Origin of the sequence: Empedobacter sp. GD03865 (assembly GCF_029840775.1) — a bacterium.
Classification (GTDB): Bacteria; Bacteroidota; Bacteroidia; order Flavobacteriales; family Weeksellaceae; genus Empedobacter; species Empedobacter falsenii_B.
The window spans coordinates 1-57,226 of record NZ_JAOCDF010000019.1; the positions used below are offsets into that span (position 1 = coordinate 1).

Below are 57,226 nucleotides of genomic sequence, written 5' to 3' on the forward strand. Positions count from 1 at the left end.
CGGGGAGATACTCAAGCGGCCAACGAGGACGGACTGTAAATCCGTTGGGTAACCTTCGCAGGTTCGAATCCTGCTCTCCCCACAAACTTAATTTTTAAAATTTTTTGTGGTTTAGGATTTAATCTTTAAATTTGCAAAGCTTTTTAGAAGTGAATGCGGGAATAGCTCAATTGGTAGAGCGTCAGCCTTCCAAGCTGAATGTTGCGGGTTCGAGTCCCGTTTCCCGCTCAAATTCTGGTTCGTCCAGTATAGTTAATCTTTTAAGTAGTTGTTGAAACTCATTTAAACCAAGGTTAACGCGAGTCAAAAATTAATATCTTTATATAAATCAAAAAGTGTATTTTTACACTTGAAAATAATTTAAAGTTATTTTTTTAATTTAAGTATAACAATAGAAATTAATAAAAAGTAAAATGGCAAAGGAAACTTTCAACCGTAATAAGCCGCACTTAAATATTGGTACTATTGGTCACGTTGACCACGGTAAAACAACTTTGACTGCAGCGATTACTAAAGTATTAGCTGATGCTGGTTATTCAGAAGCAAAAGCTTTCGATCAAATCGATAATGCTCCAGAAGAAAAAGAGCGTGGTATTACAATTAATACATCTCACGTAGAGTATGAAACTGCTAACCGTCACTACGCACACGTTGACTGTCCAGGTCACGCGGATTACGTAAAAAACATGGTTACAGGAGCTGCTCAAATGGATGGTGGTATCTTAGTAGTAGCTGCTACTGATGGTCCAATGCCTCAAACTCGTGAGCACATCTTATTATGTCGCCAAGTAAACGTTCCTCGTATCGTTGTTTTCTTAAACAAAGTTGATATGGTTGACGATGCTGAGTTATTAGAGTTAGTAGAAATGGAAGTAAGAGATTTATTATCTTCTTACGAATATGACGGAGATAACACTCCAGTTATCCAAGGATCTGCTTTAGGTGCATTAAACGGTGAGCCTCAATGGGTTGAAACTGTATTAAACTTAATGAACAATGTTGATGAGTGGATTGAGCAACCAGTTCGTGATCAAGATAAACCATTCTTAATGCCAGTAGAGGATGTATTCTCTATTACAGGTCGTGGTACTGTTGCTACAGGACGTATCGAGGCTGGTGTAATTAACTCTGGGGATCCAGTTGACATCGTTGGTATGGGAGAAGAAAAATTAACTTCTACTGTAACAGGTGTTGAAATGTTCCGTAAAATCTTAGATAGAGGTGAAGCTGGTGATAACGTAGGTTTATTATTACGTGGTGTTGATAAAACTGACATCCGTCGTGGTATGGTTATCGCAAAACAAGGATCTGTTAAACCACACAAAAAATTCAAAGCTGAGGTTTATATCTTAACTAAAGAAGAAGGTGGTCGTCACACTCCATTCCATAACCGTTACCGTCCACAGTTCTACGTACGTACAACTGACGTAACAGGGGAAATCAACTTACCAGAAGGAGTTGAGATGGTTTTACCAGGAGATAACTTAACTATTACAGTTGAATTATTACAACCAATCGCATTAAACGAAGGTTTACGTTTCGCAATCCGTGAAGGTGGACGTACAGTTGGTGCTGGTCAGGTAACTGAAATTTTAGACTAATTAGTCAAAATATAATATAGAAGATGTGGTAATCTTCAATGATTACCACTCTTTTTATCTACGGGCATAGTTCAATGGTAGAATAGCGGTCTCCAAAACCGTTGATCAGGGTTCGAATCCTTGTGCCCGTGCTAAATGAAAACGATATGAAAGTCGTACAATATTTTAAAGATTCCTTTGTAGAATTTAAAGATCATGTTACATGGCCATCATTCTCAGATCTACAAAGAGACACAATTATTGTTGCAATAGCTACAGTTTTGTTAGCTATATTTTTATATGCGGTAGATACATTATTCACACAAGTGCTTAACTTTATCTACGGCGCTTTTTAGTTTGTAAAATATCCCGTTTAGTAATTAGAATCATGAGTGAAAAGAAATGGTATGTAATCAAGACTGTAGCTGGACAAGAGCTGAAAGTTAAGGATTATATTGAAAGAGAAATTCAGTACCAAAATTTGAATGATTATGTAGGACAAATTGTTGTTCCTATGGAAAAAGTGATTCAAATCCGTAACGGTAAAAAATATCAAAAGGAAAAAGTACACTTTCCTGGTTACATCATGATAGAAGCCGAACTTGTAGGGGAAATTCCTCACATGGTAAAGAATACATCAGGTGTAATTAGCTTTTTGAGTGCAACGAAAGGAGGTGATCCTGTACCAATGAGACAATCGGAAGTTAACCGAATGTTAGGTAAAGTTGACGAATTAGCAGAAAACGTTGATACAAACTTAGGAATATCTTACATCGTAGGAGAAACTGTAAAAGTAATCGACGGACCATTCAATGGCTTCAACGGAACAGTTGAAAAAATCATTGAAGATAAACGTAAACTTGAAGTGATGGTTTTAATCTTCGGACGTAAAACACCACTAGAGTTAAGTTTTAACCAAGTTGAAAAGATTGCATAATCAATCTATCAACAAATTAAAAGTAGAAATTTAGGCTGCTTCCACATAACGCTTAATTTTAAGAATTAAAAAAATGGCAAAAAAAATTGAAAAAGTTGTAAAACTTCAAGTTAAAGGAGGACAAGCAAATCCTTCGCCACCAGTAGGGCCAGCTTTAGGTGCTGCAGGTGTTAACATCATGGAGTTTTGTAAACAATTTAATGGACGTACACAAGAAAAACAAGGTGCAGTGTTACCAGTTGTTATTACTGTGTATCAAGACAAATCATTCGATTTCGTAATTAAAACTCCACCAGCTGCTATTCAGTTAATGGAAGCTGCGAAATTGAAAAAAGCATCAGGTGTACCAAACCGTCAAAAAGTTGGTACTGTTACTTGGGATCAAGTTAGAGCTATTGCTGAAGACAAATTAGCGGACATGAACTGTTTTACTGTTGAATCTGCTATGAAAATGGTTGCTGGAACTGCACGTTCTATGGGTATAACTGTAAAAGGTGGGCAAGCTCCAGAATAATTAAAACATTTTAGGAAATGGCAAAGTTAACAAAAAGACAAAAAGAAGTATTAGCTAAAGTAGAAAAAAACAAACTTTACTCTATTGATGAAGCATCATCATTAGTAAAGGAAGTTAACTACGCTAAGTTTGATGCTTCTGTAGATATAGCAGTTCGTTTAGGTGTAGATCCTAAGAAAGCTAACCAAATGGTTCGTGGTGTAGTTTCATTACCACACGGAACAGGTAAAGATGTAAAAGTATTAGCATTAGTTACTCCAGACAAAGAAGCAGAAGCTAAAGCAGCAGGTGCAGACTATGTAGGATTAGACGAATACTTACAAAAAATTAAAGAAGGTTGGACAGATGTTGACGTTATCGTTACTATGCCAGCTGTTATGGGTAAATTAGGACCATTAGGACGTGTTTTAGGACCTCGTGGATTAATGCCTAACCCAAAATCAGGTACTGTAACTTTAGAAGTAGGTAAAGCCGTTTCTGAAGTAAAAGCAGGTAAAATCGACTTCAAAGTAGATCGTTACGGAATCATCCACGCTGCAGTTGGTAAAGTATCTTTCGATGCTGATAAAATTAAAGAAAATGCGAATGAGTTAATTCAAACTTTAATTAAATTAAAACCAACAGCTGCTAAAGGAACATATGTAAAAAGCATCACGCTTTCTACAACTCAATCTGTAGGTGTATCAGTAGATCCAAAAAGTGTAAACGCTTAAAATTAGTAGATTATGGCAATGACAAAACAAGATAAAGCAAATATGATAGATGAATTGCAAGCTGTATTAGCAGAAGCAAAAATCATCTACTTAGCAGATATCGACGGATTAAACGCTGTTAATACTACTGAATTAAGAAGAGCTTGCTTCAAAAGCAATGTATCTTTACGCGTAGTAAAAAACACTTTATTAAAGAAAGCTATGGAGCAAATCGAAGACAAAAACTTCGAAGAGCTTTACGGATCTTTAAAAGGAAATACAGCATTAATGACTGCTGAAGTTGGTAATGCACCAGCTAAAGTAATCGATACTTTCAGAAAAAAATCTGAAAAACCTATTTTAAAAGGAGCTTGGATTGAAGATAATACATTCGTAGGTGATGACAAATTACCACAATTAGTAGCATTGAAATCTCGCGAAGAATTAATCGCAGACATCATCATGTTACTTCAATCTCCAATCAAAACTGTTGTTTCTCAATTAGAGAACAAAGAGGCTGCAAAAGCAGAAGAAGGAGCTTCAGAAGAATAAGACACACTCATATCAAATAAAAGTTTAAAAAACAAAAAGCATTAAAATGGCAGATTTAAAAAAATTAGCTGAAGAGTTAGTAAACTTAACAGTTTTAGAAGTTAATGAATTATCTACAATCTTAAAAGATGAGTACGGAATCGAACCAGCTGCTGCTGCTGTAGTTGTTGCTGCAGGTGGAGCAGGTGAAGCTGCTGAAGAGCAATCAGAATTCGACGTAATCTTAAAAGAAGCAGGTGCATCTAAATTAGCAGTTGTTAAATTAGTTAAAGAATTAACTGGAAAAGGATTAAAAGAAGCTAAAGATTTAGTAGATTCAACTCCAGCAACAGTTAAAGAAGCAGTTTCTAAAGACGAAGCTGAAGCTTTAAAGAAACAGCTAGAAGAAGCTGGTGCAGTAGTAGAATTGAAGTAATTTTTATTACTCAAAAATATAGGTTTGGACCTAACACAGGACGTGTTAGGTCTAAACCTTTTTACGCATAAAGTCATTATATAAACCAAAATTCATTCGAAATTGGCCACTAAAGCAACATTAAGCAACTCGACTGAGAAAAAAGAAAGATTGAACTTCTCTTCTGCAAAAGCAGTCGCTCAGTTCCCAGATTTCCTTGACATTCAGATCAAATCGTTTGAAGATTTTTTCCAGTTGGAAACAAGACCTGACCAACGAAAAAATGAAGGTCTTTACCGAACATTTGCTGAGAATTTTCCAATTACGGATACTCGCAATCAGTTTGTTTTAGAATTCTTAGATTATTTCGTAGATCCACCACGTTACACAATTGATGAGTGTATCGAAAGAGGATTAACGTACAGCGTACCATTGAAAGCTCGTCTTAAATTATACTGTACGGACGAAGAACACGAAGATTTCGAAACTGTAGTGCAAGACGTATACTTAGGAACAATTCCTTACATGTCTCCTTCAGGATCATTCATTATTAATGGTGCAGAGCGTGTTATTGTATCTCAATTACACCGTTCTCCTGGGGTATTCTTCGGACAATCTTTCCACGCGAATGGTACAAAATTGTACTCATCTCGTATCATTCCTTTCAAAGGATCTTGGATTGAGTTCGCAACAGACATCAACAGCGTAATGTACGCTTACATCGATCGTAAGAAAAAGTTACCATTAACTACCTTATTACGTGCTATCGGATACGAAAGAGATAAAGATATCTTAGAAATTTTCGACTTAGCAGAAGAAGTAAAAGTTAATAAAGCTAATTTAAAGAAAGTTGTAGGTCGTAAACTTGCTGCACGTGTATTAAATACATGGCACGAGGATTTCGTAGATGAAGATACAGGAGAAGTTGTATCTATCGAGCGTAATGAAATTATCTTAGACCGTGAAACAATCTTAGAGAAAGATCACATCGATCAAATCGTAGATTCTGGTGTTAAGACGATCTTATTACACAAAGAAGATATTAATTCTGCTGATTATGGAATTATCCATAATACTTTACAAAAAGACCCTACTAATACTGAAAAAGAGGCAGTAGAGTATATCTATAGACAATTACGTAACGCTGAGCCACCAGATGAGGAAACAGCAAGAGGAATTATTGACAAATTATTCTTCTCTGATCAACGTTATTCATTAGGTGAAGTAGGTCGTTACAGATTAAATAAAAAATTAGGCTTAAGCATTAGCGAGGACGTACAAGTATTGACTCGTGAAGATATCATTTCGATTATTAAATACTTAATCGAATTAATCAACTCTAAAGCAGAGGTGGATGATATCGACCACTTATCTAACCGTCGTGTAAGAACGGTAGGTGAGCAAATGGCTAGCCAATTCGGAGTAGGTTTAGCTCGTATGGCTAGAACTATCCGTGAAAGAATGAATGTTCGTGACAACGAGGTGTTTACACCAATCGATTTGATTAATGCTAAAACATTATCATCTGTTATCAACTCATTCTTCGGAACGAACCAGTTATCTCAGTTCATGGACCAAACAAATCCATTATCAGAGATTACACACAAACGTCGTTTATCAGCATTAGGACCTGGAGGTTTATCAAGAGAAAGAGCGGGATTCGAGGTACGTGACGTACACCACACTCATTACGGACGTTTATGTCCAATTGAAACTCCTGAGGGACCAAACATTGGTTTGATTTCGTCATTATGTGTATTCGCTAAAGTTAATAACTTAGGGTTCATCGAAACACCGTACAGAAAAGTAGAAGATGGAAAAGTGGACGTCGAATCAGCACCAATCTATTTAACTGCGGAAGAGGAGGAATCAAAAGTAATTGCTCAAGCCAATATCGACATGACAGACGATGGTACTATTGCTACTGAACGTGTAACTGCTCGTGAAGATGGGGATTTCCCTGTTGTAACGCCAGCAGAAGTTGATTTAATTGACGTTGCACCTAACCAGATTGCTTCTATCTCAGCATCATTAATTCCTTTCTTGGAGCATGATGACGCCAACCGTGCGTTAATGGGATCGAACATGATGCGTCAGGCAGTTCCATTATTAAAACCTCAAGCACCAATTGTAGGTACTGGATTAGAAAAACAAGTTGCAAAAGATTCAAGAATCTTAGTAAATGCAGAACGTGAAGGTACAGTAACTTATGTTGATGCTGACATTATAACAATTAAATATGATCGTTCAGAAGACGAAGAATTAGTAAGCTTCGATACTGCTGAGAAAACATATAATTTAACAAAATTCAGAAAGACGAATCAAGGAACTACAATTACGTTGAAACCAATTGTAAAAGTTGGTGATCGTGTAGAGAAAGGACAAGTTTTATCTGAAGGTTATGCAACAGAAGGAGGAGAATTAGCAATTGGTCGTAACATGGTTGTTGCCTTTATGCCTTGGCAGGGGTACAACTTCGAGGATGCTATTGTAATCTCTGAAAAAGCTGTTCGCGAAGACTGGTTTACATCTATCCACATCGATGAGTATTCATTAGATGTACGTGATACAAAATTAGGTATGGAAGAATTAACTTCAGACATTCCTAACGTTTCAGAAGAGGCTACAAAAGACTTAGACGAAAACGGTATGATCCGTATTGGAGCAGAAGTAAAACCTGGTGATATCTTGATTGGTAAGATTACTCCAAAAGGAGAATCTGATCCAACTCCAGAAGAAAAATTATTACGTGCGATCTTTGGTGACAAAGCAGGTGATGTAAAAGATGCTTCTCTTAAAGCCTCTCCATCATTACGTGGTGTTGTTATCGACAAAAAATTATTCTCACGTAGTATTAAGGATAAACGTAAACGTTCTCAAGACAAAGCTATTATTGATAGTGTAGAAGCTGAGTACGACGTTAAATTCAACGAATTAAGAGAGATTTTATTAGAGAAATTATACGTTTTATTAAACGGAAAAACTTCTCAAGGTATTTACAACGACTTGAATGAAGAAGTAATCAAGAAAGGTGTAAAATACACACAAAAAATCTTATCTAATGTTGAAGATTTCTTAAATTTAACTGGAGCAGAATCTCTTTGGACAACAGACGAGGATAAGAACGAATTAGTAAAAGAATTGTTACATAATTACAAAATTAAGTACAATGATTTACAAGGAGCACTTAACCGCGAAAGATTTACAATCTCTGTTGGAGACGAGTTACCTGCAGGTATCGTTAAATTAGCAAAAATCTACATTGCGAAAAAACGTAAACTAAGAGTAGGGGATAAAATGGCAGGACGTCACGGTAACAAAGGTATTGTTGCACGTATCGTTCGCGACGAAGATATGCCTTTCTTAGAAGACGGAACGCCAGTAAATATCGTACTTAATCCACTTGGGGTACCATCTCGTATGAATATCGGTCAGATTTATGAAACGGTATTAGGATGGGCTGGACTTAAAATGGGTCAAAAATTTGCTACACCTATCTTCGATGGTGCTGAAATCGCTGATATCGATCGCATCACAGAAGAAGCAGGTATTCCAAAACACGGTACAACATATTTATATGACGGTAATACTGGAGAACGTTTTGATCAAAAAGCTACTGTAGGGGTGATTTACATGTTGAAATTAGGACACATGGTTGACGACAAAATGCACGCGCGTTCTATCGGACCATACTCATTAATTACTCAACAACCATTAGGAGGTAAAGCACAATTCGGTGGACAACGTTTCGGAGAGATGGAGGTTTGGGCATTAGAAGCATTCGGTGCATCTAATATCTTACGCGAAATCTTAACAGTTAAGTCGGATGACGTAATTGGACGTGCGAAAACTTACGAAGCAATCGTAAAAGGAGAGCCAATGCCAGAACCTGGTATTCCAGAATCATTTAACGTATTGTTACATGAATTACAAGGTCTTGGATTAGACATAAACTTGGAAGAATAATAGGGCAACCTATTATTCTACCTTTTTCGTTATAATAATATAATTGTTAGATACATTTCTATATGTCAACAAAAAATAAAACAAGTCAATTCTCAAAAATCCGTATCGGGTTAGCTTCTCCAGAATCGATTCTTCAAGAATCTAAAGGTGAAGTTTTAAAACCTGAAACGATTAACTATAGAACGCACAAACCAGAGCGTGACGGGTTATTCTGTGAGCGTATCTTTGGACCTGTAAAAGATTACGAATGTGCCTGCGGAAAATATAAAAGAATCCGTTATAAAGGTATCGTTTGTGACCGTTGTGGGGTTGAAGTTACTGAAAAGAAAGTTCGTCGTGAGCGTATTGGACACATCAATCTTGTTGTGCCAATTGCACATATTTGGTATTTCCGTTCATTACCAAACAAAATTGGTTACATCTTAGGATTACCATCTAAGAAATTAGACATGGTAATTTACTATGAAAGATATGTAGTGATTCAACCAGGTATCGCAAAAGGACCAGAAGGTGAAGAATTAAATAGATTAGATTTCTTATCAGAAGAAGAGTATTTAGATATCTTAGAAACTCTTCCAATCGAGAATCAATATCTAGAAGATACAGATCCTAATAAATTCGTTGCGAAAATGGGTGCTGAAGCATTAGAAGACCTATTATCTCGTATCAATTTAGATGAGTTATCTTACGAATTAAGACACAAAGCACACAACGAAACTTCTAAACAACGTCGTACAGAAGCGTTAAAACGTTTACAAGTTGTTGAGTCGTTACGTGAGTCAAATATGCACCACGTAAACCGTCCAGAATGGATGGTAATGCGCGTTATTCCGGTTATTCCACCAGAATTACGTCCGTTAGTTCCATTAGATGGTGGTCGTTTTGCAACATCAGATTTAAATGATTTATATCGTCGTGTAATTATCCGTAACAATCGTTTGAAACGATTAATGGAAATCAAAGCGCCAGAAGTAATCTTACGTAATGAAAAACGTATGTTACAAGAAGCGGTTGATTCATTATTTGATAACACGCGTAAAGCATCTGCTGTAAAAGCTGATGGTAACCGTCCGTTAAAATCATTATCTGATTCATTAAAAGGTAAACAAGGTCGTTTCCGTCAAAACTTATTAGGTAAACGTGTAGATTATTCTGCTCGTTCTGTAATTGTTGTTGGACCAACACTTAAATTACACGAATGTGGTTTACCAAAAGATATGGCAGCTGAATTATACAAACCATTCGTAGTTCGTAAATTAATCGAGCGTGGAATTGTAAAAACAGTTAAATCGGCTAAGAAAATTATCGATAGAAAAGAGCCAGTTGTTTGGGATATTTTAGAAAATGTAATCAAAGGTCATCCAGTTTTATTAAACCGTGCCCCTACGTTACACCGTTTAGGTATCCAAGCATTCCAACCGAAATTAATCGAAGGTAAAGCAATTCGTTTACACCCATTAGTGTGTACTGCCTTCAATGCCGATTTCGATGGTGACCAGATGGCTGTTCACTTACCATTAGGACCAGAAGCTGTTTTAGAAGCACAATTATTAATGTTGGCTTCTCAAAATATTTTGAATCCTGCAAATGGATCTCCAATTACTGTACCTTCTCAGGATATGGTTTTAGGTCTTTACTACATGACGAAAATTCGTCGTACAGACCACCAATTTACAGTAAAAGGTGAAGGATTAACTTTCTATTCAGATGAAGAAGTTCAAATTGCATACAACGAAGGAGCTGTTGACTTAAACGCGCCAATTCGTGTAAAAGGAACAATTCGTGTAGGAGAGGAGTTAGTAGAAAATCAATTAATCGAAACTTCAGTAGGACGTGTGTTATTTAACCAAATCGTTCCGAAACAAGTAGGTTATATTAATGAAGTATTAACGAAAAAATCGTTACGTACAATTATTAATAAAATCATCAAGATTACAGATTTCCCTACAACGGCTGCTTTCTTGGATGATATGAAACAATTAGGATACCGTAATGCCTTCGAGGGTGGTTTATCATTCTCATTAGGAGATATCTTAATCCCAGAACAAAAGAAAGACCTTATCTCAGGTGCGATCAACCAAGTTGAGAACATTAAGATGAACTATAATATGGGTCTTATTACAAATAACGAACGTTACAACCAAGTTATTGATGTTTGGACAACAACAAACGCAACTTTAACTGAAATTGTAATGAAACGTATGACAGAAGATCAACAAGGATTTAACTCTGTATTCATGATGCTTGATTCTGGAGCGCGTGGATCTAAAGAGCAAATTCGTCAGTTATCAGGTATGCGTGGATTGATGGCTAAACCTCAAAAAGCTGGTTCTACTGGTGGGGATATCATCGAAAACCCAATTATCTCTAACTTCCGTGAAGGTCTGTCTATCTTAGAGTACTTTATTTCTTCGCACGGTGCGCGTAAAGGTCTTGCCGATACTGCCTTAAAAACTGCCGATGCTGGATACTTGACTCGTCGTTTAGTTGACGTTGCGCAAGACGTTATCGTAATGCACGAAGATTGTGGTACATTAAGAGGTTTAGAAGTATCTGCACTTAAGAAAAAAGAAGAAATCATCGAAAGTTTATCTTCTCGTGTATTAGGTCGTACTTCATTAAATGATATTTACAACCCAGATAATGGTGAATTAATCATTTCTGCTGGTAACATTATTACAGAAGATATTGGTGATGCTTTAGAAGCAGCTGGTATTGAAAATGTAGAAGTTCGTTCTCCATTAACATGTGAAGCGAAAACTGGAATTTGTGCTAAATGTTACGGACGTAACTTAGCTACAGGTAAAGGTGTTCAGAAAGGTGAATCAGTTGGTGTAGTTGCTGCACAATCTATTGGTGAGCCTGGTACACAGTTAACATTACGTACTTTCCATGTTGGGGGTACTGCGGGTAACGTTTCTGAGCAAAATACAATTAATGCTAAAGTTGATGGTACAGTTGAGTTTGATGACTTACGTACTGTTGAATCGACAGATGATGCAGGTAACAAAGTAGATACAGTTGTTTCTCGTTCTACAGAGATGAAAGTAATTGACGATTTAGGAAACGTTCGTCAACAAACTAACATCGCTTATGGTACTATCTTATCTGTTAAAAACGGAGCTAAAGTTCAAAAAGGTCAAGAGATTGCAAGTTGGGACCCTTATAACGGGGTAATCATCGCGGAATCTACTGGTAAAATCGAGTACGAACAATTAGAGCAAGGGGTAACTTTCCAAATTGAAATCGATGAGCAAACAGGATTCCAAGAAAAAGTTATTTCTGAATCACGTAATAAAAAATTAGTTCCAGCGTTAAGAGTTATCACTATTGATGGTGAAGAAAAAACATACAACTTACCAGTAGGTGCACACTTAATGGTAAATGATGGTGAAAAAATTAATGCAGGTAAAATCTTAGTTAAGATTCCTCGTAAGTCAGCTAAATCTGGCGATATTACAGGAGGTTTACCTCGTATTACAGAGTTGTTAGAGGCTCGTAATCCATCTAATCCATCAGTTGTTTGTGAAATGGATGGAGTTGTATCTTTCGGTAAAATAAAACGTGGTAACCGCGAAATCATCGTTGAATCTAAAAATGGTGAAATCCGTCGTTACTTAGTTAAATTATCAGCACAAATCTTAGTTCAAGAAAATGACTTCGTACGTGCAGGTGAGCCTTTATCAGATGGAGCAATTACACCAGAAGATATTTTAAGAATCTTAGGGCCGACAGCGGTTCAAGAATACTTAGTAAACGAGATTCAAGATGTATACCGTTTACAAGGGGTAAAAATTGATGACAAACACTTCGAAATTATCGTACGTCAAATGTTACGTAAAGTTCGTATTGTAGACTCAGGAGATTCAAGATTCTTAGAAGATAGTTTAGAGCACAAAGACGATTTCATGCAAGAAAACGATCGTTTATTTGGAATGAAAGTCGTAGAAGATGCTGGTGATTCTGACACATTAAGTCCAGGACAAATCATCACAGTTCGCGAATTACGTGACGAAAACTCTAAATTAAAACGTGAAGACAAAAACTTAGTGACAGCTCGTGAGGCTTTACCTGCAACAGCAGAAGCAGTTTTACAAGGTATTACAAGAGCGTCTTTACAAACTAAATCTTTCATGTCTGCGGCATCGTTCCAGGAAACTACAAAAGTTCTTAACGAAGCAGCTGTAGCTGGTAAAGTAGACGGTTTAGTAGGATTAAAAGAAAACGTTATTGTTGGTCACTTAATTCCTGCCGGAACTGGATTAAAAGAGTATCAAAACATCATCGTAGGATCTAACCGTGAATACGAGGAATTAATAAACGCAAAACAAGAATTATAATGTCAGAAAATCAACAAAACGAAGGATTAAACATTGAGTTAAACGAATTAGTAGCTCAAGGTGTTTATGCTACAGGAGCAATCATCAACCACTCACCATCTGAGTTCGTTGTAGATTTCGTTCAATTTTTACCAGGTGCTAGACCATCAGTAAAATCAAGAATTATTTTGTCTCCATTACAAGCAAAACAATTATCTCAATCGTTAGCAGAAAACGTAACTAACTTCGAGAAAAGCTTTGGTGAAATCAAAGAACCTCAAGTAAACAACGGTACTGCAACTTACGAAGCTTAAGAATCATTCTTAATATTTCAAAAAGTCCCTCAATCTTAGATTGGGGGATTTTTTTATGTAATCAAAACTATCAAATCATTAAAAATAATCTTATAAAAGTTAGATCAATTATTAAATTGATAATTATTTATGATATTAATGCGAATAATTTAAAAATAAAAAGCATTAATCTTTTTAACAGTATTTTTTTGAATCGAAAAAATGTTTAGATTTGTATTTAGCAAATAACACAAGAATGTCTGACTATAAATTAATTCTACCTTCTATGGGAGAAGGTGTAATGGAAGCTACTGTAACAAATTGGATCAAAAATATTGGTGATTCGATTAGTGAAGATGAATCGGTTGTAGAAATCGCAACAGATAAAGTAGATTCTGATGTTCCTTCGCCAGTTGCAGGAGTTTTAAAAGAAATCTTAGTTCCGGTAGATGGAATTGCAAAAGTAGGTGAGCCTATCGCAATTTTGTCTGTTGATGGAGTTGTAGAACAAGCTGATTCGGTAGAAGAAGTAGATACAAGTAGCGATCAGGAAATTGCAGATGCAGCAAAATCTATCGAAGCTGAAGTTGCAACAATCAAAACTGAAACGGTTATTACTTCGTCTGATGATAAATTTTATTCTCCTTTAGTAAAATCTATTGCGAAAGAAGAAGGTGTTTCTCAGGCTGAGTTAGATCAAATTTCAGGTTCTGGAAAAGACGGACGTGTAACGAAAGATGATATTTTGGATTTCGTTAAAAATAGAGGAAATCAACCAGCGAAAACAGTTGTTACGACTTCTGTTGCTGCACCAGTTGCTCAACCTCAAGCACCGCAAGTGCAATCTGCGCCAATTTCTGTTGGTGAAGGAGATGAAATTATCGAAATGGATAGAATGCGTAAAATTATTGCGCAAAATATGCTACAAGCAAAACAAATTGCTCCTCACGTAACGTCTTTCGTAGAAGTTGATATGACGAATATTGTGTTGTGGAGAGATAAAAATAAAAATGAGTTTCAGAAGAAACATGGTGAGAAAATTACGTTTATGCCAATTTTTATCGAAGCTGTAGCAAAAGCAATTCAAGATTTCCCAATGATTAATGTTTCGGTTGATGGAGATAAAATCATCAAAAAGAAAAATATAAATATTGGAATGGCAGCAGCTTTACCAAGTGGAAATTTAATTGTTCCTGTTATCAAAAATGCAGATCAATTTAATTTAGCAGGTTTAGCTTCTCAGGTAAATGATTTAGCAAACCGTGCGCGTAATAATAAATTGAAACCAGTAGAAATTCAAGGAGGAACGTATACAATTACAAATATTGGTTCTTTTGGAAATACATTAGGAACGCCAATTATTCCTCAACCTCAAGTAGCTATTTTGGCTGTTGGTGCAATTGTGAAAAAACCTGCTGTTATCGAAACTCCACAAGGAGATATGATTGCAATTCGTCATAAAATGTACTTATCTCATGCTTACGATCACCGTGTTGTGGATGGAGCTTTAGGAGGTATGTTTGTAAAACGTGTTGCCGAATATCTAGAGGCTTTCGATATGAATACGCCTGTGTAAGAGTAAAATAATACTAGATATAAAAAATCCAACTAATTTTAGTTGGATTTTTTTCGTTTAAATTTATAAGTAAGCATTACACCGCCTTTGTAAAGCAGCCACTCCCCACTTTTATTAAATGATTGCGCAGAATCATATCGTCCGAAATTAGGAGAATCTTCTTTATAATATCCTTTGTAATTTCCTTGAGAGTGTCCTCCACCAACAAAAACATCTAATCCCCAATTTTCGTTAATTTTTACTTGATAACCTATTGTAGCTCCTGTTAAGATTGCTACTCCACGTTGATATTTATCAGTGTTCCAATAATTCCATTTTTGAATATCAAAGAAACCAACTCCAATGTTTGGACCTATATAAAATTTACTAAAAGATTTATCAAAGTAATATCTACCTTCACCAAAAACCATATACATTTGTAAATGATTACCTGCAAATGATTTCCATGGAGAGATAAAACCGTCAGCTTGTAAAGTTATCCTATCTGTGATTGCATGTTCAACACCAAGATTTACCATTGCAAGTGGCATTGTTAACGCATTAACTTTTATTTGTGTTTCTCTTTTTTGAGCAAAGATTGTGGCGGGAAATAACAACCAAATTAATTTATTCATTCGTAATTTTTATCAGTTTACTAGGCTAAGGTAAAAAAAGCAGTTTATTTATATGTTAATTCAAGCTTTTTTATAACTTTACTTAACATTTAAGTACATTATGGCACCAATCATATCAATCCTAATAATATTTTTGATTTTCGGAATTTTTGTTTCGATATTCTTTGTTATTGCGGTATCTGATGCGAAAGTCAGAGAGAAAAATGAACAACATACACTGAAAAGCTTACCAGATCAGGTAGACTTAAAAGCTGTTGTACGTTACAATATTGGGCGTCCGCAAGGGAGATTTCTTAAAATGAAATCTTTTCAGGGAAGTGGTGTATTATATGTACAAGGAGATCAATTAATTTTCAAAGATATTTTAGGTAATGAAGATCATATTTTTGATTTGAAAACATGCAAATTATCTTGGGTTGAGAACAAGATAAACGGTATTACAAATGCTTTTAAAGTTGCTGATCACGAAGCAATCATCTTCTTTTATATTGATAAAGGTGTCTTTATTTTTAATACGATTGAAGAAAATGCGTCGACTTCAGATTTATATATTCGTTTGAAAGAATTGCGTAAAAGTATTAGAAATGCTAAAAAAGCTGAGTCGGCAAGTGAATAGTTAATCCTGCTCGGAAACCGCTCATATCTTTAAAATCTTTATTTTCTCTAAACTCGAAAGAATAACCAGCATTTAACTCTACAATGCTCAAAACTGCGATACCAGCTTTTGGAGTAATTGTCCACGGAGAAACTTCAGTACGGATAACATAAAAAGCGGAGTTAAAGTTAGAGCTATATGGATCACCAGTATTGTTGCGAAAATTGAACATATATCCAGCTCCAACTTCTGGAATTACACGAAATTTGTCTTTCATATAACCCAAATTAGCTTTGGCGCTAAACGTCAAAATATTGTTATTATCTTGTACTAAGAACAAATCTGTTCCAACTTTTCCGTAATTTCCGTTCCAATATTCATAACCAAGATTAATTGTAAAATAATCGGTTAAATTTTGTTGTGCTTTCGCTTGAAAACTAATGATAAAAACAAAGATTGCGATGAACTTTTTCATGTGATAAAATTAATGAATTATTTAGCTTTCTCCCAAAAAATAAATTTTCATCATCATTAATGATTTTTTATTTCAAATTGAAAGGTATATTTACTCCAATTGAAAATTGAAAACCTTTGATAGGTTTAAAACTATCTTTTTCATTAATCTTAAAACCATATCCAAAACCAAAATCTACAAAAGAAGCTAATGAAATACCAGCTTTTGGAGTAATTGTATAAGGTGTAAATTCACTTTCTACAAATGGAAAAATATACATCAACTGGCTCGCGGCAACATATCCTGTAATGCCAACTTCAGGAATTACGTGAAAATTATCTCGCATATATCCCATATTAGCATTTGCGTATAATTTAAAATCAACCATATTATCACCTAAGCCGAAAAGAAAAAATAAACCTGCTTTACCAAAGTTTCCAGATTGATTAGAGTTGCTTAAGGTTGGTCCCCATAGAACTTCTTTTGGATAAGAAAAAGAACTAAACAAAAGAAAGAGTGAAAGAATAATTATTTTTAATAAACATGGGATAGTTTTTCGTTAAACAATTTTAATGTAAAGATAAATAGCTACAACTTATCTTGTTGTAGCTATTTATAATGATTTATTAAAATTTAAAATCGACTCAAAATTTTAATCCATCGTGAATCCTTTTGTATAGATTCGTCCGTAATAATCTGCAAATTTAATTGACACGCGACCTTTATAATTTTTTAAGATTTTTTCGATATCGTCTTGTGAACTTACATTTTTATCATTGATTGATAAGATGATAAATTCTTCTTGAACACCTGCTGCCGCTAATTTTCCTGCATTATCTAGATGTTTTACCATGACACCATAATTAATTCCGAAACTATCTTTTTGACGTTCTGTTAATGGCTCAAATTCTGCACCAAGAACTTCAGTTGGCGTTAAGTCAGATTTGCTTCTCACTTTAGTGCTTCCTTTAGCATCTTTCAATGTGATGTTGTATGTTTTCTCAGAGTTTCCACGTCTTACAGTAAGTGCAACATTGTCACCAGGACGTTTGCTACCTACGATGAATGATAACGACGAGAAAGATGTAATTGGTTTTCCATCTACAGCTGTAATGATGTCTCCTTCTTCGATTCCAGAATCAATTGCAGATCCTTTAGCAACCAATTCAGTTACCATTACTCCATTATCGGTTTTAATGTTCTTTTTGAACTGTTTGTTATATTGTTTTACAGCATCTTCATTCGATAAATCAAAACCTTTGATACCTAAATATCCACGTTGTACAATTCCGTACGATTTAATATCCTCAACAACTTTTTTTACCAAGTTTGCAGGAACAGCAAATCCGTAACCAGAATAAGCTCCTGTTGGCGAAGAAATAGCTGTATTGATACCAATTAAATCTCCGTTTGCATTCACCAAAGCACCACCAGAGTTTCCTGGATTAATCGCTGCATCGGTTTGAATAAACGACTCGATTGGTGATTCAGAATTTTTACCTAAAATATTAATGCTACGACCTTTTGCCGAAACAATACCTGCTGTAACAGTAGATGTCAATCCAAATGGATTACCAACTGCTAACACCCAATCTCCAACATTAATCGCATCAGAATCGACAAATTTTGTGAATGGTAAACCTTTTTCGCTAATTTTCAATAAGGCAATATCTGTACTTGGATCAGTACCAACTAATTCGGCAATATAACTTTTTTGATTATTCAAAGTCACTTCAATTTTAGAAGCACCTTGTATCACGTGATTATTTGTAACAATGTAACCATCTTGTGAAATAATTACACCAGAACCCATTCCAGATGGTTGATCTTGATCTGGTTGCTGTTGTCTTCCTCTTTGTTGTTGTTCTGGTTGCCCGAAAAAGAAATCAAAAGGATCAAAGAATTGCTGTTGTTGTTGCTGTCTTTGATTCGAATAATTTTTGATACTCACAACTGTATGTACAGCTTTATTAGATGCTTGCACAAAGTTTGGCGCATCGTAATTGTAATTTCCTTTATAATCTACAAATTCAAAGTCTCCATTTTTCTGATTACTTGCATTTGTAATAAATGGATTACTTCCATTTTCGTTCATCAAATAAAAACCTCCCATAGTTGTCATAGAGCTCACTAATCCAACTAATAAGTATCCTGTATATTTTTTCATCTTTAATTATATAAGTTTTTAATGTTTTTAGATTAAATCAAATTTAAGACCAAAATTTTAACATTTCAAACCGTTTAACGCATGTTAACACTATATTATAAATCTTTTATAACATTAGTTAAGAGTGACAAAAATGTCTTTACTTTGTTTAAAATTTAAGAAGTTGAAATTAAAATTTTATAAATACCAAGGAGCTGGGAATGATTTTGTCATGATTGATGATCGAGAAAAAACGTTTCCAATCTCTACAGAATTGATTAATAGGCTATGTGATCGTAATTTTGGGATAGGAGCTGATGGTTTGATTTTGTTACAAAATGATGAAAATTCAGACTTCAGAATGGTGTATTTCAATTCGGATGGAAACGAAAGTACAATGTGCGGAAACGGAGGACGTTGTATTATTCGATTTGCAAATGATTTGGATGTGGCTAATGACAAAATGACATTTAATGCGATTGATGGTTTGCATCATGGTATCGTAGATCAAGAAGTTATTCGTTTACAGATGATTGATGTAAATGAAGTAGAAGATCACGACAAATATTTATTTATGAACACAGGTTCGCCGCATCACGTAGAATTTGTGGAAAATGTAAAAGATGTTAATGTTTATAAAAAAGGAAAAGCGATTCGCAATGGAGCGCCCTATTTTGAGAAAGGTTCTAATGTAAATTTTGTTGAAGTAATGCCAGATAAAAGTCTTACGATACGTACATATGAACGTGGAGTTGAGGACGAAACCTTGGCTTGCGGAACAGGAATTACAGCTGCTGCGATTTCTGCTTATGTTAAAAATTTGGTAGACAAAAAAGATATCAAAGTAAAAGCAATGGGAGGAGATTTATCTGTAAATTTTGAAGAAAATAATCATAACTTTGTCAATGTTTGGTTAAATGGACCAGCAGTAAAAGTTTTTGAAGGTGAAATTGAAATTTAATTCAATCCAATGAAAAAATTAAATTTAGTATTAATATTAATCTGTTCATTCGCATTTGTAGGATGTACATTTATAGACGGTTTCAAAGGGAATGCAACCAAAGATGGTTATATCTATATTTCTCGTGGAGCTAAATTTGAACAAGTTTTAGATTCTTTAAAACCATTTTTGAAGGATGTAAAATTGTTCAAACAATATGCAGAAGATGCAGATTATCCAGCAACGATAAAATCTGGAAAATATAAAATATCAAGCTCAGATTCTAACCGCGATATTATTGATCGTTTGCAAGGGGGAGAGCAAGAAGAAGTGAAGCTTCGTATCAAAAATGAGCCAACAATTTATCATTTGGCGGGTTCAGTTTCCAAACAAATTGATATGGATTCTATCGAAGTTTTGACAGCTATTCGTGATTTTGTGAAAGAAAAAAACGATACAACGTTAAACGACGAAACGGTAAAGCAATATTTCATTCCAGAAACGTATTTCGTGTATTGGGGATTAACACCAGAAAAATTTGTTGATAAAATGGTAGCGCAACACGACAAAGTATGGAATGCAGAACGTTTAGCAAAAGCAAAAGCGCTTAACATGACACCTTTACAAGTTACAACATTAGCATCTATTGTTCAATTAGAATCGTCTGATAATATGGATGAACAACAAAAGGTTGCACGAGCATATATGAATCGTTTGGCAAAAGATATGCGTTTAGAAGCCGATCCAACTTCTATTTATGCATATAAAATGGAAAATGGTTGGGATCAAAAAGTGCAACGTGTGTACAAAAAATGGACGTGGTCGTCGAATGCGTACAACACTTATCGTAACAAAGGTTTGCCACCAGCACCAATTTGTTTACCAAATTTAGGAGCAATTGATGCGGTTTTATCACCAGCAAATCACGATTTTATTTTCTTTGTTGCAGATCCTAAAAAACCAGGTTATCACATTTATACCAACGATTATCAGGAACATTTGAAAAATGCTGAGAATTATAGAAATTGGTTAAAAGAGAATAATATTAAATAGTTGTATCTTTAGCTAAACCAATTTTAGCGATGAAACAACCAAATTATACAAAAAGAGAATTCCTAAAACTACTTGGTACAGGTAGTTTAGGGATTTTTTTTATGTCTTTTTATTCGTTTGATGATTTTTTGGATGATGATTTAATAATCTTGACAAAAGATGATGAAAAGTATAATCAATACCGAAAATCATTCAATAAAAGAATTGAGAAATTTCCTAAGATTATAGCAGTTTGTAAATCAGAAACTGGAATAAAAAAAGCAATTGCATTAGCAAACGAAAAGAAACTAAAAATTGCAATTCGAAGTGGAGGGCATAGTTTTGAAGGTTTTTCGAATGTTGATAACGGATTGTTGATTCATCTTGGACTGATGAACAAAATTACGTGGTTGCAAGAGAATAAAGTGAAATTACAACCAGCTTGTTTATTGCAGGAAATTTATGCTAATTTTTTACCTAAGAAAAGAATTATTCCAGCTGGATCATGTGGAACTGTGGCTATTGGTGGTTTGACTTTGGGCGGTGGCTATGGTTTTTTTAGCCGAAAATATGGGTTGACCTGTGATAATCTGCTTCGTGTAAAAATGATCGATTACAAAGGAAATACAATCGACTCTGATAAAGATCCCGATTTACTTTGGGCGTGTAAAGGCGGCGGAAATGGAAATTTTGGCGTTGTAACGGAATTACATTTCAAAACTTATCCAGTCCCACAATCTTTCAGCGGATATCGTATGAAGTTTAATAATTTGACTTCTGATAAATTTGTCAAATTAATTCGACTTTGGTTCCAAGCAACGGAAAAATTACCTAAAGAAGCTTTTTCTGCTTTTGTGTTGAATGGAAAGTTTTTGACCATTTTATTTACCAATTTTGCAGTAAATCAAACAGATTTTGAGAAAATATTTTCGAGTTTAATTCCATTATCGAATGATTATAAACCGATGAAAAATAGAAATCTGGCTGCTGCGCTCAAAAATTATTATGGCGTAACAGAGCCGATTTATTTCAAAAATTCTTCGGCTGGTTTGTACACAGGAATTGAAGACATCGAAAAAGGTTTGGAAGATATTTTTGCAAAAGTTGTTGCTTCTAAAGGAATGATTTATCAGATCAATACTTTGGGAGGAAAAATCAATGAAGTCAAAGCTTCAGATTCTGCTTATCCACATCGTGATATTAATTATTTGAGCGAATTACAAGCATATTGGGATTTGCCTTCGCAAGAAGAAAAGTTGACAAAATCATTTGAAGAAGTGCAACAATTATTAAGAAATCTTGGAAATGTAAAACAGTACCGAAATTATCCAGATATTAATTTTCCTGATGCAAATAATGCTTATTTCGGAAATAATTTGGCTCGATTGCAGCAATTAAAAAAGAAATATGATCCAAATAATTTGTTTGATTATCCACAAGTGATTAAATAGTAAAAGCCCTTCTATAGAAGGGCTTTTACTATTTAATTCATTTATTTTAGAACTTATATCGTAAACTCACGATAAAATATCTTCCCAAAACATTTTTAGTTGTAGTCGATATGTAGTTATCATTAAATCCATTCGAAACAATTACGTTGTTTCCTAATAAATTTCCACCTGTAAGAGTCAAATAAGTTTTCTTCGCAATATTGTATCGTGCAGAAGCATTCCACTCTTTTGCTGTGTTTATTTCTACTCCATCACGGTATTGTAAGCGATAAGAGAAATCGGTCTGAACTAATAATTTACTTGTAGCGGACCAAGCAGCTTCCCCATATGGACGCCAGTTCGTAAATTTCTGTTCAGATAATGATTGATATTTACTTAGGTTTAAATTAACCCCAGCCTTTAATTCAAATTTCTTTTTGAATGTAAATGAGTTCTCTAAATTATATGTTTGATTAAAACTTTTATTGTTAACATCCTTCAAATCATCATTTTTAACAACTCCATTTTCATATTCAATATTTCGTGTAATGGTATAATAATTAGAAGTAGAAATATTACCTGTTAATCGTGCATTGTACCATTTAGCAAAACGCTTCCCAATCATGAAATATCCTGAATAAGTTTCTTGGTTATTACCAGAATTAATTAAGGTATTGAATTGATAGTTATTTACAATTGTATCGTTTCCAGAGATGATAAAATCACGGTTTAAAACAGATTGCGTTTGTATACTTTTTTCTTGTAATGTATAACTCAAATTCGCAAAAATATTAAAGAATGTGAATGAGTTAAAATGACTAAAATTAAGACTTGCTGTATGTGTCAAAGCTTGTCTTAAATTTCTATTTCCGTAGAAAATAGATTGGTAACTTTGAATGGTGTACGAATCATTAAAATCTTTTGTGTACGGATAGCTATAGCTTTGTGAATAACTTGCGCGAACACTTGTTGCATTGTTGAACTTGTATTGCAAATTCAGGTGAGGTAAAAATTTCGTTTCCGAACGATTTAATTTTTCACCATCTTGGTATTTCGATTTCTCATTAAAGAACGAAACTCCAGCTCCCGCATCTACTTGAAAGTTTCCTAGTTTCTTTGTCAACGTTACATCAGCAAAGGTCTCGTTGTAATCTAAATCTGTATTAGTGATTAATGAATTATCATTCATTAATTTCTGAAAATCATAGATTTTATTTTCAAAATCTTGCGTACTAAAATTTGTTCCAACCTTAATTTTAAGGTTAGATGTATTTGTCAACAAGTGATTGTAGATTCCGTATAATTGAACAGTGTTCAAAACAAAATTTTGATCTTGATTGATATTATATTGATTATTTACTTGAGATAAATTCTTGAACAAATTAAAAGACGAGAACGGATTTGCTGTTGATAAAACATTGTAATCTGGCGTATCTTTTTGATATTGATGACGGAAATATAAACCAACATTATCATCGCGTCCAACTTTACGGATGTAAGATAAAGTTTGTGATAAAGAGTAATTCTTTTGTTCAGAATTTACATTTCTAAAGCTATTTTTTTGATCGTTATAATAGCTATCAACCAATTGTTCGTTTTCGCTATCTAAATAATTAAAGTTTAAGCGATATTTAATTTGTCCTTTATCATTCGGATTATAATCTAAACGCAAACGCGACATTCCCATCAAAATATTGCTCTTATTTTGTTCCTGATCGACAGTTGTATAAGGTGTTTCGATGTTGTTGTAATAACGTTCTGATTTAGAATTGTAACGAATGTTATTTGTATTAAGTAAACCAAACCCAGAGATTTTTAGTTTCTTATTTGGTTCAACACCAAAATGCACAGCACCATTATAGGTATTCATACTCGGCGCATCATTTTTTGTCATTAAGTTTAGATTGTTCGAATTTCCTCTTAATGAATAGATACTTCCTTCAGAATTAAATTCAGAGTACCCACCAAAGAAGCTCATATAATCATCTTGATCAAAAACTTGTTTCCCGAATGTATTAAAATCATTGATTAAAGTTCCGTCTGTTTTTTCTGAGAAATAGAAAATTTTAGCTTGCGCATCTGTATGTTTGTCCGCATCTCCACCTAGTGTTACATTACCAAATGCAAGACGTTTCATATCATCTTTTAGTTCGATGTTTAACGAGAATTGTTCGTCATCTTCTTGTAATGAAGAAGCAAAAGGATTTGATTTGAACTTAGTGTTTAATTGAATTTTAGAAACCGCATCCGAAGGTAAATTTTTGTTCAATAATTTTTCGTTACCACCCAAAACTTCACGTCCACCAACTGTTACTTGCGACATAGGTTTACCTTTGTACATTACCTTTCCATTTTGAACTTCAATTCCAGGTAATTTTTTAAGAATATCTTCTAATGTTTCCTCATTTCCAACTTTGAAAGAATCTGCATCAAACTCAATTGTATCACCTTTTACTTTGATTGCTTGTTGAGCTTTTACAATTGTTTCTTTTAAGGAAATTTCTTTTCCTTGTTTAAGCTTTATTTTTTTGTTGACATTTTCAGTCAAATCAACATTCTCAACATATGTTTCGTAACCAGCTTGCTCAATTTCGATGTCATATTTTTGTCCACAAGGCAATTTGAATTCAAATTCACCCATATTGCTTGTAAAAACAAAACCTTTGCCTTCGTTTTTACTATCAAAAATAGAGACAGAAGCGTCTGTAACAGGAATTCCAGCATCATTTGCAACAGATCCTTTTAATTTACATTCTTGCGCAAACGAGATTTGAGCTGCAGAAGTAAATAAAATTAGATAGAGTAATTTCTTCATATGTATTTTTTAGTTGATGACTCAAATAGAGTTTTTTGTAAAACACATCTGTTTATGTGTTAGAAACAGATGTGTTTTTATATGTTTTGAATGAATTATTTAGTGTCTAGACCTCCATTCATTTGTTCTTGCATTTTTTTCTGAATATCCATTACGATTTTCATAAATTGATCTTGTGTTACAACTTCTCCTTTTGTAGGTAAAGCAATTTTCAATTCTTTTTCAGAAATTTTTAAATCTTTCAATGTGTAAATTAATTTGGCTCCATTTGCCTCAAACTCAGCTTTTATAATCAAACCTGGCAATCCAGCTAAAGAAGTTGGTCCATCTTTTACAGGGATTTCTGGCGCATACCAAGCTGTCACAGGAATAGAATCCATCATAACGCCTTCTGCTTTTGTCGCTTTGTAACCAGCTATATCAGTTTTTTCACGTGAGATTTTCCATTTAAAATCTGGAATTTGATCTTTAATCAAATATTGTTTTACACCCATATCAACTTCTTTGTAATACAAATTTGGAGTTACAGTAAAGTCTTTATAAGTTGGTTTATTATCCATAGCAGCCATTTGTTGAGCGATTATTCCTAATCCACCTTGTCCATTATTGACTTTTTCTTCTAATGTGAAAGTAGAATACTTAGAATTACTTTTAAAGAAATACGTCATAAAAATTCCTGCATCAATTTCGGCTTTTAGCATTCCTCCAACTTGAGCTCTGTACGCTTCTGGAATAGTTTTCATGGTTTTTTCGTAATCCATTTTAACTTCCATTACATAAGTTGCATCGATATTTAGTGTTTTATTGTCTTGTGCTATAGAAACTGTAGTTGTGACAATTCCTAAGGCAAATGTTAAGATTGCTTTCTTCATAATTGTTGTATTTGTCTAATTAGTCTGCTTTTGTAGACTAATGTTACAGATATTTTTTGAATTTATTCTAAAAAATAAAATGTCATTCAAAAAGTTAAGTATTTTCAAATGACATTTTTATCTAGCGATTTATTTTTTTTTATAATAAATACGTCGAGACATTTCCTCCTTTTTTGATAAAATCTTCTTTCAATTCATCAAAAAGTTCTTGGTTAATAGCCTTTGTTGTTCCTTCTAAAATATATGTTGTATATCCCAATTCTAAAGCATCTTTTGCTGTATAATACACACAATAATCAGCTGCTAAACCGCAAATGTATACACTCGTTACATTATGATCTTTCAAAAATCCATTTAGCCCTGTTGGATTCTTTTTATTCACATCAAAAAAAGCACTATACGAATCAACTTCTGGATTCATACCTTTTCGGATGATTGCACTTATTTTATTTTGCTTGATATCTTTGTGTATTTCTGCTCCTTTAGTGCCTTGTACACAATGATCTGGCCACAAAATTTGACGATTTCCACCTAATTCGATTACATCAAAAGGTTGTTTATCTGTGTGTTGCGAAGCAAAACTTTTGTGATTTGCTGGATGCCAATCTTGCGTTGCCACAACAACATCATACTTTTCTTGCAATTTATTTATGCGTTCGATAATTTTATCTCCATCATTCACAGCTAACGAACCTCCTGGTAAAAAATCGTATTGCATATCTACGATGATTAAAGCTTTCATAGTATTTTATTTCTTAAGATTAATTTAGAATTAAATATAAGTTTTATAATATGAAATTGAACCAATTTTTATGAAAATTAATCGAATTTTAAGAAACCTTAATCTCGTTTATTTACGCCAGAATTTCTCATTTCTTCGAAACGTGAGCGTTGTTCTTGCATCAATTTATCAAATTCTGTTTGAGAAATAGCACCTTTATCTTTTGGTTTTTCGATTGGTTTTGTATTTGTTGATGTTTTGATATCTGTCAAAGAAATAATTTTAGAACCTTTAAACATTCCTCTGTTAATCTCTGTTTGTACTTCTGCGATTAAACCTGGTAATCCCCAATAATTTTCTGGACCAGTTTTATATTTCAAAGTTGGAATGTACCAAACTGTTGTCTGAACGCTATCAATAATAGCAGTTGCTTTTTTGGCTTCGTTTCCTAAAATTGTTTTCGTTTCACGCGTTAATTTCCAATCAAAATTTTGCAAAGAATCTTTCACAACATAACTTTTCCCCATCATGTTTTGCTCTTTTAAAAGCAAATGATTTGTACTATTTTTATAAATATTATCTCCATTCATCGACATCATTCGCATCCCGCCACCACGTGGACCTCGTAATCCTTGACTTTGATCATTTGATATTTTTTCAACCATTTTATACAAGGATTCGTCTCCCAAAATAGTCAACTTAGCTTCTTGCGGCTCTTGAATGTTTTTCTTGAATTGCTCTTGCATTTCTTTTGGCATCGTACGTCCATTACCACCACTAGGAGGTTGAAACGTAAAATCGTCTGGTAAAATGATACGTGTTGTGTACGAAACTTCTACTTTTTCTTGTTGCGCAAAGGCCGAAAAACTAAATAGTAAAACAAAAACTGAAATTATTTTTTTCATTTTAAATGTGCTTATAGTTCTTAGACAAGAAATTGTATGAAATGTTTAACGATTGATAAAAAATATTTTCTTTAATCCTTACTCACACCTTCAGAACTCATCTGTTTTAATCTTTCCATGGCTTTTGCACTCAACGCTTTATATTCTTCGTTGGTGATTGTATTCTTATCTTTTGGTTTTTCGATTGGTTTGAGGTTTGGGATTTCTTTGACTTCTGTTGCGCGAATAATACTGCTTTCTATTCCTTTATTTTTTGAATTTTTGATTTCTACTTCTAATATCAACCCGGGTAAACCATTGTAAACTCCAGGTCCATCTTTTATCGCAATACTTGGAGTATACCATGCAGTTACAGTTGTTGTGCTATCCACAATTGCGATTGCTTTTTTGACATCAAAACCAATTAATTTCTTTGTTTCGCGTGTCAATTGCCATTTGTATTCAGTTAATTTATCTTTTATTGTATAAGTTTTGTCAAATGATTTTACACTTTTCAAATATTCTTTTGTATTCAAATTCTTGAACAACCCATTTCCTGAATCTCCAAAACTCATCGAAACTCTCATTCCGTTTCCTCCTTGTTGATTATCTATTTTTTCAACTTTATTGTAAGACGATTCGTTTTCATTGATTGTTAAGATAAAATCTTTTGGCTCTTGCATATTCTTAATCATGTCATTGTAGACATCAGTCGGAATTTGGCTTTCTTTACCATTTGTAGAAAATTTTACAGAACCTTTAAATTCTTCTGCATTTACTTTTACAATTTCTTGATAATTCACTTCAAGTTTTTGTGCAAAAGACGAAGTTGTAAGTAGAACGCAATAAGTAAATAATGTAACTATTTTTTTCATTGTAGTTTGATTTGTTGTACAATGATAGTAATATTTTTATATTCTACAATAATAGAATTAAAAAAATTATAGAAATTTTAAGAAATGATTTAATATTTGATGACTGATTATTTCAAATCCTTAAAGTATTGACGTTTTTTGATAAAATACTGAAAAGGCAATAATTCTTTATCAGAATAGTTTTTAATTTGATGTTGTTGACGTTTTTTATACATTTTTATAAAACCAAAATAAAAATGCATATGTGATAAGAAAACAGCCCAAACATGTGGAAGTCCTTGTTTTGGTAAAAAGGCAACAGCAGCAATTCCATCCATAGAAAGACGAGTGAAAAGCATCGGAAAAAGTTTGTTTGTAGGTAGATTTTTAAGCATCATCCACAAACTATTTCGGTAATTTAGATACCATTTTTTTGGATTGGATTTATCCAAAGTTGCACCGCCCAAATGATAAACAGTTGATTCTCCACAATAATAAATTTTTCGCCCAGCATTGTTTAATCGCCAACACAAATCGATTTCTTCCATGTGTGCAAAGAATTCTTCGTCAAAACCATTTTGTTCAAAGAAATCTTTTTTTCGGATGAATAAACTTGCACCCGTAGCCCAAAAAATTTGTGTGGTGTCGTTGTATTGTCCATTGTCTTTTTCTAAAGTTGAAAAAACACGTCCTCGACAAAATGGATAACCAAATTTATCAATAAAACCTCCTCCTGCACCGGCATATTCAAAATACTCTTTGTTTTTGTAGTCTAATATTTTGGGTTGAATTGCGGCGATATCAGGATTGTTGTCAAACAATTTTTCAATTGGTTCTATCCAATTTTCAGTTACTTCGACATCCGAATTTAATAAACAGAAATATTCTGCATCAATTTCTTTTAAACCTTCGTTATAGCCTTGTGCAAAGCCATAATTTCCTTTGTTCTGAATGATTTTGACAGAAGGAAATTGAGTTGTTAACAATTCGATTGAGTTGTCAGTCGACGCATTATCAATTACATAAATTGTTGCGTTTTTAGAATTGTTAATAACCGAAGGTAAAAATTGAGGCAATAATTTTTCGCCATTCCAATTTAGGATTGCAATTGCTGTTTTCATGAATATTTAAAATTACAAATCGGCATATTTCCAACGTTTGTGGCTCCAAAGCCAATTATCTGGATGTTGTTGAATGGTTTGTTCTAAATGATGAAAAAATTGATGAACAATTTCATTTTCTTCAAATTTTTCTTGTTGAGGTTGTAGTCGAATAAAAGTTGTGTGATAATGACCGCGTTTTATTTTTTCGGTTTGACAAAAGACAACAGCCATGTCTTTGCGGCGTGCAATTTTATCAAAACCATTAAAAACAGGCGTTCTCTGATTGAGGAAATCAATAAAATAGTGAACAGCCGATTGTTTTGGACTTTGATCTGCGACAAATAAATAGGCTAATTCTCCATCATTTGGAGCTTTCATCATAAAACGCAACACATCTTTCATGTCTAATGCTTTTGTACCAAAACGACCACGCATAGCGTTGATTTTATCGTTCCAAAAAGGATTTCTGATTTTATGATAAACCGCTGCACTTTCTTTTGTTGGTAAATGTTTTACCGTTCCAATAAACCATTCCCAATTGAAAATATGCCCACACATCATCATGACATCTCGCTTTTCGGCTTTTATTTCATTAAAAACGTCGAGATTAGAATATGTAAATCGTTTGTCCAATTCTTCTTGAGAAATAGAAAAACTTTTTAAAGTTTCAACTAAATAATCACAAAAAATTGCATAGAATTTTTTGTGAATTCTTTTGATTTCTTCCTGAGATTTTTCGGGAAAAGAGTTTTCTAAATTTGTTCTAATGACACGTCTTCTATAACCAATAACTGTGTACAACAGAAAGAACAAAAAATCCGAAAATCTGTATAAAACCGAAAGAGGTAAACGCGAAATTTGAAAAATTATGAAATAAAAAATGCTGTTCATTCGACAAACAAATAAGCGACAAATTTACGAATTAAATTTGTTCGTTGCTTGCCAAATTACATCTTTCGGCACTGGAGCTACGATTGTTATTTCTTCTTTTTTTACAGGATGCTCAAATGTAATGCGATGCGCATGTAAACAAATGCTTCCATCAGGATTAGAACGTTTAGCACCGTATTTCAAATCGCCTTTGATAGGACAACCAACCGAAGAAAGTTGTGCGCGAATTTGATGCGAACGACCTGTAAATAACTTCACTTCGACACAATGAAAAGTATCCAAAGCGCCTAAATAGGTGTATTCTAAAATTGCTTTTTTAGCATCAGGCGTTGGTTTAGAATAAACCGTTGTTTTATTATTTTTTGGATTTTTCTTTAGATAATGTTCCAATCTTTCGAAGTCTTTTGGAGGTTTACTCTGTACAATCGCGCGATAAACTTTGTCAATGTTTCGTTTCTGAAACATTTCGTTCATTCGTGTTAAGGCTTTCGAAGTTTTGGCAAAAATTAAAACGCCAGAAGTAGGTCGATCTAATCGATGAACTAAACCTAAGAAAACATTTCCAGGTTTATTGTCACGTTGTTTTATATAGTCCTTTAGACTATCGATAAGTGGAATGTCTCCCGTTTCGTCTCCTTGTGCTAATTCGCCCGCTTTTTTGTTAATGATTAACAAATGATTGTCTTCGAATAAAATTTCTGGATTCATGTTATTGAGAATAAGGTTTAGACTTAGAGAAAGTCAACCTAATTAATTAGAATTTATTTAATTTTTAATGCTTTTTTGAGTTTATTAATCTCAAAAATTGTAGCATTTAATTCTTCAAGAAGAAGATTTATTGTGTTTTCGTTAAAATATCCAACTTTCTGTCCATAATACAAATGAGATTTTGTTTCGAAAGCCGAACCTTTTGCGATTTCATAATATTTAACTTTATCATTAATACTAGATTTGCCAAAACCTTCAGCAATATTTGCTGAAATACTTTCTGCAGAACGTCTTATTTGTGATGTTAACCCATAATCTTCTGTTCGAGGTAAATTTGAAGTTAACTCAAAAACTTGAACAGCGATATTCATTGCTTTTATCCAAATTGGCATTTCTGTGAAATCGTGATAAGGCATAATTTGAGACAGAGATTAAGTTTAAGAAAATAGACAGAGATTAAGGTTAAGGTTAAGATTGAGTTTTGTCTTTATCTCAACCTCAACCTCAACCTCAACCTCAATCTTTAATATTGTTCATTCACATTTGGAAAGTCGCCTGATTTTACATCAGCAACATATTGTCCAACAGCTTGATGAATTTGATCTTCTAAGTTTAAATATTTGCGAACAAATTTTGGTTTGAATTCGTTGTTTAATCCCAACATATCATGTACAACTAAAACTTGTCCGTCGCAACCAGCTCCTGCTCCAATTCCAATTGTAGGGATATTAACAGAGGCTGTTACTTTAGCAGCTAAATCAGCTGGAATTTTTTCCATTACTAATGAAAAACATCCTAATTCTTCTAATAATTTAGCATCGCTAATTAATTTTTCTGCTTCTGCATCTTCCTTTGCACGCACTTTATATGAACCAAATTGATAGATAGACTGAGGAGTTAAACCTAAGTGTCCCATAACAGGAATACCAGCATTTACGATACGACGAATAGATTCTTCGATTTCTTTCCCTCCTTCTAATTTGATTGCATGTGCACCAGATTCTTTCATGATTCGAACAGAAGATTCTAAGGCTTTTTGTGGGTCAGATTGATAAGTACCAAAAGGTAAATCAACTACAACTAAAGCGCGTTTTGCTCCACGAACGACACATTGTGCATGGTATATCATTTGATCCAAAGTAATTGGCAAAGTAGTTTCGTGACCAGCCATTACATTAGCCGCAGAATCACCAACTAAAATAACTTCAGTTCCAGCCGCATCTACAAGCGAAGCGATTGTAAAATCGTAAGCCGTTAACATCGAAATTTTTTCTCCGGTAAATTTCATGTTACGCACAGTTTCGGTAGTGATACGTTTGATTTCTTTATTTACAGACATTACGTTTATATTTTTAACTTTTGTAAAGTTAATTTGAATATTAAAACAGAACTAATTTTGACTGAAATTTTTTCCAGTTTGACAAATGAAGAACTAGATAATCGGTTCGTTGAAAATGAAATAACAATTTTTACAGTTTTATAAACGTAAATAAGCTTGTCTATTTGCTCATTTTTAGTAAATTGGTATTCGAATTGAGAGAATTTCACTAAATTTGTTCTCTTAAACTAATTTTAAATAACCATAAATGAAAATAGCAATAGTGGGAACAGGCTATGTTGGTCTGTCTAACGCAATTTTATTAGCTCAGCATAATGAGGTAGTGGCGTTAGATGTTGTTCCAGAAAAGATTGCAATGCTCAATGCAAAAAAATCTCCAATTGAAGATAAAGAAATTATAGATTTTTTGCAGAATAAGGAGCTTAATTTTCTTGCGACTTTAGACAAAGAAACTGCGTATGCAAATGCAGAATATGTGATTGTTGCAACGCCTACGGACTATGATCCAAAAACAAATTATTTTAATACATCAAGTGTAGAATCGGTTATAAAGGATGTCAAGCAATATAATCCGAATGCTGTAGTTATTATAAAATCGACTGTTCCGGTTGGTTTTGTTGAAGATTTAAAATCACGATTAGACTATCAAAATATTATTTTTTCTCCTGAATTTTTGCGAGAAGGAAAAGCTTTATACGACAATTTATATCCTTCAAGAATTATTATTGGTGAACAAAGTGAAAGAGCAGAAGTTTTTGCGAATTTGTTGAAAGAAGGAGCAATTAAGAAAGATATTCCGACGTTGTTTACACATTCAACCGAAGCAGAAGCAATCAAATTATTTTCGAATACCTATTTAGCATTGCGTGTCGCTTATTTTAATGAGTTAGATAGCTATGCACAAACATTCAACTTGGATAGTAAACAAATTATCGAAGGAGTTGGTTTGGATCCTCGTATCGGTTCACATTACAACAATCCATCATTTGGATATGGCGGATATTGTTTGCCAAAAGATACGAAGCAGTTATTGGCGAATTATGATGCGGTTCCAAATAATATCATTCAAGCAATTGTTGATGCAAACAGAACGCGAAAAGATTTCATTGCCGATTCTATTATCGCAAAAAATCCTAAGAAAGTTGGGGTTTATCGCTTGATTATGAAATCTGGTTCTGATAACTTTAGAGCTTCAGCTATTCAAGGCGTGATGAAACGTATCAAAGCAAAAGGAATAGAGGTTGTTGTTTACGAACCAGTTCTGAAAGAAGATACGTTCTACGGATCGAAAGTAACGAAAGATTTAGAAACTTTTAAGGCAGCATGTGATGTGATTATCTCGAATAGAAATGCACCTGAATTGTCTGACGTGAAAGAGAAAGTTTATACGCGCGATTTGTTTGGAAACGATTAAATAACAACTAAAATACTATGAAAACTATTTTAATTACAGGTGGAGCTGGATTTATCGGTTCTCACGTTGTAAGAGAATTTGTCTTAAAATATCCTGAAACGAAGATTATCAACCTTGATGCGTTGACGTATGCTGGAAATTTAGAGAATTTGAAAGATATCGAAAGTAAATCAAATTACGAATTCGTAAAAGCTGATATTACTGACGCAAAACATATATTAGAGGTTTTTGAAAAACATCAGCCAGATGGTGTTATTCATTTAGCTGCCGAATCTCACGTGGATCGTTCTATTACAAATCCGTTGGATTTTGTGATGACGAATGTGATTGGAACAGTAAACTTATTGAATGCTGCAAAAACGATTTGGAACAATAATTTCGAAGGAAAACGTTTTCATCATGTTTCAACAGATGAGGTTTTTGGCGCTTTGGGTGATGAAGGTTTTTTTACGGAAGAAACTTCTTATGATCCGCATTCGCCATATTCGGCTTCAAAAGCATCTTCAGATCATTTTGTGAGAGCTTATCATGATACGTACGGTTTACCAATTGTGATGACAAATTGTTCAAATAATTACGGACCAAATCATTTTCCAGAAAAATTGATTCCGTTATGTATTCATAATATTTTGAACGGAAATCCACTTCCAATTTACGGAGATGGAAAATATACACGCGATTGGTTATTTGTGATCGATCATGCCAAAGCGATTGATTTAGTTTTCCATGAAGGGAAAAATGGAGGTTCTTACAATGTAGGAGGTTTCAACGAATGGAAAAACATCGATTTGGTGAAAGAATTGTGCAAGCAAATGGATGAAAAATTAGGGAAAGAAGCAGGAACTTCAGAACAATTAATCACATTTGTGAAAGATCGTCCAGGACACGATTTGCGTTATGCAATTGATGCGACTAAAATCAACGAAGAATTAGGCTGGAAACCAAGTGTGACGTTTGAGCAAGGTTTGAGTCTAACAATTGATTGGTTTTTATCAAACAAAGAATGGCTAGACAATGTAACATCTGGAGATTACCAAAATTATTACGAAAAACAATATAATTAAATAGTTTTAGGTTTTGGAAAAAGAACCTAAAAATTTTAAACAACCTAAATTTATTTATTTTATGAGTTTAAACTCAGAAACAAATCAAAGTTGGTCTAATGTAATTACTTCAAAAAATAGTTTATTTTCTTTAAATTTAAAAGAAGTTTGGCGTTACCGAGATTTGGTTTATATGTTGGTGAAGCGTGATTTTATTACGTCTTTTAAACAAACCATCTTAGGACCAATTTGGTTTTTTATCAATCCGATTCTTACAACAGTAATGTTTGTTATTATTTTTGGAAGAGTGGCAGGTTTATCAACTGATGGGACTCCAATGTTTGCTTTTTATTTAGCAGGAAATATACTTTGGAATTATTTTTCTTCTTGTCTTACAGGAACAGCTTCAGTATTTAGAGGGAATGCTTCTATTTTTGGAAAAGTCTACTTTCCTCGTTTGGTCATGCCGCTTTCTGTTGTAACGTCTAACTTAATGCGATTCGGTGTTCAGTTCACATTATTTATTATAGTTGTGTTGTATTATTATTTTACTGGTGCATCTATAGAACCAAATATGTGGTTATTAGCAACACCATTTTTAATTATTTTAATGGCTGCATTTGCACTAGGAACAGGAATGATTTTATCATCTTTGACAACGAAATATCAAGATGTGAATATGTTATTAGGTTTTGGAGTTTCATTAGCTATGTACGCAACACCGGTCATTATGCCCTTATCATCTTTTCCTGATAAATACAGATGGTTGGTAGAACTAAATCCTCTAACGGGAATATTTGAATGTTTCAAATATGGATTTTTAGGAAAAGGAGATTTTACAATTGGTTTATTAGGTTACTCAACATTGGTGATTTTTGTACTTTTAGTTATTGGAACATTAATTTTCAATAAAGTTGAAAAATCATTTATGGATACTGTTTAATTTTTTTAGAATTTAATTATGTCAAAAAATATAGTTTTAGATGTTGAAAATGTTTCAAAACAGTATCGTTTAGGAGAAGTAGGAACAGGAACATTGCAACATGATATAAAAAGATGGTTTGCTTCTATTCAAGGAAAGGAAGATCCTTATCTTAAAATTGGAGAAACCAATGATCGTACTCAAAAAGGAGATTCGGATTACGTTTGGGCTTTAAAAGATATTAATTTTCAAGTAGAGCAAGGACAGGCTGTCGGAATTATTGGTCGTAATGGAGCAGGTAAATCAACCTTATTGAAACTTCTTTCGCGAGTTACAAAGCCAACAACAGGGGCTATAAAATACAAAGGTCGTATCGCTTCGTTGTTAGAAGTGGGTACTGGCTTTCACCCAGAAATGACGGGTCGTGAAAATATTTATTTGAACGGTGCTATTCTTGGAATGACACGAAAAGAAATCACCCGCAAATTTGATGAAATTGTAGATTTCGCAGGTGTAGAACGTTATATTGACACTCCTGTTAAACGTTATTCATCAGGAATGTATGTTCGTTTAGCATTTGCTGTTGCAGCACATTTAGAGTCTGAAATTCTGATAGTTGATGAGGTGCTTGCCGTTGGTGATGCCGAGTTTCAAAAGAAATGTTTAGGAAAAATGGGTGATGTAACCAAAGGAGAAGGTAGAACAGTTCTTTTTGTTAGTCATAATATTTCTTCAGTAAAGCAGTTATGTAATTATGGTATTTATATGAAAAATGGATTAATTTCTCAAACAGGTGAAATTGAAGAAATAATAAATATTTATTTAAGTGATTTTAACAACAAGAACTCTGTTTTTAAAACAAAAGTTCAGAGAAATGAATTAATTTATTTTAAAGAAGTTAAGATTCTTAATGAATTAAATATACCAACAGCTATTTTTGATTACGATGATAAAATAATAATTGAAGTTAATATTGAAAATTTATCTATTATAACTGATAGTAAATTATTTATTACAGTAAATGATTTATTTGAAAATAGAATTTTTTCTTCAGAAACTAATATTATAAAAGATAAAGATAGATATGTGCTAGAAATTGAATCTAAATTTTTAGCTGTAGGAAACTATAATTTAACATTATTTATTCATATACCAAAATTAAAAAGATATGATGAAATTAACAATGTATGTCATTTTGAAGTAATTGATACAAAATCACCTTTTTTAATACATGGTAGTTATAATCATGGAATTGTATATAATAAATCTAATTGGAAATAATGAAATTAAAATTTATAAAATCAAATCAAATAGTTATTAATAATGCAGAACTATTTAAAATACATTTAGCAGAAAAATATCTGGAAAATGAATTTTATAAGAATACGGAATTTTTAACAAATTCAGAATTATCCAAATTATATAAAAGAACCGATATAATTAATTTTATTTTATCTCAATTTGATCAACCTACGACTTATTTAGAAATAGGTGTAAGAAGAAGAGAAGATAATTTTAATTTAATTAATTCTGATATTAAATACAGTGTAGACCCTGGATTTGAAGATGAATTAAATGATGTTGATTTTAAAGTAACAAGTGATATTTTTTTTGATGGATTGGATAATAATACTTTTTTAGATAAAAATATAAGATTTGATGTAATATTTATAGATGGATTACATTTGGCTGAACAAGTTGAAAAAGATATTTATAATTCATTAAGATATCTAAAAGATGATGGGTTTATAATAATGCACGATTGTAATCCACCAACTGAGTTTCACGCTTCTGAAAATTATGATTTTAAATTATCACCATCAAAAGGATTTTGGAATGGAACAACCTGGAAAAGTTTTTTTAAAAATAGATTAAGAAATGATATCTCATCATGTTGTATTGATACTGATTGGGGAGTTGGAATTATTTCAAAAACAAAAAAAATGGGAGAACCTACAAATGTTTATAATCCTTTTTTTGAATATAAAATTTTTGAAAAATTTAGAAAAGAAAGTTTAAACCTTATTTCTTTTGAAGATTTTAAAAAAATGTTTAATTCAAAAAGTTGAGCTTAAATATTGAAATAGTTTTGGGATGAGTAATAAAAATTAAGGTGTTTATTTAGATTTTATTAAAAAGGTTTATGAAAAAACAAATAATAATAATTCCGATCTATAAAATTCAATTAACAGCTGAAGAGGTTATTTCATTAAAGCAATGTTTTAAAATACTAGGGAATCATACAATTAAATTTGTAGCGCCTGTGGGTTTGAATACCTCATCTTACGAAAGTATCTTACAGAAAAGTATTGAGGTAGAATATTTTGATGCAATATTTTTCGAAAATATCTCAGGTTATAATAAGTTAATGCTATCTTTAGATTTTTATAGACGTTTCGAATCTTTTGCTTATATGTTAGTTTACCAGCTAGATTGTTACGTATTTAGAGATGAACTTGCATTTTGGTGTAATAAAGGATTTGACTATATAGGTGCTCCGTGGTTAGAGAAATCTTACTACATAAAAACTCGAAGCGAAAAATTAAAGTTTTTAATTAGAAGGTTTTTCAATTTGAAAATGAATAAGTATTTCAATAAAGATATTTTAGTATATCAAGTAGGAAACGGAGGATTTTCATTGAGAAAAATTAATAAATTTATTTATACTCTTCAACATACTAATCCTAAAATAATTAATAAATTCAAAGAAAGTAATGATCCAATGGCATTATTTAATGAAGATGTCTTTTGGAGTTTTGAAGCAAAGAATATAAAAAAACCAAAATATAAAATGTCGACTAAATTTGGATTAGATTCAGGTGCTGATATAGGTATACGATTAAATCAAGGTCTTTTACCTTTTGGATGTCATGCTTGGCATAAAAATAAAGCTTTTTGGAGTAAATATATCGAATTATGATAAAGATATTATTTGCATATGATCTTATCAAAAATGATAATGAATATGTTGAAAGACTTGTGGAAATTGTTGAAAGTATTGAAGATTATGAAGTAAGTAAATCTTTATCTGAATTTTGGAATCCAATAAATGAATATGATTTTGTAGTAATTAACTGGCCTGAATATTTATTTAATTGGCGTAAAGATTTAAATAAAAAAGATTTAGATAAATTAAATGATCGGATTGATTTTTACAAGGATAGGGGTACAAAAGTAATATCATTAGTACATGATGAATATGCCCACCATTCAAGAACAAAAGAAAGAGATATTATTTTTGATATATGTTATTCAAAATCTGATATTTTAGCACATTTAGGAGAGTATTCAAAAAAAATGTATGAAGATAGATACAGTAATCTACCAATTAAACATTTTTTATTATATCATCCTTTGTTTAAAAAATTTAATTTTAAACAAAATATTTTAGAAGCTCGAAAAGTGATGAATTTCCCTCAAAATTCAAGAATCATATTTGTTCCTGGTGGTATTAGAGAGGAGGGAGAGTATGAATTAGTTAAAAAAATATTTAATTTAATAGAGTTAAAAAATAAAGTCTTAGTAATTCAAAAACTTTCATATCAACAACCTATAAAGCGATTTTCTTTAGGGTATTTTAAGCAAAAAATATATTATTCTTATTTAAAATATTTTAAAAAAATAATAATTGGGCCAAATAAATTTATACAACCTGATATATTATCAAATTATTTTTCAGCGTCTAATATTATATTTTTACCTAGATATAAAATTTTAAATTCTGGTAATGTAGTACTAGCCAATCAATATGGTAAAAAAATAATTGGATTTGAAACTGGGAATATTACTGAGTGGTTACATCTTATGAATGATATTGTTTTAAAAACAAACTATAATCAAGCTCTAGATTTAGAAAAATTGGATTTGAATAAAAATCCAGTAGAATTTTTAAAACTACACAATGACAATATTATTAAGCAACAATTTTTAGCTATTATTAACTCAATATGATAACAGTTTTTACTCCTACATATAATAGAGCATATATTTTACCTCAATTATTTGAAAGTTTATTGAATCAATCAAATAAAGATTTCGAATGGTTGATTGTTGACGATGGTAGTACGGACAATACAAATGAATTAGTTAATAAGTTTATTTTGAAAGCGGATTTTAAAATTAGCTATTTGTATCAAAATAATCAAGGGAAGCATATCGCCATAAATACAGCATTAGATCATATAGCTACGAAATACTTTGTTACGGTAGATAGTGATGATATCCTTCTTTTGAATGGTATTGATTTAATTACACGAAATTTGTGTCATATAGATGAAAATGAACAAATAATATGTTTAGCTTTTCCTCATAAACAGAAATCGAGAGATAACTACCAAGTAAATAAGGAAATACCTTACACTACTATTGTCTCTACTCCATACGAAATGTTATCTAAATATGGGATATTTGGAGAATTTTCTTTAGTGTTTCTACATCATGTTCATCAAAAATATAAATATCCTCAATTTGAAAATGAAAAATTTATTAAAGAATCAGTTGTATATAATCGTATATTCCAAATATATAAATTAATTTATTTTAATTTTTCAATTGTTGAATCTGAATATTTAAATGATGGTTTAACAAGTAATTTCAGAAATTTACTTTATAATAATCCAAAGGGAGCCGCGTTGTCTCATTTAGAAAAAACTAATACAACTTCCTATAATTTAGTAGATAGATTGAATGAGATGGAATCTTACTGGGATTACGAAAGTGTTTTTAACAAATCTTTTTTTAACAAATTAATGAAAGTGAAAAGTACACGATTGAAATTTTTATTTTTAAAAAATAGAATACTAAAAATCTTTTCTAAATATATAAAATAATAAAAATGATCCCAAAAATAATCCATTACTGTTGGTTTGGAGGTAATCCTAAACCAGCATCTTTTTATATCTGTCTTGAAAGTTGGAAAAAAGCCCTTCCTGATTACAAAATTATGGAATGGAATGAAACTAACTTCGATATCAATTGTTGTGAATATGTTAGATTAGCTGCAGAGAATAAAAAGTGGGCATTTGTTTCTGATTATTCACGAGCATTAGCTTTGTATCAATATGGAGGTATTTATATGGATATTGATGTTGAGGTAAAGTTTTCGTTGGATGAATTTTTAATTCATCGTGCATTTTCTGGTTTTGAGATTAAAGGTTCACCTTTTACAGCACTTTGGGCAACAGAAAAAGGACATCCTTGGGCAAAACGAGTAATTGATTTTTATGATGAAAAAACAAGTTTCGACTTAACGACTAATACCGTTTTTGTATCTGATTTATTAGTGAAAGAATATGGAATTGACCCTGATAGAGATGAATACCAAGAAGGAAAAGATGGAATTGTAATTTACCCATCTACTTATTTCTGTTTAGATTTACCTAAAAATTATGCAACTCATCATTTTGTCGGAACATGGCATGATAGAGATTATCCAAATCCATTCAAAGATTATGTACATGCTTATTATAAAACAAGAGAGTTTGCTGAACTAAAAAATGGGAAAAAGGAAGTGCATAATGTAATTTACAATCATAAGATGATAGAAGTAGAACAGGTTCTGAATCAAATTCCATTTCGTATGATTGTTAACTATGTGCTAAAAAATCTTTTTAGTAAGAGATGATAAGGTCATAAGAATAACCTTTACTAAAGATTCTATTAATTTTACTTATATTTAACCAGTTGTGCATTTTGAATTAAAATTCGTGAATTCGAGTGATTTATCGAAATAAAATGTAGAAAATTAATCGAGCATAGAATTTTATCTTCAATAACTTTTTTCTCGACACAAAATTCTTTCAGAATTCCACTCGAAATGACAGTTTTATTGATAAAATAAACAAAAAAAAAGCACAACGGATAATATTAATACGATTTAAAACCAACTGAACTAAAATGATAGCCTTAATCTATGGAACTCGACCTGAATTTCTGAAAGTATATCCAATTTTACTTGAAGCAAAGAAAAGAAGATTGCAGTTTATTACAATAAACACGGGTCAACATACCAACATTTTGACAGAAATGGAAGAATTATTTGATTTTAAGCCAGATTATTTTCTTAAATCCCAATCAAATGAGTATTCAAATTCTAATTTATTAGCAAAATTAATAGATGGTATTGCTGAGATTGTAAAATCGAATGCAATAGAAAAAATAATTGCTCAAGGAGATACATTTACTGTTCTTGCTTCATCAATGGTTGCATTTTTAGAAAAAAAAGAATTTTATCATGTAGAAGCAGGATTAAGAACAGATGATATTTGTTTTCCTTTTCCAGAAGAGTATAACCGTAGAGTAGTTTCGTTGACAAGTAAAATAAATTTTGCACCAACAGAACTTGCTAAAAATAATTTATTAAAAGAGAATATTTCTGAAGATAAAATTATACTTACAGGAAATACAATTATTGATTTATTAAGCCACGTCTTAAAAAAAGAGGCTATATCTTTAGAAAAAGAAGCTACCGTTTTTATTACAGCACATAGAAGAGAAAATATTAGTGAAAATATGTTTTTTATTTGCGAGGCTATAAAAGAATTGGCGATTGAGAATCCTTTGATTACATTTTATTGGAGTTTACACCCTAATCCAAAAACGAGAGAGTTTATTTTCAAAACATTTGATGATGTTCCACAAAATATAAAATTTATAGAACCACTGAACTATATAGAGGCGGTAAAATTAATGGCAAAATCACTACTAATTATTTCTGATTCTGGTGGAATCCAAGAAGAAGCCCCAACTCTACAGAAAAGAGTTATTATACTGCGAGAAGAAACCGAGCGACCAGAAGTTTTAGCATGTGGATGTGGTGTATTAGTTGGTGCAAATAAGCAAATGATAAAAGATGAATTTTACAACGAATTACAAAAAGGAAATAATAATTTTATTAATCCTTTTGGAAATGGAAATGCATCACAACTTATTTTAGATCATTTATTATGATTATTGGTAAAGGGTTAATTGCTTCTCAGTTTCTTGATAGCGATAGAGATGATGTTGTTTTTTTTGCTTCTGGAGTTTCTAATTCTTCAGAAACAAGGGAAGAAGAGTTTTTACGCGAACAAAATTTAGTTGAGGAGACAATGGCAAAATATTCAAACAAATTGTTTGTTTATTTTAGTACATGTTCCATTTATGATTCTTCTAAATATAACAGTCCGTATGTGCTGCATAAGTTGCATATCGAAGAAGTAATCAAACAAAATACAGCCAATTATCTTATTCTTAGAATTAGTAATGCGGTTGGAATAGGAGGAAACCCTAATTTGTTGATGAATTATCTTTATCGCCAAATTATAACGAATCAACAATTGAATGTGCACCAACATGCAACACGTAATCTAATTGATGTAGAAGATGTTAAGGATATTGCGCTTCAATACATTCAGTCTAACCGTTGGAATAGAATTGTGAATGTGGCTTATGCCGAAAATTACTTTATACCAGAAATAGTAGAAGCCTTCGAGGAAATACTACAAAAACCTGCGATGAAGTTAATGGAAAATAAAGGGGAACATTATTCGATTGATATTCATGAATTGCAGTATCAATTTTCTATTCAAGATAAAGAAGTGTATTTGAACAATTTAATTAAAAAGTATTATGTCAGAGATTAAATTAGCAATAGTTATCCCGTATTATAAATTAACTTATTTTGAAGAGACATTGATTTCTTTGCAAAATCAATCAAATCAAAATTTTAATCTGTATATAGGAGACGATTCAAGTACTGAAAATCCTTCTGAATTGATTGATAAATACTCAAGTATCATTACAAAATATAAAAGATATGATACAAACATTGGAGGAAAATACCTGACTAAGCAGTGGGAAAGGTGTATTGATGACCTTACTGAAAATGAGGAATGGATTATGTTGCTTTGTGATGATGATATCCTAACAGAAAATTACATTGATAAGTTTTATTTAAATTTACCTGAAGTAATTCAATCAAACATAACAGTTGTTAAATACAATTGCAAGGTAATAGATACAAAAGGTAATGTTGTACAAGGACCTTATCAATATGAAAAAATAGAATCTTCAACAGTTTTTTTTAAAAAATTATTTTTTAATGAAGCTTTTAGTACTTTAAGTGAAAATATTTTTAGAAAAGATAAATATTTAAAATATAAATTTAGAAATATAGAATTAGCATTTGGCTCTGATGCAATCGCTCTTTTAGAATTTTCAGAGTTTTCTAGAATCTATATGATTAGAGATGAATATATGACATTTAGAAGATCGGATATTAATATTTCAGGTAATAGAAGAGATACTAAATTGAAAGTTAGAAAAATGAAAGGTAATGCAGATTATATGTATTATCTATTAGATAAATATGCGGATAGTTTTGATTACATAACTAAATTGGAAATGTGTAAGATGTTATATAGAAATTATCGACCTGTTTATCGAACAAATGTTCAATATAATCTAAAATATTTATATCTAATGTTTAATGTTTTAGATTTAAGTGATTTTATAAAAATTTTAGCTCATAAAAATGATCACTGATAACAATTTTCATTATCTGTTTCGATTAGGAAAAAGAACAAGACCATTTTTTCTAAAGCGTAATAGTAAGTTTTTTTCTTATTATAAAATAAAAGAAAAAAACAGACAGACAAATGATTTAATTTATACATTAATCGAATCAAGGAAACCATTTATGATTGCTCGTCTTGGAAGTACAGAATCTAAGGCTATAGTGAATCATATAGTCCAAAAAGAAATTAATAACGATCTTAAAGGTATCTACAAATATTTAATAGGAAATATTGGGTTGAATTGGAAAAGTTCATCAAAATACTTAGATAACCTTTGTAAATTGTCTGGCTTTTTTCCAAATGATAAAAATTTATTAGAAAAATTTATAAACCTTTATTTAGAAGATGCTAAGAATTTAGATATTTTAGGAGTTTGGAATGAGTTAGAAGAATATGTACCTACAATTCCATCAAATACTCATTTATGTAATATTAGAGAATTAGAACCTTGGTTTTTTACAAATCCTTGGACAAAAGCATTAGAAGGAAAAAAAGTTTTAGTTATTCATCCCTTTGAACAAACTATCATTAATCAGTATAAGAATAGAGAAAATATATACAAAAATAAAAATGTTTTACCTGAATTTGAGTTAATAACGATTAAAGCTGTTCAGTCAATTGCTGATGAGAAATCTGATTTTGAAAATTGGTTTGAAGCTTTAGAATTTATGAAAAAACAGATAGATCAAACCGATTTTGATATAGCAATTTTGGGATGTGGTGCTTATGGTTTTCCATTGGCAAGTTATATAAAAAATAAAGGAAAACAAGCAATTCATTTAGGAGGGGTTACTCAACTTTTATTCGGAATAAAAGGTAAACGTTGGGAAGAATGGGAGCATTATACCTCATTGAGAGGAAATGGATGGGTATATGCCGACGAAAAGCCGAAAGGATTTGATAAAGTAGAAGGAGGGTGTTACTGGTAATATAAAAAAATAGTATAATGAACGAAATTAGAAACAGAATTAGTTTTTTGTCTCAGAAATATTTAGGGACAATTTATTCGAAATTATATAGTTTAAGAGAGTTTTGGAGGGTTAAAAGACAAGAAATTTTTAAATATAAATATGATAAAAATAGATATCCTGGTCTTTTTTTACAAAATGATTATGAACCATTTCCAAATTTTGAATCAAAAGTAGATCGTGTTATATATTGTTTTTGGACAGGTGAGAATGAAATGTCTGAAAATAGGAAAAAAGGTTATCAATCATTGGTCGATCATTCTGGCGTTGAAGTGAAATTAATTACTCCTCAGAATTTACATGAGTATATCTTACCAGAATATCCTCTACACGAGGGATATGATTATTTATCATTAAATCATAAATCAGATTATTTACGTTGCTATTTTGCACATTTTTATGGAGGAGGATATTGTGATATAAAGTCAATTAAAAACTCATGGAGTGATTCGTTTGATAGGATAATTAACTCTGATAAATGGCTTTTAGCTTATACACAGTTCAATAGATTAAGTTTAAGTAAAGGACAGGGCAAAAATATAGATAATGATTTAAGATATTATTATAAATTATGTCTAGGGACAGGTGCATATATCAACAAAAGTAATACTAAATTTACTTCAGAATGGTATATTGAATTGGAAAAGAGAATGGACGAAAAATTAGAACAATTAAAAATGAATCCAGGAGATATGAAAGGAAGAAATAAAGGGTATCCTTTTTCTTTACTTGAAGTTTCAACTCAGATTATGTGTCCATTAAATTTAAAATATAATAATAAATTAATTCACGACAACACTGTTTTACCAGAGTTAACAAACTACCAATAATCACCCCTCATAACGTTTCTTAAAAATTTTAAATCCAAGATTTGTAGGAAGATTTAGCAATAGATTTTCCTTTTTTTGTTGTTTAGTAAAATCATCACTTAAATAATCAGAAAGTAATAGGCTAGGTGCCTTTTTCATGCGATTATAGTTTGTTTTAAAATAAGTTTCATCTTTCAAAACCTTCCATTGCATTTGAATAATTGTAGTCTTGAAATTCAAAATCCAGCCTCTTATCAATTTTTTTCGTTCGGTATCATCTGTATTATTATATGATTTTACAATCCACTCTAAGATTGTTTGATGATTTTCTGAGTTTCTTTTTGTTCGATTAAAGATAACAGAATTCGCATGTAAATAGTAATTATACGTAATGTCATCAATAATCGACAAAGTTTCTATTTTTTCCATACAATGAAACATCCATAATTCATCTTGTGCATATAAACCTGGAACAAAATAAATGTTATTTTTTTTAATAAACTCTAAATCAATTAATTTGTTCCATGAAGTTATTGGGAACATTTTACTACAATAAGCTTTAAAAATACTCGAATTTGAATCGTAAATTTTTAATTTAGATCTTGTAGGAAAACCAAAATCTTTCGTCGTATTATCGAATGTATTCATCCAACGATTTTGAGCAATAACCATTTGACTATTAGTTTGGAGTTGATTATTTACCAATAATTCAATGCAATTTGATTCTATATCATCATCGCTGTCCAAGAAATAGATAAATTTTCCAGTCGACTTTTCAATTCCTGTATTACGAACCACAGACAAGCCTTGATTCGTAGTTAGATGATGTAATTGAATGTTCAATTCCTTATTTAAGGTCATATATTCTTCAATGATCGAGATACTATCATCAGGTGTACAATCATTAACCAGAATAATCTCGATGTTTTGATAAGTTTGATTTTTAACAGATTCTAAACATCTAAAAATATAATCTTCACATTTGAAAATAGGAATATTTATGCTAATAAGAGGGAAATTTGAAATCAAAGTATTAGATTTTGATAAATTTATTTTGGAAAACAAATTTAATAATATATATTAATTATTAAGTGTTAAAATACAACTTATTATATTTGTAAAAATAAACCTGAAACTATGTTGAATAAAATATTTTTGACCTTAGATAAATTAATAAATAAAGCTAAAAAGAATGAAGCTTTAAAGCTTTTCAAACAAAATTCTAAATCTAGAATTTCAAATGATTTTAAATTGGGAATTAATAATTTTTATGACATTTCTTCATCAGCTCATATCAACATAGAAGAAAATGTAACTATTAATGAATCAAATTATTTGACAGTAAAGAAAGAAGCTAAACTTTCAATAGGTAAAAATACATACATCACAAGAGCTACGATTTCGTGTTTAGGAGAAATAACAATTGGAGAAAATTGTATTTTAGGAGAAGGGATGAAATTGTTTGATCATAATCATCAGTATACAAAAGAACCATTTTCAGTTTCTAAAACAGATTTTAATATTGGTTTTATTAAAATAGGTAATAATGTTTGGACTGGAGCAAATGTTGTAATATTAAAAGATGTTACGATTGGAGATAATGTAATAATAGGTGCAGGATGTGTTATTCATAAAGATGTTCCATCAAATTCTATTATTGTGAATAAGCAAGAACAATTAGTAAAGCTGTTGTAATATGAAATTCTCTGTTTTAATCGCTCATTATAACAATTGGAATTATTTCCAAGAATGTTATCAATCTATTCTAAATCAAACTTATCTCGATTATGAAATGATAATTGTAGATGATTGTTCTAACGATGGATCTTATGAAAAACTCGTGGAATTATCGAAGCAGGATGATAAAATTAAATTATTCCGTAATTCAGCAAACAAAAAAGTTGGGTATACCAAAAGAAGATGCGTTGAGGAAGCAAGTGGTGATATTTGTGGATTTGTGGATCCTGATGATAGGATTGTGGCTAATGCATTGGAAGATGTTATGGATGCGTACAAAAATAATGCAGACATCATTTCAACATATTCTAAAATTAAATTAATTGATGAATTTTCACAAGAAAAGGGTGAGTTTAACTTTACAAAAAAGATAAAAAATAATCATAAAACGTTTTTTAATATTAATTTTGAAGTGGCTCATTTTTTTACGTTCAAGAAAGAGATTTATGATCAAACACAGGGAATTGATTCAAATTTAACTTCTGCAGTTGATCAAGATTTATACATGAAATTATACGAGTTAGGCGAGTTTTACTTTATTGATTCTTTCCAGTACTTATACCGCATTCATGATAAAGGTGTTTCTCAAGATAAATCTAAGAAAGATAAATTGAATAAAAATTGGCATATTGTTTTATTAACTACTTGTAAAAGAAGAAATATTTCGGTTTTATATGGTAAAAAAGTTGAATCAATAGAAAATTTACCTCGCTTTATTTTTGATCAAGAAAATACGTTCTTTAAAAAATTAAAACGAAAATTTTTATGATCACCATAATTATAAAATCCTTCAATCGTCCCTATTATTTAGATCGATGTTTACGATCAATTTATACTTGTGTAAAAGGTAATTTTGAAATTAAAATTTTGGATGATGGTACGCCAAAAAAGTATTTAGAAGTTATTAAATCAAAATTTCCAAATGCTAAAATTATTACTTCGAGTCAATATCAAGATAAAATAAAAGCGATTGAAGAAAATATAACAAAAGGTGATAAAATTGACGGCTTTACAATACCAACAGATTTATGGTATAATGAGGTTAAATCTTCGTCAGATTATGTTTTGGTAACGGAAGATGATGTGTGGTTTTCCGATCCAATCAATATCGATGAGGTTGTAAACGAAATGAAATCTTTTTCTATTCCGTTATTAAAGTTGGGTTGGTTAGGAAATTATTCGGATGACAAAAATTTGATAATAGATAAATTATCAGATGACCTAAATCAAGCTCAACCTCAAAAATTATTTACTTCAAACAAATTCATCATGGATATGTTTATGTACAACAAATACAAATTCTTTACAGTTTTATATAAATTAGGATTGGTTGATAATAAAACTAAACGGAAATATTGGTCTTTAAACTCAATTTTAATGGGCTTATATCAAAAAGAATATTGGTTAGCAATTTGGGCAGATGCCAAAGGAAAAGTCGATGAAAAGCAACAATTAAGAAATGCAGCTGCTTGGTACAATGATAACAAAAAAGCAGTTTTTGCGCGAACAAATCAAGAAGTTCTAAAAACCACCTTCAAATCTTCTGCAACAGGTTCTTATCATGAATTTGAGAAAAATATTTTTGATGTGAATCGAATGAATTTTATCTTAAACGAAGCTTGGTTAAACAACAAGTTTGACGCCATGCAAAATTATCCAAAAGATTTTTCAGATGATTATATCAAATCTTTTTTAGATAAAGAAAATCATCCTGATGCACAATATGAGGAGTGGTATAAATGGGCAGAAAAATTTAGAGCACAATATAGAAATTTAGGTGCTAAAGTAGATCATTAAACTAAATCACATAAAAAAAACCTCAACGATAAGTTGAGGTTTTATATTTTTAGTAATGATGGATTATTCTTGTACCAATAATCTGAATCCTTCGCCGTGAATATTCACGATTTCTACTGCAGGATCTTTCTTTAGATATTTTCGTAGTTTTGCGATGTAAACGTCCATTGAACGTGATGTAAAATAGTTGTCATCATGCCAAATGCGTGTTAAGGCAATTTCACGTGGCATTAAATCGTTTTTATATACAGCCAATAAACGTAACAATTCGTTTTCTTTTGGCGATAATTTTTGTGATTTACCATCGTAAATTAATTGTCTCAATTTTGCATTGAACGTGAATTTACCAATTTTGAAATCTTCTTGTTCAAATTTTTCTTCTTCACCAGAATTACGTTGTAAAACAGCTTTTATTTTGTACAATAAAACTTCTGAATCAAATGGTTTTAAGACATAGTCGTCTGCTCCAATTTTGTAACCATTCAAAACATCCTCGCGCATGTTTTTCGCTGTTAAAAATATAATTGGTTGTTCACTTTTTAGTTCTTTGATCTCTTTTCCTAATGTAAAACCATCTTTTTTAGGCATCATTACATCAAGGATGCATAGATCATAATCACTTTCTTTAAATTTGGCAAGACCGTCTTCACCATCGATTGCGTGCGTTACGTCAAAATCGTTTATAACCAAATAATCCTTTAATACACTTCCGAAGCTTGGATCATCTTCTACTAAAAGTAATCGTTGTTTATCACTCATTGATCTATGATTTTAGAGGAATTTTAATGAAAAAAGTACTTCCTTTTCCTGCTGAACTTTCTGCCCAAACTTGTCCACCGTGAAGCTGAACGATTTTTTTGACATAAGCCAACCCAAGTCCATGACCTTTTACATTGTGTATATTTCCCGTTTCTTCTCTATAAAATTGTTCAAATATTTTTTTCAGAACGTTTTGCGGCATTCCCATTCCTTTATCAGAAATTTCAATTAAAAAATTGTTGTCTTTGTTGTATGTTTTTACTCTAATCTCCGGTGTGTTTGGAGAGTATTTTCGAGCATTATCCAATACATTAATAACGATATTCTCTAAATGGAACGGATCTCCTTTTACAAATGATTGTTCTGCATTGTATTCTTCAAATATTGTACCATTTCTTTCTTCTACAATAAATCTTATCGGCTCAACACTTTTTTGTACAATGCCATTCAAATTTACTTCCTGAAAATTCATATCCATTTGATTGCGATCAAGCTTTGACATTCGTAAGACCATCTCAACGTGAGCATTCATACGTTTGTTCTCTTGTTTGATCAAATCTGCATAATATTTCACCTTTTCAGGATCAGTAAATATTTTTTCGTTACGCAATGCATCAGACGCAATATTAATGGTTGCAATAGGCGTTTTGAATTCGTGCGTCATATTATTGATAAAATCAGTCTTAATTTCCGAACTCTTGCGTTGCAATTGCATGTAATAAATTGACAATGAGAAAACCGTAATAATAATCATGGTTAAGATAAATGTCAATGAAATAACTGGAACTGTTGGCGCAACAATGGCTAAATTTCGGTTAACAAAATTTGCTGCCAAATAATATTCGATATGATCCTTTCTGTCCAAAAATAGCGGAACCATAAATTCGATTTTATTGCGATCAAAATCTTTTGATTTGACATTTGTTTCTGTCGAATCTTTTTTCAAAACTGCCAAAATTGGCATTGCTTGATGAATTCCTCTGTTACGTAATTCGTTTTTCAAAATCGAATCTAACATTGCATAATTCACACGTTTGTCGATCGGCGTAGAGCCTGCATCCCAACGCGCAGCGCTTTCCAGCGTAAATGTTCCGTCTTGTAAAGCGTGCTCAAAATTCAGATTCAGATTCGGAATTCCTCTAGCAGAAGAATCTTTGTCTATCTTGAAAACTCGCTCCTGCGAATAAATATTCGCTTTCGTCAAACTATCATTGTATTTTCCAGATGACGGCAACATCGATTTTTCGACCACATAACGCGTTACATAAGCATACGTTACACCAAGCGAATCTTTGATGACTTGATTGGTTACAACTTGCGGTTTATCTTTATTTGACTTTAAATCTGATTGTATATTATTGAATTTCTTATAATAGCGTTCTAATTCGTTTTTATTTATTTTTTCAGTTGTATAATTCATCGCTTGGTACACGTTGTTGTTAAAACTGTCTGTACCATTCTGAATTGTTAAGTTTAGCCAATAGAATTGAATGATTATCAATCCTATAAGGGCAACACTCATGATAACGATTAAGATTTTATAAAATCCTTTTTTCATTTATTTTTTATTGAATGATTAAAAATAGTTTAATCTTTTCTAATTTCTATCTTTTTGTTAAAGTTTGGACGATTAAATCATTTTTTTGATTTTGATAAACGTTTCTTCCACTTCATTTTTCAAGTGAGCTAAATCGCCATTATTATCAATGATAAAATCTGATTTAGCGATTCGTTCTTCGTCCGAAATCTGATTGTTTATTCTTGCAAGAATTTCTTCTCGTGATAAACCATCTCTTTCTATAGTTCGTGCAATTCTCGTTTCCAGATCAACCACTACACTTATCACAACATCGCAATCTTTGTAACTTCCACTTTCTATTAAAATAGCAGCTTCTTTCATCACAATATCCGATTTTTGAGCTTTTTTCCAATTTTCAAAATCTTGGAAAACTGCTGGATGAACAATTGAATTTAATAGCTTCAATTTTTCATTATTCTGAAAAACTTGTTTTGATAGATATGGTTTATTCAAACCATTTTCATTGTAAGCTTCTTCACCAAAAGCTGCAATAATTTTAACTTTTACTTCAGAGTTTTCATTTTGAATCGTTTTGGCTCTTGTGTCAGAATTATATACCGGAATACCTAATTCTTCGAAGAATTTTGCTGCTGTACTTTTGCCAGAGCCTATTCCGCCAGTAATTCCTGCTACAAAAGGTTGGTTGTTTTTCATGGTTTGAAGTTAAAAAAATGCCGAAGAATAATTCCTCCGGCAATCAGTTAAATATATGTTAACCTTAAACTTAGTTTTTTTCTTCAACTGCTTTTTCTGATTTGTCAGTCGTTTTTGAATAACGTGCAGCAGTTAATTCGCGAGAAATTGCAGCTTTTTCGAATTTAATTTTTCCAGCTCCAGTTTCGATGATAACAGCGTCGTCATAAATTTCGTTGATTTTCCCGTGAATACCAGAAGTTGTTACAACTTGATCACCACGTTTGATATCCGTTTGAAATTGTTTTTCTTGTTTCGCTTTCTTTTGTTGAGGACGAATCATGAAAAAGTACATAATTACGAACATCCCTCCGAACATCAAAAGCATAGACATTCCTCCGCCTTGTGCACCAGCTTGTAAAAAGATTGTTTGAATCATTTTTATATTTTATCGATTTAATACTTATTGTCCAAATGCTTGTTGTGCATTTTGATCATTTGCAGTAGCTCCAACAACGTTTGCAGAAATGTCAAATTTCTCGTGACCATTTGTTGTGTTTGTTACTAAAGTTACTGTTTTTTGTTGTTTTCCGTTCATGTTTCCAGCTGTGTAAACAACTTTGATAGAGTCTGTAGCTCCTACTGCAATTGGAGTAGAAGGGAATTCAGGAACTGTACAACCACAAGTTGCAGACGCATCGCGAATAACTAATGGAGATTTACCATCGTTTTTGAACTTGACATATGTTTCTACTTTATTGTTAGCTTTTACATCGCCAAAATCGTGATTTGCTTCTGCTAATGTTAAAACTGGAGCTGTAGCTGGATCTACAACATTTTCAGCTTGTTGAGCTGTTTCTTCTGCTGTAAAATTGTCGCTAGCTTTTTTTTCTCCACAAGAGCTGATTGCGAATGATAATGCAAATGCACCTAAAATAAATAATTTACTTTTCATTTTTATAATTATTTGTCTTAGTCAAAATTAAGAAAAAATAGTGATTATAATAAACCTCTACCGTATTTTGGTAAATTATTATTGTCTTTTAACTCTTTTAATGTTTTATCTAAGATTCCGTTAACAAAAACACGCGATTTTTCTGTTGAATAACTTTTCGCTAATTCCACATATTCGTTAATCGTAACTTTTGCAGGAATATTTGAGAAATATAAAAATTCTGTCAAAGCCATTTCCAAAATAATCAAATCGATTGTCGCAATACGATCTAATTCCCAGTTTTGAGCTTTTTCGTCAATGATTTTTCTAGTTTCTGCTTGGTGACGAATAGTTTTACGGAATAATTCTTCAGTAAATTTTTTGTCATCTAAATCTTTGTAAACTTTGAACAAAGAAATCAACGGAGAACTGTTTTGACGGAACGATTTTATCGTTGTATGTACCATCGCATTTGCAATATGTACATCGTCTGCCCACGTGATCTGAATTCCTTCTAAGTAATCGTGCAAATCTTCATATTCAGCAATAAATTCTACGAAAAAGTTCAAGATAAATTCTTTGTCTTCCTCAAAAGAATGTTTGTCACTGCTCATGTACGTTTTGTACAATTCGCTTTCTGTCAAATTTTTAAAGATATTGTTTGGATAAGAATCATAAATATCCCAAAGTAAAAACTTGTTGTCAGTTGAATAACGAGTTAATTCAAGATTTTGTTCAATAATTTTGAATACTTTATTCTGAACAAATTTTAAATTTGGATTTAAATCTTCTTGGGTTGGAAAGTTTTTTGATTTTGCAAGTTCAATTTTATGCTCTGCAATGTCCTTTTGAACTTTAATCAAATTTAGGAGATAAATGTACAAATCGTAGATTTGATCGATACTTTTCATCATATTTTTCTCGACCGCTCTTTCTTCGCCTTCAGTTCCTAAACTATTGTAAGCATAGATATTCTGCATTACTTTTTCGCGTAGTTGTCTTCTTCCCAACATAATTTCAATGATATAACGTCTAATAAATTGATGCAAAGGTAAAAAAAAGAATGTAATTTTGTTTTGTGAAATCATTACAAAAGTTAAATAAATTTTTATGGAAGTATAAATGGAGAATATTTTTGGGCTTCATTTTTACGATTTGTGCCAATTGGGTGCAGGTTTATTCCGTTACATATATTAGAGAAGCAATCAATACAGTTGAAGAATTGCTACGAAATTTTAAGAAAGAAGGAACAGATAACCTCGATCTTTTGAAAGATGGTTTGATGTACGCTAGTTTGGCTTTTTTCTTTTTTAAAGTTTTGGGAGGAGTTTTGACAGTTGGTACTCGACAAATGATCATTGTAGCATCGCGTTATATTGAGTTCGATTTGAAAAATGTGATTTACGATAAGTATCAAAAATTATCGTTGTCCTTTTACAAAAAACACAAAACGGGCGATTTGATGAATCGGATTACCGAAGATGTCGGATTGGTACGCATGTATCTTGGCCCTGGAATTATGTATCCAATTGATTTGGTATCGCGAGTTGTGATTATTGCGTATTTTATGTTGCAAATTGATAAGCAATTAACGCTTTATACATTGGCTCCTTTGCCTATTTTATCATTGTTAATTTATAATGTTGCACGAAATATTAACAAGAAAAGTAAGCGCGTACAAGAACAACAATCTACGATTTCGTCGTCTGTGCAAGATACTTTTGCTGGGATTCGCGTGATAAAATCATTCAACTCAGAAGAATTTATAAAATCTAAATACGAAGTTGAAGCAGATGAATATCAGAAACGTGCGCTTAATTTAGCTCAAATTCAAGCTGCTTTTGGACCTTTGATGGTTGTTGTAGTTGGAGTGAGTAATTTGGTGATTTTGTATTTGGGAGGAGTAAAATATATAGAAGGAACAATGGATATTGGTTCTATTGCTCAATTTTTCCTTTACCTAAATATGTTAATTTGGCCATTTACTTCGTTGGGTTGGATTACGATGGTTGTACAGCGTGCAGAAGCGTCGATGTTTCGTATCAACGAATTTTTGAATGCCGAAACTGATGTAAAAGAAAAACAATTAGTGAATCACGAAGTAGAAGGTACAATTGAATTTAAGAATGTGACGTATATCTACGAAAACACAGGAATTAAAGCGTTGGATAATGTTTCGTTCAAAATTAATAAAGGTGAAACTTTAGCGATTCTTGGAAAAACAGGTTCAGGAAAATCGACAATTGCTTTGTTAGTTGCGCGTTCGTTGGAACCAACTTCTGGTGAAATTTTGATTGATGATAAAAATATTCATGATATTAATGTAGAATCTATTCGAGAAGAAATTGGTTATGTACCGCAAGAAGCTTTCCTTTTCTCGGATTCGCTAACCAATAATATTTTGTTTGGTTCTGACGATACAGATGAGCAAACGGCTGAAATTTTTGCGAAGAAAGCTGTTGTTCATGATAATATTGATCGATTTAAAGAACGTTACGAAACAGTTGTTGGTGAACGCGGCGTTACGCTTTCTGGAGGTCAAAAACAACGTGTTTCTATAGCTCGTGCATTGGTGAATGATCCACAAATATTAATCTTTGATGATAGTTTGTCTGCTGTAGATACCGAAACCGAAGAACAAATCTTAAATAATTTATCTTCTGAGATTAATGGTAAAACAACCATCATTATTACGCATCGTGTGTCTTCTGCAAAGCGCGCTGATCAGATTTTGGTTTTAGAAGATGGTCATGTTTTAGAAAATGGTTCGAACAGCGAATTATTAAATAAGCATGGTTATTATTATGAATTGTACAATAAACAACTGCTAGATTAAGTTTATTCATAGAGATTTAATAAAAAAAGAGAAAATATTTGGTTAAAATGTTGTTGTTTTCTTAATTTTTTTTAGATTTGTTAGGAAACATTTAACAATTAAACTCTATTTAGACTTATGAATGATTTTGAAAACCAAGAAAAGGTGGATGCAGAAGGAGTCTTTTCAAAGGTATTAAGGGCTGGAAGAAGAACTTATTTTTTCGATGTTCGCGAAACAAGAGCAGGTGATTATTACTTGACGATTACAGAAAGTAAAAAAAATACGCAGGACGATGGAAATGTGTATTACAAAAAACATAAAATCTACTTGTACAAAGAAGATTTTGAAAGTTTCAAAGATATGTTAGACGAAACGACCGATTTTGTTTTTGCACAAAAAGGCCAAGAGGTGATTTCGGAAAGACATCAAAAAGATTTTGATCCAAAAAATAAAGTTGTGGGTAAAGACGAAACACAAGTTGAATCTTTTACCAATATCGATTTTGACGATATATAGACTTTACTAAATATGCGTAAAAAGAAACCTCCGCTCAAATTATTGAGCGGAGGTTTTTATTTTATAGAATTAAAAACATTTAGAGATTCCTCCTAATGTCGGAATGACATTGTTTCGAAATTAATCAAATAAACAAAAAGCTAGTTTTAGTTGTCATATTGAGTGATTTTTCGATTTGATAGAATAAGTAAGTTGTATTGAAGCAGCTTGAAAGAAAATTTATTTTATTTTAAATTCGGTGCTGTAACGAGTGCCTTTACTATTCATAATTTCAAAGATAAAGACTTAAAAATCAAACTCTATTTTGTCTACGTAAAGTTAGCAACTCCAAAGAGTATCTGCTATTAATTATTGATGAAAGTAAGTGAGCTCACGCGTTGTATATGTTGTTTACATTTAGTGAGTGTTCGTGATCAACCTCACCTTATGGGTGTACAATCACCCTCAAAAATTATAGTTTATGCTATAATAAGCTCTATTCCTGCTTTATCAGCTTTATATTTTATTTTAGTCATCAGTTC

Annotated in this window: 55 protein-coding genes and 3 tRNA genes; 37 read left to right on the top strand and 21 right to left on the bottom strand. The window is 31.9% G+C overall.

Annotated features, from left to right (window positions below; translation table 11 throughout):
• Window position 1 precedes the first annotated feature (1 nt).
• The 14 genes from N5D46_RS08390 to N5D46_RS08455 all read left to right on the top strand — a co-directional run bounded on the left by N5D46_RS08390 (window position 2) and on the right by N5D46_RS08455 (window position 14,823).
• Window positions 2-82 (top strand) — tRNA-Tyr (locus N5D46_RS08390).
• 73 nt (window positions 83-155) lie between these two features.
• Window positions 156-228, top strand: a tRNA-Gly gene (locus tag N5D46_RS08395).
• Between the two features lie 185 nt (window positions 229-413).
• Window positions 414-1,601, top strand: coding sequence for an elongation factor Tu (gene tuf / locus N5D46_RS08400; protein ID WP_038331067.1), 1,188 nt, complete (start codon window positions 414-416; stop codon window positions 1,599-1,601).
• 60 nt (window positions 1,602-1,661) lie between these two features.
• Window positions 1,662-1,732, top strand: a tRNA-Trp gene (locus N5D46_RS08405).
• 15 nt (window positions 1,733-1,747) lie between these two features.
• Window positions 1,748-1,936: a preprotein translocase subunit SecE gene (gene secE / locus N5D46_RS08410; RefSeq protein ID WP_038331172.1), complete on the top strand. Its 189-nt coding sequence runs from the start codon at window positions 1,748-1,750 to the stop codon at window positions 1,934-1,936.
• Between the two features lie 32 nt (window positions 1,937-1,968).
• The gene (gene nusG, locus N5D46_RS08415; RefSeq protein ID WP_219033762.1) at window positions 1,969-2,517 is read left to right on the top strand and encodes a transcription termination/antitermination protein NusG; all 549 of its coding nucleotides are present in this window, start codon (window positions 1,969-1,971) and stop codon (window positions 2,515-2,517) included.
• Window positions 2,518-2,590: 73 nt separating this feature from the next.
• The gene (gene rplK / locus N5D46_RS08420) at window positions 2,591-3,031 is read left to right on the top strand and encodes a 50S ribosomal protein L11 (protein ID WP_038331069.1); all 441 of its coding nucleotides are present in this window, start codon (window positions 2,591-2,593) and stop codon (window positions 3,029-3,031) included.
• A gap of 17 nt (window positions 3,032-3,048) precedes the next feature.
• Window positions 3,049-3,744, top strand: coding sequence for a 50S ribosomal protein L1 (gene rplA / locus N5D46_RS08425; protein ID WP_038331070.1), 696 nt, complete (start codon window positions 3,049-3,051; stop codon window positions 3,742-3,744).
• 18 nt (window positions 3,745-3,762) lie between these two features.
• Entirely contained in the window at window positions 3,763-4,275 is a 513-nt protein-coding gene (gene rplJ, locus N5D46_RS08430) for a 50S ribosomal protein L10 (RefSeq protein ID WP_125349460.1), read from the top strand.
• A gap of 46 nt (window positions 4,276-4,321) precedes the next feature.
• Window positions 4,322-4,690, top strand: coding sequence for a 50S ribosomal protein L7/L12 (gene rplL, locus N5D46_RS08435; RefSeq protein WP_019974307.1), 369 nt, complete (start codon window positions 4,322-4,324; stop codon window positions 4,688-4,690).
• A gap of 102 nt (window positions 4,691-4,792) precedes the next feature.
• A complete protein-coding gene (gene rpoB / locus N5D46_RS08440) occupies window positions 4,793-8,635 on the top strand; it encodes a DNA-directed RNA polymerase subunit beta (RefSeq protein ID WP_125349434.1) in 3,843 nt (1,280 codons plus the stop codon).
• A 62-nt stretch (window positions 8,636-8,697) separates the two neighbouring features.
• Window positions 8,698-12,975, top strand: coding sequence for a DNA-directed RNA polymerase subunit beta' (gene rpoC / locus N5D46_RS08445; protein WP_125349433.1), 4,278 nt, complete (start codon window positions 8,698-8,700; stop codon window positions 12,973-12,975).
• Window positions 12,975-13,268, top strand: a complete 294-nt coding sequence (locus N5D46_RS08450) for a DUF3467 domain-containing protein (RefSeq protein ID WP_038331074.1) — start codon at window positions 12,975-12,977, stop codon at window positions 13,266-13,268. The genes rpoC and N5D46_RS08450 overlap by 1 nt, the downstream gene beginning before the upstream one ends.
• Window positions 13,269-13,503: 235 nt before the next feature.
• Complete coding sequence (locus N5D46_RS08455; protein WP_280049726.1) at window positions 13,504-14,823, top strand: dihydrolipoamide acetyltransferase family protein; 1,320 nt, start codon at window positions 13,504-13,506, stop codon at window positions 14,821-14,823.
• Between the two features lie 38 nt (window positions 14,824-14,861).
• Here the strand turns inward: N5D46_RS08455 and N5D46_RS08460 are convergent, their stop codons facing one another.
• On the bottom strand, window positions 14,862-15,437 hold the full coding sequence (locus N5D46_RS08460; RefSeq protein WP_114998862.1) for a DUF3575 domain-containing protein: 576 nt from the start codon (window positions 15,435-15,437) through the stop codon (window positions 14,862-14,864).
• A gap of 100 nt (window positions 15,438-15,537) precedes the next feature.
• Here N5D46_RS08460 and N5D46_RS08465 point away from each other — a divergent pair, with 100 nt between their 5' ends.
• Window positions 15,538-16,053 (top strand): hypothetical protein, encoded by a 516-nt coding sequence (locus N5D46_RS08465; protein WP_280049727.1) that lies wholly within the window; start codon window positions 15,538-15,540, stop codon window positions 16,051-16,053.
• On the opposite strand, the gene N5D46_RS08470 is transcribed toward N5D46_RS08465, so the two are convergent.
• From N5D46_RS08470 to N5D46_RS08480, 3 genes are all read right to left on the bottom strand, one after another.
• Window positions 16,025-16,507 carry a hypothetical protein gene (locus N5D46_RS08470; protein ID WP_280049728.1) on the bottom strand — a complete coding sequence of 161 codons (483 nt, stop codon included), beginning with the start codon at window positions 16,505-16,507 and terminating at the stop codon, window positions 16,025-16,027. The two genes, N5D46_RS08465 and N5D46_RS08470, sit on opposite strands and share 29 nt — an antisense overlap.
• Window positions 16,508-16,574: 67 nt before the next feature.
• Window positions 16,575-16,994: a hypothetical protein gene (locus N5D46_RS08475; protein ID WP_219033756.1), complete on the bottom strand. Its 420-nt coding sequence runs from the start codon at window positions 16,992-16,994 to the stop codon at window positions 16,575-16,577.
• Between the two features lie 144 nt (window positions 16,995-17,138).
• Window positions 17,139-18,653: a Do family serine endopeptidase gene (locus N5D46_RS08480; RefSeq protein WP_125349428.1), complete on the bottom strand. Its 1,515-nt coding sequence runs from the start codon at window positions 18,651-18,653 to the stop codon at window positions 17,139-17,141.
• A 163-nt stretch (window positions 18,654-18,816) separates the two neighbouring features.
• On the opposite strand from N5D46_RS08480, the gene dapF reads away from it, so the two are divergent.
• The 3 genes from dapF to N5D46_RS08495 are packed head-to-tail and all read left to right on the top strand — an operon-like array spanning window position 18,817 to window position 22,055.
• Window positions 18,817-19,593 carry a diaminopimelate epimerase gene (dapF, locus tag N5D46_RS08485; protein ID WP_125349427.1) on the top strand — a complete coding sequence of 259 codons (777 nt, stop codon included), beginning with the start codon at window positions 18,817-18,819 and terminating at the stop codon, window positions 19,591-19,593.
• A 9-nt stretch (window positions 19,594-19,602) separates the two neighbouring features.
• Window positions 19,603-20,625 (top strand): endolytic transglycosylase MltG, encoded by a 1,023-nt coding sequence (mltG, locus tag N5D46_RS08490; protein ID WP_280049729.1) that lies wholly within the window; start codon window positions 19,603-19,605, stop codon window positions 20,623-20,625.
• Between the two features lie 29 nt (window positions 20,626-20,654).
• The gene (locus tag N5D46_RS08495; RefSeq protein WP_280049730.1) at window positions 20,655-22,055 is read left to right on the top strand and encodes an FAD-binding protein; all 1,401 of its coding nucleotides are present in this window, start codon (window positions 20,655-20,657) and stop codon (window positions 22,053-22,055) included.
• Between the two features lie 46 nt (window positions 22,056-22,101).
• Here N5D46_RS08495 and N5D46_RS08500 read toward each other — a convergent pair whose 3' ends face one another.
• The 10 genes from N5D46_RS08500 to panB form a co-directional block, all read right to left on the bottom strand.
• Window positions 22,102-24,849 (bottom strand): TonB-dependent receptor, encoded by a 2,748-nt coding sequence (locus N5D46_RS08500; RefSeq protein WP_114998873.1) that lies wholly within the window; start codon window positions 24,847-24,849, stop codon window positions 22,102-22,104.
• Window positions 24,850-24,944: 95 nt separating this feature from the next.
• On the bottom strand, window positions 24,945-25,721 hold the full coding sequence (locus N5D46_RS08505; protein ID WP_114998875.1) for a GLPGLI family protein: 777 nt from the start codon (window positions 25,719-25,721) through the stop codon (window positions 24,945-24,947).
• Between the two features lie 139 nt (window positions 25,722-25,860).
• Window positions 25,861-26,463, bottom strand: a complete 603-nt coding sequence (gene pncA / locus N5D46_RS08510; RefSeq protein ID WP_280049731.1) for a bifunctional nicotinamidase/pyrazinamidase — start codon at window positions 26,461-26,463, stop codon at window positions 25,861-25,863.
• A gap of 98 nt (window positions 26,464-26,561) precedes the next feature.
• The gene (locus tag N5D46_RS08515) at window positions 26,562-27,347 is read right to left on the bottom strand and encodes a GLPGLI family protein (protein ID WP_180905827.1); all 786 of its coding nucleotides are present in this window, start codon (window positions 27,345-27,347) and stop codon (window positions 26,562-26,564) included.
• A 71-nt stretch (window positions 27,348-27,418) separates the two neighbouring features.
• A complete protein-coding gene (locus tag N5D46_RS08520) occupies window positions 27,419-28,201 on the bottom strand; it encodes a GLPGLI family protein (RefSeq protein WP_280049732.1) in 783 nt (260 codons plus the stop codon).
• A 107-nt stretch (window positions 28,202-28,308) separates the two neighbouring features.
• A complete protein-coding gene (locus tag N5D46_RS08525; protein ID WP_280049734.1) occupies window positions 28,309-29,301 on the bottom strand; it encodes a glycosyltransferase family 2 protein in 993 nt (330 codons plus the stop codon).
• A gap of 12 nt (window positions 29,302-29,313) precedes the next feature.
• The gene (locus tag N5D46_RS08530; protein ID WP_280049735.1) at window positions 29,314-30,174 is read right to left on the bottom strand and encodes a lipid A biosynthesis acyltransferase; all 861 of its coding nucleotides are present in this window, start codon (window positions 30,172-30,174) and stop codon (window positions 29,314-29,316) included.
• 24 nt (window positions 30,175-30,198) lie between these two features.
• A complete protein-coding gene (locus N5D46_RS08535; RefSeq protein ID WP_280049736.1) occupies window positions 30,199-30,882 on the bottom strand; it encodes an RNA pseudouridine synthase in 684 nt (227 codons plus the stop codon).
• 53 nt (window positions 30,883-30,935) lie between these two features.
• Window positions 30,936-31,298, bottom strand: a complete 363-nt coding sequence (locus tag N5D46_RS08540; protein ID WP_280049737.1) for a four helix bundle protein — start codon at window positions 31,296-31,298, stop codon at window positions 30,936-30,938.
• A gap of 107 nt (window positions 31,299-31,405) precedes the next feature.
• Complete coding sequence (gene panB / locus N5D46_RS08545; RefSeq protein ID WP_038331097.1) at window positions 31,406-32,221, bottom strand: 3-methyl-2-oxobutanoate hydroxymethyltransferase; 816 nt, start codon at window positions 32,219-32,221, stop codon at window positions 31,406-31,408.
• 247 nt (window positions 32,222-32,468) lie between these two features.
• On the opposite strand from panB, the gene N5D46_RS08550 reads away from it, so the two are divergent.
• The 14 genes from N5D46_RS08550 (at window position 32,469) to N5D46_RS08615 (ending at window position 45,953) form a co-directional block, all read left to right on the top strand.
• Complete coding sequence (locus tag N5D46_RS08550) at window positions 32,469-33,635, top strand: nucleotide sugar dehydrogenase (protein WP_280049738.1); 1,167 nt, start codon at window positions 32,469-32,471, stop codon at window positions 33,633-33,635.
• Window positions 33,636-33,652: 17 nt separating this feature from the next.
• The gene (gene rfbB / locus N5D46_RS08555; RefSeq protein ID WP_280049739.1) at window positions 33,653-34,699 is read left to right on the top strand and encodes a dTDP-glucose 4,6-dehydratase; all 1,047 of its coding nucleotides are present in this window, start codon (window positions 33,653-33,655) and stop codon (window positions 34,697-34,699) included.
• Window positions 34,700-34,760: 61 nt separating this feature from the next.
• Window positions 34,761-35,621, top strand: a complete 861-nt coding sequence (locus tag N5D46_RS08560) for an ABC transporter permease (protein WP_280045514.1) — start codon at window positions 34,761-34,763, stop codon at window positions 35,619-35,621.
• Between the two features lie 18 nt (window positions 35,622-35,639).
• Window positions 35,640-36,881 (top strand): ABC transporter ATP-binding protein, encoded by a 1,242-nt coding sequence (locus tag N5D46_RS08565; protein WP_280049740.1) that lies wholly within the window; start codon window positions 35,640-35,642, stop codon window positions 36,879-36,881.
• Window positions 36,881-37,669 (top strand): class I SAM-dependent methyltransferase, encoded by a 789-nt coding sequence (locus N5D46_RS08570; protein WP_280035265.1) that lies wholly within the window; start codon window positions 36,881-36,883, stop codon window positions 37,667-37,669. Before N5D46_RS08565 ends, N5D46_RS08570 begins: the two co-directional genes overlap by 1 nt.
• Before the next feature lie 74 nt (window positions 37,670-37,743).
• A complete protein-coding gene (locus tag N5D46_RS08575) occupies window positions 37,744-38,520 on the top strand; it encodes a DUF5672 family protein (protein ID WP_280049741.1) in 777 nt (258 codons plus the stop codon).
• Window positions 38,517-39,551, top strand: a complete 1,035-nt coding sequence (locus tag N5D46_RS08580; protein ID WP_280049742.1) for a hypothetical protein — start codon at window positions 38,517-38,519, stop codon at window positions 39,549-39,551. Before N5D46_RS08575 ends, N5D46_RS08580 begins: the two co-directional genes overlap by 4 nt.
• Window positions 39,548-40,429, top strand: a complete 882-nt coding sequence (locus tag N5D46_RS08585; RefSeq protein WP_280049743.1) for a glycosyltransferase family 2 protein — start codon at window positions 39,548-39,550, stop codon at window positions 40,427-40,429. The genes N5D46_RS08580 and N5D46_RS08585 overlap by 4 nt, the downstream gene beginning before the upstream one ends.
• A 5-nt stretch (window positions 40,430-40,434) precedes the next feature.
• Window positions 40,435-41,223: a glycosyltransferase gene (locus tag N5D46_RS08590; RefSeq protein ID WP_280049744.1), complete on the top strand. Its 789-nt coding sequence runs from the start codon at window positions 40,435-40,437 to the stop codon at window positions 41,221-41,223.
• 272 nt (window positions 41,224-41,495) lie between these two features.
• The gene (gene wecB / locus N5D46_RS08595) at window positions 41,496-42,548 is read left to right on the top strand and encodes a UDP-N-acetylglucosamine 2-epimerase (non-hydrolyzing) (protein WP_280049745.1); all 1,053 of its coding nucleotides are present in this window, start codon (window positions 41,496-41,498) and stop codon (window positions 42,546-42,548) included.
• Entirely contained in the window at window positions 42,545-43,222 is a 678-nt protein-coding gene (locus tag N5D46_RS08600; protein WP_280049746.1) for an NAD-dependent epimerase/dehydratase family protein, read from the top strand. The genes wecB and N5D46_RS08600 overlap by 4 nt, the downstream gene beginning before the upstream one ends.
• Window positions 43,209-44,123, top strand: coding sequence for a glycosyltransferase (locus N5D46_RS08605; RefSeq protein WP_280049747.1), 915 nt, complete (start codon window positions 43,209-43,211; stop codon window positions 44,121-44,123). The genes N5D46_RS08600 and N5D46_RS08605 overlap by 14 nt, the downstream gene beginning before the upstream one ends.
• A gap of 154 nt (window positions 44,124-44,277) precedes the next feature.
• Window positions 44,278-45,084 carry a hypothetical protein gene (locus tag N5D46_RS08610; protein ID WP_280049748.1) on the top strand — a complete coding sequence of 269 codons (807 nt, stop codon included), beginning with the start codon at window positions 44,278-44,280 and terminating at the stop codon, window positions 45,082-45,084.
• A 17-nt stretch (window positions 45,085-45,101) separates the two neighbouring features.
• Window positions 45,102-45,953 carry a capsular polysaccharide synthesis protein gene (locus tag N5D46_RS08615; RefSeq protein ID WP_280049749.1) on the top strand — a complete coding sequence of 284 codons (852 nt, stop codon included), beginning with the start codon at window positions 45,102-45,104 and terminating at the stop codon, window positions 45,951-45,953.
• Here N5D46_RS08615 and N5D46_RS08620 read toward each other — a convergent pair whose 3' ends face one another.
• The gene (locus tag N5D46_RS08620) at window positions 45,954-46,961 is read right to left on the bottom strand and encodes a glycosyltransferase (RefSeq protein WP_280049750.1); all 1,008 of its coding nucleotides are present in this window, start codon (window positions 46,959-46,961) and stop codon (window positions 45,954-45,956) included.
• A 108-nt stretch (window positions 46,962-47,069) separates the two neighbouring features.
• Between N5D46_RS08620 and N5D46_RS08625 the strand changes: the two genes are divergently transcribed.
• From N5D46_RS08625 to N5D46_RS08635, 3 genes are read left to right on the top strand one after another with little or no spacing between them, the layout of a single operon-like run.
• A complete protein-coding gene (locus N5D46_RS08625) occupies window positions 47,070-47,627 on the top strand; it encodes an acyltransferase (protein WP_125350674.1) in 558 nt (185 codons plus the stop codon).
• A 1-nt stretch (window position 47,628) separates the two neighbouring features.
• A complete protein-coding gene (locus tag N5D46_RS08630) occupies window positions 47,629-48,438 on the top strand; it encodes a glycosyltransferase family 2 protein (protein ID WP_125350675.1) in 810 nt (269 codons plus the stop codon).
• Window positions 48,435-49,466, top strand: a complete 1,032-nt coding sequence (locus N5D46_RS08635; RefSeq protein ID WP_280049751.1) for a glycosyltransferase family 2 protein — start codon at window positions 48,435-48,437, stop codon at window positions 49,464-49,466. Before N5D46_RS08630 ends, N5D46_RS08635 begins: the two co-directional genes overlap by 4 nt.
• Before the next feature lie 63 nt (window positions 49,467-49,529).
• Here the strand turns inward: N5D46_RS08635 and N5D46_RS08640 are convergent, their stop codons facing one another.
• From N5D46_RS08640 to nusB, 6 genes are all read right to left on the bottom strand, one after another.
• Window positions 49,530-50,225, bottom strand: coding sequence for a response regulator transcription factor (locus tag N5D46_RS08640; RefSeq protein ID WP_171623967.1), 696 nt, complete (start codon window positions 50,223-50,225; stop codon window positions 49,530-49,532).
• Window positions 50,226-50,229: 4 nt separating this feature from the next.
• Entirely contained in the window at window positions 50,230-51,783 is a 1,554-nt protein-coding gene (locus N5D46_RS08645) for a HAMP domain-containing sensor histidine kinase (protein ID WP_114998924.1), read from the bottom strand.
• 72 nt (window positions 51,784-51,855) lie between these two features.
• Entirely contained in the window at window positions 51,856-52,458 is a 603-nt protein-coding gene (gene coaE / locus N5D46_RS08650) for a dephospho-CoA kinase (protein ID WP_114998925.1), read from the bottom strand.
• A gap of 70 nt (window positions 52,459-52,528) precedes the next feature.
• Window positions 52,529-52,876, bottom strand: coding sequence for a preprotein translocase subunit YajC (gene yajC / locus N5D46_RS08655; protein ID WP_038331124.1), 348 nt, complete (start codon window positions 52,874-52,876; stop codon window positions 52,529-52,531).
• 24 nt (window positions 52,877-52,900) lie between these two features.
• Complete coding sequence (locus N5D46_RS08660) at window positions 52,901-53,392, bottom strand: DUF1573 domain-containing protein (protein WP_280049752.1); 492 nt, start codon at window positions 53,390-53,392, stop codon at window positions 52,901-52,903.
• A gap of 44 nt (window positions 53,393-53,436) precedes the next feature.
• A complete protein-coding gene (gene nusB / locus N5D46_RS08665) occupies window positions 53,437-54,459 on the bottom strand; it encodes a transcription antitermination factor NusB (protein ID WP_280037842.1) in 1,023 nt (340 codons plus the stop codon).
• On the opposite strand from nusB, the gene N5D46_RS08670 reads away from it, so the two are divergent.
• Window positions 54,450-56,207, top strand: a complete 1,758-nt coding sequence (locus N5D46_RS08670) for an ABC transporter ATP-binding protein (protein ID WP_280049753.1) — start codon at window positions 54,450-54,452, stop codon at window positions 56,205-56,207. The genes nusB and N5D46_RS08670 overlap by 10 nt on opposite strands.
• A gap of 117 nt (window positions 56,208-56,324) precedes the next feature.
• A complete protein-coding gene (locus N5D46_RS08675; protein ID WP_280049754.1) occupies window positions 56,325-56,705 on the top strand; it encodes a PUR family DNA/RNA-binding protein in 381 nt (126 codons plus the stop codon).
• Window positions 56,706-57,226: the final 521 nt, after the last annotated feature.

Coding starts and splice junctions, on each gene's coding strand:
- N5D46_RS08625 (WP_125350674.1), top strand. CDS start 47,070: ATGTTGAATAAAATATTTTTGACCTTAGATAAATTAATAAATAAAGCT.
- nusG (WP_219033762.1), top strand. CDS start 1,969: ATGAGTGAAAAGAAATGGTATGTAATCAAGACTGTAGCTGGACAAGAG.
- N5D46_RS08580 (WP_280049742.1), top strand. CDS start 38,517: ATGATAAAGATATTATTTGCATATGATCTTATCAAAAATGATAATGAA.
- N5D46_RS08640 (WP_171623967.1), bottom strand. CDS start 50,225: ATGAGTGATAAACAACGATTACTTTTAGTAGAAGATGATCCAAGCTTC.
- N5D46_RS08495 (WP_280049730.1), top strand. CDS start 20,655: ATGAAACAACCAAATTATACAAAAAGAGAATTCCTAAAACTACTTGGT.
- N5D46_RS08550 (WP_280049738.1), top strand. CDS start 32,469: ATGAAAATAGCAATAGTGGGAACAGGCTATGTTGGTCTGTCTAACGCA.
- N5D46_RS08540 (WP_280049737.1), bottom strand. CDS start 31,298: ATGCCTTATCACGATTTCACAGAAATGCCAATTTGGATAAAAGCAATG.
- N5D46_RS08525 (WP_280049734.1), bottom strand. CDS start 29,301: ATGAAAACAGCAATTGCAATCCTAAATTGGAATGGCGAAAAATTATTG.
- N5D46_RS08530 (WP_280049735.1), bottom strand. CDS start 30,174: ATGAACAGCATTTTTTATTTCATAATTTTTCAAATTTCGCGTTTACCT.
- rpoC (WP_125349433.1), top strand. CDS start 8,698: ATGTCAACAAAAAATAAAACAAGTCAATTCTCAAAAATCCGTATCGGG.
- N5D46_RS08565 (WP_280049740.1), top strand. CDS start 35,640: ATGTCAAAAAATATAGTTTTAGATGTTGAAAATGTTTCAAAACAGTAT.
- rfbB (WP_280049739.1), top strand. CDS start 33,653: ATGAAAACTATTTTAATTACAGGTGGAGCTGGATTTATCGGTTCTCAC.
- pncA (WP_280049731.1), bottom strand. CDS start 26,463: ATGAAAGCTTTAATCATCGTAGATATGCAATACGATTTTTTACCAGGA.
- N5D46_RS08645 (WP_114998924.1), bottom strand. CDS start 51,783: ATGAAAAAAGGATTTTATAAAATCTTAATCGTTATCATGAGTGTTGCC.
- N5D46_RS08600 (WP_280049746.1), top strand. CDS start 42,545: ATGATTATTGGTAAAGGGTTAATTGCTTCTCAGTTTCTTGATAGCGAT.
- panB (WP_038331097.1), bottom strand. CDS start 32,221: ATGTCTGTAAATAAAGAAATCAAACGTATCACTACCGAAACTGTGCGT.
- N5D46_RS08585 (WP_280049743.1), top strand. CDS start 39,548: ATGATAACAGTTTTTACTCCTACATATAATAGAGCATATATTTTACCT.
- yajC (WP_038331124.1), bottom strand. CDS start 52,876: ATGATTCAAACAATCTTTTTACAAGCTGGTGCACAAGGCGGAGGAATG.
- wecB (WP_280049745.1), top strand. CDS start 41,496: ATGATAGCCTTAATCTATGGAACTCGACCTGAATTTCTGAAAGTATAT.
- rplJ (WP_125349460.1), top strand. CDS start 3,763: ATGACAAAACAAGATAAAGCAAATATGATAGATGAATTGCAAGCTGTA.
- N5D46_RS08675 (WP_280049754.1), top strand. CDS start 56,325: ATGAATGATTTTGAAAACCAAGAAAAGGTGGATGCAGAAGGAGTCTTT.
- N5D46_RS08505 (WP_114998875.1), bottom strand. CDS start 25,721: ATGAAGAAAGCAATCTTAACATTTGCCTTAGGAATTGTCACAACTACA.
- N5D46_RS08470 (WP_280049728.1), bottom strand. CDS start 16,507: ATGAAAAAGTTCATCGCAATCTTTGTTTTTATCATTAGTTTTCAAGCG.
- N5D46_RS08455 (WP_280049726.1), top strand. CDS start 13,504: ATGTCTGACTATAAATTAATTCTACCTTCTATGGGAGAAGGTGTAATG.
- N5D46_RS08590 (WP_280049744.1), top strand. CDS start 40,435: ATGATCCCAAAAATAATCCATTACTGTTGGTTTGGAGGTAATCCTAAA.
- N5D46_RS08570 (WP_280035265.1), top strand. CDS start 36,881: ATGAAATTAAAATTTATAAAATCAAATCAAATAGTTATTAATAATGCA.
- N5D46_RS08460 (WP_114998862.1), bottom strand. CDS start 15,437: ATGAATAAATTAATTTGGTTGTTATTTCCCGCCACAATCTTTGCTCAA.
- mltG (WP_280049729.1), top strand. CDS start 19,603: ATGAAAAAATTAAATTTAGTATTAATATTAATCTGTTCATTCGCATTT.
- N5D46_RS08630 (WP_125350675.1), top strand. CDS start 47,629: ATGAAATTCTCTGTTTTAATCGCTCATTATAACAATTGGAATTATTTC.
- N5D46_RS08450 (WP_038331074.1), top strand. CDS start 12,975: ATGTCAGAAAATCAACAAAACGAAGGATTAAACATTGAGTTAAACGAA.
- N5D46_RS08560 (WP_280045514.1), top strand. CDS start 34,761: ATGAGTTTAAACTCAGAAACAAATCAAAGTTGGTCTAATGTAATTACT.
- rplL (WP_019974307.1), top strand. CDS start 4,322: ATGGCAGATTTAAAAAAATTAGCTGAAGAGTTAGTAAACTTAACAGTT.
- rplA (WP_038331070.1), top strand. CDS start 3,049: ATGGCAAAGTTAACAAAAAGACAAAAAGAAGTATTAGCTAAAGTAGAA.
- tuf (WP_038331067.1), top strand. CDS start 414: ATGGCAAAGGAAACTTTCAACCGTAATAAGCCGCACTTAAATATTGGT.
- secE (WP_038331172.1), top strand. CDS start 1,748: ATGAAAGTCGTACAATATTTTAAAGATTCCTTTGTAGAATTTAAAGAT.
- N5D46_RS08575 (WP_280049741.1), top strand. CDS start 37,744: ATGAAAAAACAAATAATAATAATTCCGATCTATAAAATTCAATTAACA.
- N5D46_RS08635 (WP_280049751.1), top strand. CDS start 48,435: ATGATCACCATAATTATAAAATCCTTCAATCGTCCCTATTATTTAGAT.
- N5D46_RS08465 (WP_280049727.1), top strand. CDS start 15,538: ATGGCACCAATCATATCAATCCTAATAATATTTTTGATTTTCGGAATT.
- N5D46_RS08605 (WP_280049747.1), top strand. CDS start 43,209: ATGTCAGAGATTAAATTAGCAATAGTTATCCCGTATTATAAATTAACT.
- nusB (WP_280037842.1), bottom strand. CDS start 54,459: ATGATTTCACAAAACAAAATTACATTCTTTTTTTTACCTTTGCATCAA.
- N5D46_RS08535 (WP_280049736.1), bottom strand. CDS start 30,882: ATGAATCCAGAAATTTTATTCGAAGACAATCATTTGTTAATCATTAAC.
- rplK (WP_038331069.1), top strand. CDS start 2,591: ATGGCAAAAAAAATTGAAAAAGTTGTAAAACTTCAAGTTAAAGGAGGA.
- N5D46_RS08515 (WP_180905827.1), bottom strand. CDS start 27,347: ATGAAAAAAATAATTTCAGTTTTTGTTTTACTATTTAGTTTTTCGGCC.
- coaE (WP_114998925.1), bottom strand. CDS start 52,458: ATGAAAAACAACCAACCTTTTGTAGCAGGAATTACTGGCGGAATAGGC.
- N5D46_RS08520 (WP_280049732.1), bottom strand. CDS start 28,201: ATGAAAAAAATAGTTACATTATTTACTTATTGCGTTCTACTTACAACT.
- N5D46_RS08480 (WP_125349428.1), bottom strand. CDS start 18,653: ATGAAAAAATATACAGGATACTTATTAGTTGGATTAGTGAGCTCTATG.
- N5D46_RS08660 (WP_280049752.1), bottom strand. CDS start 53,392: ATGAAAAGTAAATTATTTATTTTAGGTGCATTTGCATTATCATTCGCA.
- N5D46_RS08500 (WP_114998873.1), bottom strand. CDS start 24,849: ATGAAGAAATTACTCTATCTAATTTTATTTACTTCTGCAGCTCAAATC.
- N5D46_RS08615 (WP_280049749.1), top strand. CDS start 45,102: ATGAACGAAATTAGAAACAGAATTAGTTTTTTGTCTCAGAAATATTTA.
- N5D46_RS08610 (WP_280049748.1), top strand. CDS start 44,278: ATGATTGCTCGTCTTGGAAGTACAGAATCTAAGGCTATAGTGAATCAT.